Source organism: Kitasatospora sp. NPDC127035, assembly GCF_042726075.1.
In the GTDB taxonomy this organism is placed as follows: Bacteria; Actinomycetota; Actinomycetes; order Streptomycetales; family Streptomycetaceae; genus Kitasatospora.
Genome location: NZ_JBHXDN010000009.1, coordinates 1 through 57,671, shown reverse-complemented (window position 1 = coordinate 57,671; position 57,671 = coordinate 1). Strand labels below are relative to the sequence as shown.

Annotated in this window: 23 protein-coding genes (1 of these 23 running past the window's edge); 6 read left to right on the top strand and 17 right to left on the bottom strand. The window is 75.6% G+C overall.

Annotated features, from left to right (window positions below):
• The 4 genes in view from ACFWIC_RS08110 to ACFWIC_RS08095 are tightly spaced (at most 20 nt apart) and all read left to right on the top strand, a layout consistent with a single transcriptional unit that may run on beyond the window.
• Positions 1 to 65, top strand: the final stretch of a protein-coding gene (locus ACFWIC_RS08110; protein ID WP_380516872.1) for a (2,3-dihydroxybenzoyl)adenylate synthase. It extends 1,528 nt beyond the left edge of the window; 65 of the gene's 1,593 nt are visible here — the last part of the coding sequence; the start codon falls outside the window, past its left edge; its stop codon occupies positions 63 to 65.
• A 20-nt stretch (positions 66 to 85) separates the two neighbouring features.
• Positions 86 to 718, top strand: coding sequence for an isochorismatase family protein (locus ACFWIC_RS08105; RefSeq protein WP_329882480.1), 633 nt, complete (start codon positions 86 to 88; stop codon positions 716 to 718).
• Positions 715 to 1,527, top strand: coding sequence for an ABC transporter ATP-binding protein (locus ACFWIC_RS08100; protein WP_329950788.1), 813 nt, complete (start codon positions 715 to 717; stop codon positions 1,525 to 1,527). The genes ACFWIC_RS08105 and ACFWIC_RS08100 overlap by 4 nt, the downstream gene beginning before the upstream one ends.
• On the top strand, positions 1,524 to 2,024 hold the full coding sequence (locus ACFWIC_RS08095) for a GNAT family N-acetyltransferase (RefSeq protein ID WP_329950789.1): 501 nt from the start codon (positions 1,524 to 1,526) through the stop codon (positions 2,022 to 2,024). The genes ACFWIC_RS08100 and ACFWIC_RS08095 overlap by 4 nt, the downstream gene beginning before the upstream one ends.
• A gap of 299 nt (positions 2,025 to 2,323) precedes the next feature.
• On the opposite strand, the gene cyaB is transcribed toward ACFWIC_RS08095, so the two are convergent.
• From cyaB to argB, 14 genes are all read right to left on the bottom strand, one after another.
• Positions 2,324 to 2,884, bottom strand: coding sequence for a class IV adenylate cyclase (cyaB, locus tag ACFWIC_RS08090; protein WP_329950790.1), 561 nt, complete (start codon positions 2,882 to 2,884; stop codon positions 2,324 to 2,326).
• A 13-nt stretch (positions 2,885 to 2,897) separates the two neighbouring features.
• Positions 2,898 to 3,746 (bottom strand): helix-turn-helix domain-containing protein, encoded by an 849-nt coding sequence (locus ACFWIC_RS08085; protein WP_380360374.1) that lies wholly within the window; start codon positions 3,744 to 3,746, stop codon positions 2,898 to 2,900.
• 661 nt (positions 3,747 to 4,407) lie between these two features.
• On the bottom strand, positions 4,408 to 5,526 hold the full coding sequence (locus ACFWIC_RS08080) for an iron chelate uptake ABC transporter family permease subunit (RefSeq protein WP_329882484.1): 1,119 nt from the start codon (positions 5,524 to 5,526) through the stop codon (positions 4,408 to 4,410).
• Positions 5,523 to 6,587: an iron chelate uptake ABC transporter family permease subunit gene (locus tag ACFWIC_RS08075; RefSeq protein WP_355402571.1), complete on the bottom strand. Its 1,065-nt coding sequence runs from the start codon at positions 6,585 to 6,587 to the stop codon at positions 5,523 to 5,525. The genes ACFWIC_RS08080 and ACFWIC_RS08075 overlap by 4 nt, the downstream gene beginning before the upstream one ends.
• On the bottom strand, positions 6,584 to 7,423 hold the full coding sequence (locus ACFWIC_RS08070) for a siderophore-interacting protein (protein WP_380516865.1): 840 nt from the start codon (positions 7,421 to 7,423) through the stop codon (positions 6,584 to 6,586). Before ACFWIC_RS08070 ends, ACFWIC_RS08075 begins: the two co-directional genes overlap by 4 nt.
• A 106-nt stretch (positions 7,424 to 7,529) precedes the next feature.
• Complete coding sequence (locus ACFWIC_RS08065) at positions 7,530 to 9,272, bottom strand: ABC transporter ATP-binding protein (RefSeq protein WP_329882488.1); 1,743 nt, start codon at positions 9,270 to 9,272, stop codon at positions 7,530 to 7,532.
• Positions 9,265 to 11,094, bottom strand: a complete 1,830-nt coding sequence (locus ACFWIC_RS08060) for an ABC transporter ATP-binding protein (protein ID WP_380516861.1) — start codon at positions 11,092 to 11,094, stop codon at positions 9,265 to 9,267. The genes ACFWIC_RS08065 and ACFWIC_RS08060 overlap by 8 nt, the downstream gene beginning before the upstream one ends.
• A 78-nt stretch (positions 11,095 to 11,172) precedes the next feature.
• The gene (locus ACFWIC_RS08055) at positions 11,173 to 11,397 is read right to left on the bottom strand and encodes an MbtH family protein (protein WP_329882490.1); all 225 of its coding nucleotides are present in this window, start codon (positions 11,395 to 11,397) and stop codon (positions 11,173 to 11,175) included.
• Between the two features lie 39 nt (positions 11,398 to 11,436).
• Positions 11,437 to 21,078: an amino acid adenylation domain-containing protein gene (locus tag ACFWIC_RS08050; RefSeq protein WP_380516858.1), complete on the bottom strand. Its 9,642-nt coding sequence runs from the start codon at positions 21,076 to 21,078 to the stop codon at positions 11,437 to 11,439.
• Positions 21,079 to 21,200: 122 nt separating this feature from the next.
• Positions 21,201 to 33,686: an amino acid adenylation domain-containing protein gene (locus ACFWIC_RS08045; RefSeq protein ID WP_380516855.1), complete on the bottom strand. Its 12,486-nt coding sequence runs from the start codon at positions 33,684 to 33,686 to the stop codon at positions 21,201 to 21,203.
• Positions 33,687 to 33,814: 128 nt separating this feature from the next.
• A complete protein-coding gene (locus tag ACFWIC_RS08040; RefSeq protein ID WP_329948946.1) occupies positions 33,815 to 34,807 on the bottom strand; it encodes an ABC transporter substrate-binding protein in 993 nt (330 codons plus the stop codon).
• A gap of 184 nt (positions 34,808 to 34,991) precedes the next feature.
• Positions 34,992 to 35,252, bottom strand: a complete 261-nt coding sequence (locus tag ACFWIC_RS08035; protein ID WP_380516852.1) for a phosphopantetheine-binding protein — start codon at positions 35,250 to 35,252, stop codon at positions 34,992 to 34,994.
• An 83-nt stretch (positions 35,253 to 35,335) separates the two neighbouring features.
• Complete coding sequence (locus tag ACFWIC_RS08030; RefSeq protein WP_355402559.1) at positions 35,336 to 36,694, bottom strand: lysine N(6)-hydroxylase/L-ornithine N(5)-oxygenase family protein; 1,359 nt, start codon at positions 36,692 to 36,694, stop codon at positions 35,336 to 35,338.
• 252 nt (positions 36,695 to 36,946) lie between these two features.
• Positions 36,947 to 37,891, bottom strand: coding sequence for an acetylglutamate kinase (gene argB / locus ACFWIC_RS08025; protein WP_380517054.1), 945 nt, complete (start codon positions 37,889 to 37,891; stop codon positions 36,947 to 36,949).
• A gap of 493 nt (positions 37,892 to 38,384) precedes the next feature.
• On the opposite strand from argB, the gene ACFWIC_RS08020 reads away from it, so the two are divergent.
• Together ACFWIC_RS08020 and ACFWIC_RS08015 are read left to right on the top strand one after the other, a co-directional pair.
• Positions 38,385 to 39,353, top strand: a complete 969-nt coding sequence (locus ACFWIC_RS08020; RefSeq protein ID WP_380516848.1) for a FecCD family ABC transporter permease — start codon at positions 38,385 to 38,387, stop codon at positions 39,351 to 39,353.
• Complete coding sequence (locus ACFWIC_RS08015) at positions 39,350 to 40,477, top strand: FecCD family ABC transporter permease (RefSeq protein WP_380516845.1); 1,128 nt, start codon at positions 39,350 to 39,352, stop codon at positions 40,475 to 40,477. The genes ACFWIC_RS08020 and ACFWIC_RS08015 overlap by 4 nt, the downstream gene beginning before the upstream one ends.
• 81 nt (positions 40,478 to 40,558) lie before the next feature.
• Here the strand turns inward: ACFWIC_RS08015 and ACFWIC_RS08010 are convergent, their stop codons facing one another.
• The 3 genes from ACFWIC_RS08010 to ACFWIC_RS08000 form a co-directional block, all read right to left on the bottom strand.
• Entirely contained in the window at positions 40,559 to 41,413 is an 855-nt protein-coding gene (locus ACFWIC_RS08010; RefSeq protein WP_355402557.1) for a siderophore-interacting protein, read from the bottom strand.
• 152 nt (positions 41,414 to 41,565) lie between these two features.
• Entirely contained in the window at positions 41,566 to 48,828 is a 7,263-nt protein-coding gene (locus tag ACFWIC_RS08005) for an amino acid adenylation domain-containing protein (protein ID WP_380516842.1), read from the bottom strand.
• On the bottom strand, positions 48,825 to 57,671 hold an 8,847-nt coding region (locus ACFWIC_RS08000; RefSeq protein ID WP_380516839.1), incomplete at its 5' end, for an amino acid adenylation domain-containing protein. The genes ACFWIC_RS08005 and ACFWIC_RS08000, both read right to left, overlap by 4 nt.

Below are 57,671 nucleotides of genomic sequence, written 5' to 3'. Positions count from 1 at the left end.
ACGCCTTCCCCAGCACCGGCGTCGGCAAGGTCAGCAAGAAGGACCTCCGCACCACCTCCCGCTAGCCCAGAAAGGCGCTCCTCGAATGGCACTGCCTGCCATCGCCCCCTACGAACTGCCCGGCCCCGCGGACCTCCCGCCCCGCAAGGTGCCGTGGCAGGTCGACCCGGCGCGGGCCGCCGTCCTCGTCCACGACCTGCAGAACTACTTCCTCGGCGCGTTCCCCGCCGAGGGCCCCCCGCTGGCCCCCGCCCTGGCCAACACGGCCCGGATCCTGGAGTGGGCCCGCACGCTGGGCATGCCGGTGATCTACTCCCACCAGCGCGGCGGCCAGACCCCCGAGGAGCGCGGCCTCCAGCTGGACTTCTGGGGCCCGGGGCTGCCGGCCGACGAGCAGGCGCAGGGCGTGCCGGCCGTCGTCGCGCCCGCCGGGCAGGACGTCATGCTGCTCAAGTGGAAGTACAGCGCGTTCGCCCGCACCGAGCTGGCCGGCCTGCTGGAGAAGTCCGGCCGCGACCAGCTGGTGATCGTCGGCGTCTACGCCCACATCGGCGTCATGATGACCGCCGCCGACGCGTGGAGCCGTGACGTCCAGGCCTTCGTGGTGGGCGACGCCGTCGCCGACTTCTCCGCCGAGAAGCACACCGAAGCCCTGCGCTGGGCCGCCGAGAAGTGCGCCGTCGTGCTGAGCACCGCCGACCTCCTGGAGGAGAAGTGACCACCACCGGCGAGCGGCTGCACACCGAGAAGGTGACACTGCGGTACGGCGACCGGGCGATCGCCACCGACCTGTCGGTGGCGGTGCCCGACAACTCGTTCACCGTGATCGTCGGCCCCAACGCGTGCGGCAAGTCCACCCTGCTGCGGGCGTTCGCCAGGCTGCTCAAGCCCGCCTCCGGGCGGGTGCTCCTGGACGGCGAGCAGATCGGGGCCCTGCCGGCCAAGGAACTGGCCCGCCGGCTCGGCCTGCTGCCGCAGAGCTCCACCGCGCCCGACGGCATCACCGTCGCCGACCTGGTGGCCCGCGGCCGCTACCCCCACCAGGGGCTGTTCCGGCAGTGGTCGAAGGAGGACGAGCGGATCGTCGCCGAGTCCATGGCGGCGACCAACGTGGACGCCCTCGCCGACCGCTTCGTCGACGAGCTCTCCGGCGGCCAGCGCCAGCGCGTCTGGCTCGCCATGGCCATCGCCCAGCAGACCCCGCTGCTGCTGCTCGACGAGCCGACCACGTTCCTGGACATCGCCCACCAGGTCGAGGTGCTCGACCTGTGCGCGCGCCTGCACCAGGAGCAGGGCCGCACCCTGGTCGCGGTCCTGCACGACCTCAACCAGGCCACCCGGTACGCCACGCACCTGATCGCCATGCGCGACGGCGCGGTGGTCGCCGAGGGCGTGCCCGCCGAGATCGTCACCGCCGAGCTGGTCGAGCAGGTCTTCGACCTGCCCTGCCAGATCATCGAGGACCCGCAGACCGGCACCCCGCTGGTCGTCCCGCTGGCCCCCGTACGCCGCGGTACGGCCCGGTGACAGCGACGCTGCGCCCGTCCGCGGTCCTGCGGGCGGTCCGCGCCGCGGGCACGGACGCGCCGGCGCTCTACGCGCTCTCCGTCCCGTTCATGCGCTCCGGAGCGCTGCGCGAGCGCACGCCGGACGCCTACCGGCGGCCCGGCGACACCTTCCTGATGGTCCGCGCCGAGGACGGGGCGGCGCCCGGCCGGCTCGACGCGTGCGTCGCGCTGCGCGCGCTGGCGCCCGAGGCCGGCCGGCCGTCGACCGGGCTGCTGCACAACCTCTGCGTGCGGACCGGCCGTCAGGGCGCGGGCCTCGGCTCGCTCCTGGTGACGGCCGTCCTCGCCGAGGCCCGCCGCCGGGGCCTGCGCGCCCTGGTGACCGCCACCACCGGCGGCGGCGAGCTGTTCCTGCGCCACGGCTTCCGGGAGATCACCGCAGCGGCGGCCCCCGCCGAGTGGGCGGCCGGCCTCGACCCGGCCCGCCACTCCCGGGTCTTCACCCGGGAGGTCTGAGCCCGGCACCCCCACGACGGCGGGCCAGGTGGACCACTCCACCGGGCCCGCCGCGTTTGTCCGGACCACCGCGGGCGAGGTCGCGAACGGCACACGATCAAGCTGCCGTTCTGGCATCGTGAGGATGATCTTCCCCCGGCCGAGCGGTACGTCCCCACGGCCCGCAAGGTGATCGACCACCACGAGGAGCTGCTCTGACCTCCCTCTTCACCGCCGAACCCGGCTTCGTCCCCGAGCCGCTCCTCGGCGGGACGAGGGCCGGATTTCCTGAGCGGTGTTGCATCCGGTCCGCACGGGCCTCAGCGCGCGGCGGCCACGGCGTCGGTGTACTGCTCCGTCGTCAGATCGTCCTCCGCGATCCCGAGACCGGCCAGCACCGTGCGGACCACTCGGAGGGCCGGCAGCAGGTCGTCGTCCGCCTTCGCGATGGTCTCCAGTTCGATGAAGGTGCCGTCGATCTCGGGTACTCGGACGAGGGTCGCGAGAAGCAGCCGCCCGTCGGCGGTGAACGAGTAGTTCCTGCACCGCTTCTCGAACGCGATACGCGGGACGAATCCGAGAGCACGAACGATCTCGTGGACGGCCTCCGCGTCCTCCACCCGCGTCTCGGCCTCGGGCTTCGAAGCGGACGCCTCATCCACGCGGGCACCCTTGTAGGTCAGGACGGTTCGGGTGTCGTCCGGGCTGTGCACGGTACGGATCCGCAGTTCCCGGTCCGCTCCCATGAGAGATCCGTCGGGTGCGTCGAAGTAGGTGTCGCGATAGACCTCCGCGCGCCCCGGCCCGTACCGGTCTTCGAGCAGCCGGAGAATCCCCTCGGGGTCCCGCACTACCGCCTTCAGTTCCGCCTCGATCGCCACCGTCAGCCCTCCGTCAGATCACGCGCTCGGCGTCGGCCACCATAGCGTCGAACAACCGGCGCCACCCTCGGTACAGCGGACCGTACGGAGTGGCCAGCACCTTGTAGGTTGCCGACTCGTGGCCCTCCCAATCCGCGTCGAACGCGCTGACGTAGAGCGTCTTGTCCAGCCGGATCACGCGCCAGACCGGCAAGGTCCGGTAGTGGTAGACCTCGACGTGGCCGACCTCCGAGAGCTCGCGAAGACGGGCCTCGGCGAGCCGGACGCCACCGGCCAGTGACTCGGGGGACTCTCCGATCTCGGCTGCCCTGCGGACGAGCGCCGGCGACTCCGGGTCCAGCAGGAGCACACGGAGACGGGGCGGCGTGTCGCCGTCGCGGTCGAGGTGCGGGCGGAGTAGCGAGTCCCGAAGGCCCAGAAGGCCCAGGCCGCGGACGGCAAGGACGTCGAGTTCACCGGCGGACCGGGCGGACCGCCGGATCTCCGCGGCGGCGGACGACTGGTCGGAGTAGACGCGGACGATCTCGGGGAATGCCGCGAGATCGAATGCCGCTCCGGGTGTCCGGCTCTCTCGGCGTGGGGCCAGGCCGAGCTGACGACGGGCGTCATCCGGCATGTTCAGACCATCCGCGATGCGCTCGAAGACGTCCAGACGGACGACCTCACGGCGGCCGTTGATGATCTCGTTGACCCGGGCCTGCGTCATACCGACCTGGACGGCGATGCGGGCCTGGCCGGCCCCACTGTGATGCTGCACGTACCGGAACAGACTTCCGATGTCGCGGTCGCGGAGTGCGGCGCTGATCCGGCCGGTCTGCCACGAGGCGTCGGGCAACGTGATCGGTACCAGCGCTGAGCCCATGGCGATCCCCTCATCGGGAGCTATCTCACCGTGAGATTACCCTCTGGGTATCGTCCTTGACCGCAAGTCACCGAGACGCTGTGAGAGTGGAAGACCCTCCGACGCCGAAGCCACCCCTGTCCGGAGCCCAACTTCAGGGCAGAGCCTGTATCCGCTGCAACCACGCCGGTGGCGAGCTCCTTCGAGCCGGCCACGTCTACACCCCGACCGGCCCCGATCTGGCTCCCCTGGGCTGGGCAGTCGTCGCGCACGCCTGCCCGTGTCCCGCTCCCGAGGAGACCCGGTGACCGCCGTCGCCGCACGGTCCGACGGACCCGCCGACATCGTCGTCCACCTCGACACCGAACGAGGAGGCCGCTACATCTCGGCGGAGTGCCTGCTCGGCGCCCACCACGGGTGCCCCGGTGGGATTCGGGACGAGGCCCGTGCAGTGGTACTGGTATGCCTCTGCGGTGACGCCGAATGCGTGTGCAGCCGTCATCTACCGGGAGGGAACCGGTGAGCGTCGGCGGTCGGAGTCCGGTCGCACCCGCGCGGGTCACGGGTTCCATCAGCGCCGGTCCGGACCCCCACGGGTGAACCGAGCCGCTACGGAGGCGGGCCCGGTGGATCGTCCACCGGGCCCGCCGTCGTTCACCGCGTGTTCTGCGCTCCCCGGTGGTCAGCCGCGCTTGGCGCGCCACTGGCCGAGGATCAGCCAGACCAGGTAGCAGCCGCCCACGACGCCGGTCAGGACGCCGACCGGGAGCTGGGTGGGCGCCAGCAGGCGCTGGGCCGCGAGGTCGCTGACGGCCAGGAGCAGGGCCCCGAGGAGGGTGGAGCCGAGCAGGTTGGGACCGGTGGCCCGGGTGAGGCGGCGGACGGCCTGCGGGGCGATCAGGGCGACGAACGGGATCGGGCCGGCGGCGGCGGTGGCCGCGGCGGTCAGACCGACGCCGATCAGCACGAGCCAGACCCGGGCGCCCTCGGTCCGGACGCCGAGCGAGGAGGCCGCGTCGTCGCCCATCTCCAGCATCCGCAGCGGGCGCCCGAGCAGGACGGCGGCGGGCAGCAGCAGGGCGAGCGCGACGGCCATCGGCCCGCAGTGCTCCCAGCCGCGCGCGTTGAGGCTGCCGGTGAGCCAGACCGCGGCGCTCTGGGCGTCGCTGAAGGAGGCCCGGGCGATCAGGTAGGCGTTGAGCGAGGAGAGCAGCGAGCTGACGCCGATGCCGACGAGGACCAGGCGGTAGCCCTGGGTGCCGCCGCGCCGGGCCAGCAGGTAGACCGCGACGGAGGTGAGCATGCCGCCCACCACGGCGCCGCCGGCGACGGTCGCGGCGCTGCCGCCGATCACCAGGATCACCGCGAGGGCGCCGGTGGCGGAGCCGACGGTGAAGCCGATGACGTCGGGGCTGCCGAGGGGGTTGCGGGCGAGCGTCTGGAAGAGGGCGCCCGCGAGGCCCAGCGCCGCGCCGACCAGCAGCGCGGTGAGCAGCCGGGGCAGCCGCACCTCCATCACGATGTAGCGGTCGGCACGCCGTCCGCCGCCGGTGAGCACGTCGACCACGTCGGAGACGGGCAGCGGGTAGTCACCGGCGGTCAGCGACCAGACGACCACGCCGCAGAGCGCGGCGAGGATCAGCAGGCCGACGACGGTGGCGCGGGCGTGCCAGCGCAGCGAGAGGCCGCCGGGCAGCCGGACGGCGTGGAGCGGGACGGCGGGCCGCCCGGCCCCCGGCGGCCGGGTGGTCCGGCTCTTCTCGGGCGCGGCGGTCTGCTCGACCGTGGTGGGGCTGTTCACAGTTGGGCGATCCTCCGGCCGCGTACCAGGGCGATGAAGAGCGGGGCCCCGATGAAGGCGGTGACGACGCCGACCTGGAGTTCGGCGGGGTGCAGGGCGAGCCGGCCGATGATGTCCGAGGCGAGCAGCAGCACCGGGGCGAGGACGGCCGACAGCAGCATGATCCAGCGCTGGTCCGGCCCGCAGATGTGGCGGGCGAGGTGCGGGACGGCGAGGCCGATGAAGGCGATCGGGCCGACCGCGGCGGTCGCGGCCCCGCACAGCAGGGTGATCGCGAGCAGGCTGAGCATGCGGGTGCGGGTGGGGTTGGCGCCGAGTGCGTGCCCGGCGTCGTCGCCGAGCGCCAGGGCGTTCAGCGGCCGGCCGAGGAAGAGGGCGAGCACCGCGCCGGCCGCGAGGAAGGGGACGACCTGGCCGAGCACCGTGGAGTCGACGCCCGCGAGGGTGCCGACCTGCCAGAACCGGAAGCGGTTGAGGGTGAGCGGGTCGAGCAGGATCAGGCCGTTGACGAAGGCGGTGAGCACCGCCGTGACGGCGGTGCCGGCGAGGGCGAGCCGGGCCGGGGTGGCCGAGGCGCGTCCTCCGCCGCCGAGGATCTGCACGACGAGGGCGGCGACCGCCGCCCCGGCGAGGGCGAACCAGACGAAGGAGCCGAAGGAGCGCAGGTCGAACAGGGCGGTGCCGGCGGCGACGGCGGCTGCGGCGCCGCCGTTGATGCCGAGCAGGCCGGGGTCGGCGAGCGGGTTGCGGGTGAGCGCCTGCATCATGGCCCCGGCGATGCCGAGGGCGGCGCCGACGGCGATGCCCAGCAGCGTCCGGGGGATGCGGGAGTGGTGGACCACGATCCAGTCCTCGGACGTGGGTTCGTGGTTCAGCAGGACGTGCAGGACCTGGCCGGGGGCCACCGGGCGGGCGCCGACGGCGATGCCGGCGAGGGCGAGGAGCGCGAGCAGCAGGAGCGCCCCGAACAGCCAGGCGGTGCGGCGCGCGGTGCCGGCCCGGCCGCGCGGCGCGGAGGCCGTTCGGCTCGGGGCCGGCTTGTCGAGTGTGTCGGTGCTCATGCGTGCGGCTGGTGGTCGTCCTCGTGGTGGTCGTGGTTGGCCACCCCGCGCTTCCAGTAGCCGTCCACGTCGACCTGGTTCTTGGTCAGGCCGCACTCGTTGCGCAGGTAGCGGCGGATCGGCTTGAGGGTGTTGGCCTCGCCGGCGACCCAGGCGAAGCCCATGCCCTCGGGCAGCCGGGCGGCGCGGATGGCCTGCTCCAGCAGGTCGGTGCTGCCGGACCGGGCGTCGCCGCGGTGCACCCAGGTGACGGTGGCGTCGGTGTCGGTGGCCAGGAGCTGCTCGTGCTCGGGGCCGGGGACCTCGGCGAAGGCGAGGACCTTGACGCCGGCGGGGAGCATCTCCAGCCAGCGGGCGAGCGCGGGGAGCGCGGTCTCGTCGGCGCCGAGGAGGTACCAGTCGTGGACGAAGGGGATCTCCTCCGAACCGCGGGGGCCGAACACGCCGAGCTTCATGCCGGGTTCGGCGGCGGCGGCCCAGCTGGAGCCGACGCCGGTCCCGTGCAGGACCATGTCGATGTCCAGCTCCTTGGCCTCGCGGCGGTAGGAGCGGATGGTGTAGTCGCGGGTCAGCGGCTCGGACATGCCCTCGGGGGCGTCCATCCAGGTGTCGTTCTCGACGATCGGCTCGACCGGGAGGTCGTCGCCCTCGAAGGCGAAGCAGAGCTTCACGTGGTCGGTGGGGGCCTGCTCGCAGAAGCCGTCGAGTGCGTCGCCGGCGAAGGTGACCCGCACGGTGCCCGGCGTGACCCGGACGACCTGCTTGACCTCCAGCAGGCGGTACTTGAGCGGATGGCGGACGATCCGCATGCGCGGCGGTGCCGTGTCGGTGTTCATCGGTCAGCCCATTCCGTCGAGGTGTCTGCAGGCCCGGACAGGCCCGTGCCGCCGTTCCGGGGGGAGCCGGGACGGCGGCACGGGGCGATCATTTGATTAGGTTAGCCTAACCTCGAACTCCGAGACCAGTCGGGGTACCGGATTCGACGCTCCCACCTGCCGTTTCGTCACCCGTCAGGCGACCGCCGTCCAACCGGACCACCCGGGGCAGTCGGGCGATGGTGGCCGGCCGGTGGGCGATCACCACCAGGGTGCAGTCGGAGCGCAGTTCGTCGAGCGCGTGCTCCAGGCGGGCGGCGGTCACCGGGTCGATGTCCGCGGTCGCCTCGTCGAGGACCAGGACCGCCGGGTCCGCCAGGACCGCCCGGACCACGCCCAGGATCTGGCGCTCGCCCGCCGAGAGGTTGCCGCCGCGCTGGCCCACCTCGGCGTCCAGGCCGCCGGGCAGGTCCTCCAGCCACTCCCGCAGGCCCAGTTCGTCCACGGTCCGCTCGATGCGCGCCCGGTCGGGCTCGCCCTGGACCAGGGCGAGGTTGTCGGCGATGGTGCCGGAGACCAGGCGGACCTCCTGCGGCACCAGGACGATCCGGCGGCGCAGCTGCTCCTCCGGGATGTCGGTGAGGTCGGTGCCGGCGAAGGTCACCGAGCCGCCGTCGGGCCGGTAGAGGCCGCAGAGCAGCTTGGAGAGCGTGGTCTTGCCGGAGCCGGTCTCGCCGACGACGCCGGTGCGGCTGCCCTGCGGGAAGTCCAGCGTCAGGCCATGGAGGTCCAGGCCCTCGGCGCGGTAGCCGAACTCGACGGCGGTGCAGCGCAGGTCGCCGCGGGTGGCCAGGCCCTCCGCCCGGGCGGGGCGGCGGTCCGGGGTGGTGGCGGCCAGCAGGTCCAGCAGCCGGGCGAGGCCGGTGCGGGCGGTCTGCACCTCGCCGACGAGCTGGGAGATGTCGGCGAAGGAGTCGAACAGGTTGCGGCTGGCGACGACGAAGACCACCACGGTGACGACGCTCGCGGTGTCCCGGGTGACCATCCAGCCGCCGACCATCAGCAGCACCACGAGGGCGACGCCCTCGATCAGGCTGACCAGGTCGATCCGGTTCTCCACCCGCAGGGCGCGGCGGGCGGCGTGCACCGCGTGCCGGTTCTCGCGGTCGAAGCGCTTCGTCCAGCCCGCCAGGCCGCGGGAGGTCTGGAGGGCCTCCCGGGCGGTCAGCGTCTCGGAGAAGGTGGCGGCGACCGTCGCCTCGGCGGTCGCCTTGCCGCCGAACGCGGAGGCGGCGTCGCGCTGGAACCAGCGGGTCACCAGCAGGGTCAGCGGCAGGAACACGGCGATCTGGACGAGCAGCAGCAGCCACGAGTAGCTCGCCAGCAGCACCAGGGTGAAGGCCAGGGTGGCCACCGAGGAGACCAGGTTGCGCAGGTGCATGCGGACGAACGCGGCGAGCGCGGCGACCTCGCCGGTGGCCCGGCGCAGGAGTTCCCCGCTGCGGTGGGTCTCCAGGAAGCGCAGGGGGGCGGTGGCCAGGTTCTCCACCGCCTGCTCGCGCAGGGTGCGGACGACGTCCTCGCCGCCCTTGATCAGCAGCAGTTCGCCGACCCGGGCCAGCACCAGCTGGGCGAGGCCGAGCCCGGCCAGCAGGGCGACGGCGAGGCCGAGGCCGCCGCGGTCGCGGTCGAGCAGGGCGCGGGCGGCCAGGCCGATGAGCGGGGCGACGGCGACCAGCGCGGCGGAGTCCGCCAGGCCGACGCCGAGGGCGATGCCGAGGCGGCCGCGGTGCGGGCGCAGGTAGGGCCAGGCGCGGCGGAGCACCGCGCGCTCGTCGGCCTCGTCCTTGAGCAGGGGCTGTTCAGCCACGAGCCACCTCCATGGCGTCCGGGGTGGTCACGGCGGCGGGGCCTTCCGGGGTGGCGCCGTCCTCGTCCGGGGCGCTGCCGCGCGGGGACTCCAGGGTCACGACGCGGTCGGCGGTGTCCAGGACGGCGGTGCGGTGGGTGGCGAACAGGACGGTGCGGTCCTGGCCGGCCCAGGTGCGCAGCCGGTCGAGGACGATCTTCTCGGTGGTGGTGTCCAGCGCCGACGTGGAGTCGTCCAGCAGCAGGACGGCGGGGTCGCCGAGCAGGGCGCGGGCGATGGCCAGGCGCTGGACCTGGCCGCCGGACAGGGCGGTGCCGCCCTCGCCGAGTTCGGTCTCGTAGCCGTCGGGCATGGCGGTCAGCTGGTCGTGGATGCCGGCGGTGCGGCACGCCTCGTGCAGGGTCTCCGGGTCGATGTCGCGGCCGAGCCGCAGGTTGTCGGCGACGGTGCCGGAGAGCAGCACCGGCCGCTGGGCGACGTAGGAGATGCGCTCGCGGACCTGGTCGAGGCGGGCCTCGCGCAGGTCGGTGCCGCCGTAGGCGACGGTGCCGCCGTCGGGGTCGTCGAGGCGGACGGCGAGGCGCAGCAGCGTGCTCTTGCCGGATCCGGTGGCCCCGGAGACGGCGACGAACTCGCCGTGCCGGACGGTGAGGTCGACCGGCCCGAGGACGGTGCGGCCGTCCCGGACGGCGGTGGCGCCGGTGAACGCCAGGGTGCCGTGCTCCGGCAGGTCGAGGGCCTTCCCTGCGGGCGGCTCGGCGACGACGGGGCGGATGGAGAGGGCCTCGTCGATGCGGGCGGCGGCGACGTCGGCCTGGCCGCGCTCCAGGAGGCGGTCGACCAGGACGCGGGTGGCGAGGGTGACGATGGCCATCCAACTGGTGAAGGCGGTGAGTCCGCCGATGGTCAGCCGGCCGTCGAGGACGGCGAGTCCGCCGAAGCCGACGCCGGCGGCGACGGCGAGGCGGGGGACGAACGGCCCGACGGCGGCCCAGCTGGCCTCGATGCGGGCGGCGATGACCGTCCGTTCGGTGACCTCGGCGCTGGCGCCGTGGTGCCGGTGGACCAGCGGGCGGTGGCCGCCGGTGCCGCGCAGGCCGGTGCCGATCTGGAGCAGGTCGGCGACGGCGTCGGCGCGGTCGCCGTGGGCCTTGGCGAGCTCGCCGCTGGCCGCGGCGAAGCGGCGCGGGAAGTGCAGGTTGACCCAGACCAGGAAGGGCAGGGTGCCGAGGGTGACCAGCAGCAGGCTGAGGTCGAGCGCCGCGATGAGGGGCAGCACGGTGAGGAAGGTGACACCGAGGACGACCCAGACGGCCAGGCCGTGCACCCACTCGCGGACGAGGTCGGTGTCGCGGGTGGCGCGCATGGCGAGGTCGCCGTGGCCGCGCGAGGCGAGGGCGGCCCGGTCCAGGCCGGAGAGGTGGTGCAGGAGGCGGGCGCGCAGGTCGGCGCCGACCTTGGCGTCGGCGTAGCCGGCCCAGTACTGCCAGCCGTAGAGGCCGGCGAACTGGACGAGGGCGGCGAGCGCGGTGGCGCCGGCCCAGCTCATCAGGGCGCCGCTGTCGTGCTTCTCCAGGCCCTCGTCGAGCGCCTTCTGGACGCACCAGGGCACGGCGAGCAGGGCGAGCTGGCGGATCGCCGCGGCGGTCATGGCGGCGGCCACCGTGACCCGGTGGGGCTTCAGGGAGCCCCGGAGCAGGGCCCGGGCCCGGCGGCGGCGTTCGGCCGAGAGGGCACCGGGCTCCAGTTCCTCGTCGGCGAGTTGCTCGGCGGTCAGGCCGTCGGACGGGCCGGCGGCGGGTTCTGGCTGATGGGTGCTCACGCGATGGCCATCCGTCGGGTGTCTGCGGGGGGAACGGGACGGGAGGGGACGGCACGCGGCCGTCCCCTCCCGGGGCGGTCAGGAGGCCGCGGCCTCGGTCCGGGCTATCAGGCTCGCCGGACGCAGGTCCGTCCAGTTGGCGTCGATGTACTCGGTGCACGCCTGGCGGGTGTCCTCGCCGTGGACGGTGGTCCAGCCGGCCGGGACCTCGGCGAACGCGGGCCACAGGGAGTGCTGGTTCTCCTCGTTGACGAGCACGAGGTAGCGGGCGTCGTCGTCCTCGAAGGGGTTGGTGGCGCTCATCTGGTTCTCCTAGTGAGTCGTGGGAAGGGGAGGGGGCGGTCAGCCGGAGCAGGCGGTACCGTCACCCGGTTCCGCTCCGAGGGCGTCGTGGACCAGCCGGTCCACCAGGAAGTCGGCCAGGGCCGCGACGGTCGGCCTGGCGAGCAGGTCGGCCAGACCGATGTGACCCTCGAACTCGGCACGCAGCCGCTGGAGCAGCGACATCGCGAGCAGAGAGTGGCCGCCGAGGTCGAAGAAGTTCTCGTCGATGCCGAGCGCGGGCATGCCGAGCACCTGTGCGAACGCCGTGTGCACCGCCTTCTCGCTCGGGTACCGGGGTTCGCGCTGCGATCCCGACGACGTGTAGTCCTCGGCACCGGGCTCCGGCAGGGCCTTGCGGTCGAGCTTGCCGTTGACGGTCAGCGGCAGCGCGTCGAGGACGACGAACGCCGACGGCACCATGTACTCGGGCAGCCGGGACGCCAGCATACGCCGGATCTCGGTGGCCTCGATAAGGGTACCCTCACCTGGCACCAGGTAGGCAGCGAGGCGCTTCACACCGGGGGTGTCCTCACGGACCACCACCGCCGCCTGGGCGACGTCCTCGTGGGCCGCGAGGGCGTCCTCGATCTCACCGGGCTCGACCCGGTAGCCGCGGATCTTCACCTGGTCGTCCGCCCGGCCCAGGAAGTCCAGCAGGCCGTCGGCCCGCCAGCGCACCACATCACCGGTGCGGTACATCCGCCCGCCCGGCTCGCCGAACGGGTCCGCGACGAACCGCTCCGCCGTCAGACCGGGGCGCTTCAGGTAACCGCGGGCCAGGCCCACGCCGGAGACGTACAGCTCACCCGGCACACCGACCGGGACGGGCCGCAGGTGGCCGTCCAGGACGTGCGCGACGGTGTTCCAGATCGGCCGGCCCACCGTGGCGCTGGCGGAGTCGAGCGTGCCGCCGCCCAGGGTGTTGATGGTGTACTCGGTCGGACCGTACAGGTTGTAGCCCATCACGCCGGGGGTGTCGCGCAGCTTCGACCAGAGGGTCTCGGCCACCGCCTCGCCGCCCAGCAGGACCAGCACCGGGCGGTGCCGGCCCTCGTCCAGGAGTCCCCGGTCCACGAGCGCCTGGGCGTACGACGGCGTCACGTTGATGACGTCCACCGCGTGCTCGGCGCAGTAGGCCGCGAGGGCCTCGGCGTCGCGGCGCAGGGCCTCGTCCAGGACGTGCACCTCGTGGCCCTCGACCAGCCAGAGCAGTTCCTCCCACGACATGTCGAAGGAGAACGACACCGTGTGGGCGATCCGCAGGCGCCGGCCGCCGGCCGAGGCCACCACCGGGTCGAAGATCTCCTGCCGGTGGTTCAACTGCATGTTGGTCAGACCCCGGTACGGCGTCACGACACCCTTCGGACGCCCGGTGGAACCCGAAGTGAAGATCACGTACGCGGCGGAGTCCATGTCGACGGTGAGGCCGAGCGGGGTCGCCGGAAGGGCGGCGAGCTCGGCCTCGGTCTCCGGGGAGTCCAGCAGCAGGCGCTCGACGCCGGGAGCCTCGGGCATCCGGTCCACGGCGGCGGAGCTGGTCACCAGGCAGACCGGGGCGGTGTCCTCGACCATGAAGGCCAGCCGGTCCACCGGGTAGTCCAGCTCCAGCGGCAGGTACGCCGCACCGCTGCGCAGCACCGCGAACAGCGACGCCACCATCTCCAGCGAACGCGGCAGACCCAGCGCCACCACCTGCTCCGGACCGGCACCCCGCGCCACGAACAACCGCGCCAGCCGGTTCACCCGCGCATCCAGCTCCGCGTACGTCCACGAGGACGCACCGAACACCAGCGCCACCTCGTCCGGCACCGACACCGCACGCTCCGCCAGCAGATCCGCCACCGAAGCCGACGGCAACTCACGACCCGTCGCCGCCCACTCCCCCAGCAACCCCCGCTCACCCGACGTCAGCACGTCCAGCGCGCCGATGCGGCGGTGCGGGTCGGCCGCGACCTGCTCCAGGACGGCGAGCAGGCGCTCGACCAGTCCCTCGGCGGTGGCCCGCTCGTAGAGGTCGGTGGCGTACTCGAAGGCGATGTCGATCTCCTCGGTCGAGGAGGTCTCCTCGAAGTTGAAGTCGAGTTCGAACTTCGCGGCGCCCAGCTCGAACGGCAGGATGCGGCTCTCCAGGCCGAGCAGCCGGCCGCCCTGGCCGTCGTTGTGCTGGTAGCCGAGCATCACCTGGAAGAGCGGGTGACGGCCGGGCACGCGCGGCGGGTTGACCGCCTCGACCAGCCGGTCGAAGGGCAGGTCCTGGTGGGCGAAGGCGGCCAGGTCGGTGTCCCGGGTGCGGCCCAGCAGGTCCGCGAAGGTCGGGTCGCCGGAAAGGTCGTTGCGCAGGACCAGGGTGTTGACGAAGAACCCGACCAGGGCGTCGAGCCCGGCGTCGGAGCGGCCCGCGACCGGGGCGCCGAGCGGGATGTCGGTGCCGGCGCCGAGACGGTGCAGCAGGGTCGCCACGGCGGCCTGGAGCACCATGAAGGTGGTGGTGCCGGTCGCCCGGGCGGCCTCCCGGAGCCCGCGGTAGACGGCGGGCGGCACCTGGGCGTACACGGTGTCGCCGCGGTAGCCGGCCACCGGCACGCGCGGGTGGTCGGTCGGCAGCGGCAGTTCCTCGGGCAGCCCGGCGAGCGCCTCGCGCCAGTAGGCGACCTGGCGGCTGTGCTGGCTCTGCGGGTCGTCGGCGGCGCCGAGCAGCTCCTGCTGCCAGAGGGTGTAGTCGGCGTACTGGACCGGCAGCGGCGACCAGGCCGGGGAGGTCCCGGCGACGTGCGCCGTGTACGCGGCCGTCAGGTCGTCGATGAAGGGGAGCATCGACCACTCGTCGCCCGCGATGTGGTGGAAGAGCAGGACCACGGCGTGGTCACCGGGGGCGATCTCCAGCAGGGTGACGCGCAGCGGCGCCTCCGCCGAGAGGTCGAAGCCGTGGCGGACGGCGGCCTCGACGTCGGCGGCCAGGGTCTGCTCGCCGGAGCGCACGACGTGGACGGCGTCCGCGAGGGCGGGGGCGTCCAGGACGTGCTGGTAGACGGAGCCGTCGCGCTCGGTGAAGACGGTGCGCAGGCTCTCGTGGCGCTCGGTCACCGAGCGGACGGCGGCGCGCAGGGCGTCGGCGTCGAGGGCGCCGGTGACCCGGACGACCAGCGGCACGTTGTAGGTCGCGCCGGAGCCGTCGAGGTTCTGCAGGAACCACATCCGGCGCTGGGCGTGCGAGAGCGGCAGGTCCTGCGGCCGCTCGCGGCGGCCGAGGGCCGGGCGCTGCTCGCCGTCGCCGCCGGCCCGGTGGGCCAGACCCGCCGGGGTGGGCGCCTCGAAGAGGTCGCGGACCGTCAGCCGGCCGCCCAGCAGGGTGCGGATCCGGGTGACCAGGCGGGTGGCGAGCAGCGAGTGGCCGCCGAGGTCGAAGAAGTGGTCCTCGGGACCGACCTCGTTGAGGCCGAGCACCTCGCCGAAGGCGCCGCAGAGGATCTCCTCGCGGGCGTCGCGGGGGGCGCGGCCGGCGGAGGTGGTGTCGGGGACGGGCAGGGCGTTGCGGTCGAGCTTGCCGTTGACGGTCAGCGGCAGCGCGTCGAGGACGACGAACGCCGAGGGGACCATGTACTCGGGCAGGCGCTGGGCGAGGCCGTTGCGCACCTCGGCGACGTCGACGCCGGCGCCGGCCGGCACGAGGTAGGCGGCGAGGCGCTTGACGCCGGGGGTGTCCTCACGGACCACCACGGCCGCCTGGGCGACGTCCTCGTGGGCCGCGAGGGCGTCCTCGATCTCACCGGGCTCGACCCGGTAGCCGCGGATCTTCACCTGGTCGTCCGCCCGGCCCAGGAAGTCCAGCAGGCCGTCGGCCCGCCAGCGCACCACATCACCGGTGCGGTACATCCGCCCGCCCGGCTCGCCGAACGGGTCCGCGACGAACCGCTCCGCCGTCAGACCGGGGCGCTTCAGGTAACCGCGGGCCAGGCCCACGCCGGAGACGTACAGCTCACCCGGCACACCGACCGGGACGGGCCGCAGGTGGCCGTCCAGGACGTGCGCGACGGTGTTCCAGATCGGCCGGCCCACCGTGGCGGTCGCGGAGTCGAGCGTGCCGCCGCCCAGGGTGTTGATGGTGTACTCGGTCGGGCCGTACAGGTTGTAGCCGAGGACGCCGGGGGTGTCGCGCAGCTTCGACCAGAGGGTCTCGGCCACCGCCTCGCCGCCGAGCAGGACCAGCACCGGGCGGTGCCGGCCCTCGTCCAGCAGGCCGCACTCCACCAGGGCCTGGGCGTAGGAGGGGGTGACGTTGATGACGTCGACGGCCTGCTCGGCGCAGTAGTCGGCCAGGCGCTGGGTGTCGCGGCGCAGGGCCTCGTCCAGGACGTGCACCTCGTGGCCCTCGACCAGCCAGAGCAGCTCCTCCCACGACATGTCGAAGGAGAACGACACCGTGTGGGCGATCCGCAGGCGCCGGCCGCCGGCCGAGGCCACCACCGGGTCGAAGATCTCCTGCCGGTGGTTCAACTGCATGTTGGTCAGACCCCGGTACGGCGTCACGACACCCTTCGGACGCCCGGTGGAACCCGAGGTGAAGATCACGTACGCGGCCGCGTCCGGGTCGTAGGGCGCCCGGTACGGCTCGGCGGAGAGGCCGGCCAGCTCGGCGCGGACGTCCTCGGCGTCGAGCAGCACGGTGTTGTCGTGGGCCGGCATCAGGGCGGCGGCGGCGGAGTCGGTGATCAGGCAGGCCGGGGCGGTGTCCTCGACCATGAAGGCCAGGCGCTCGACCGGGTAGTCCAGCTCCAGCGGCAGGTACGCCGCACCGCTGCGCAGCACCGCGAACAGCGACGCCACCATCTCCAGCGAACGCGGCAGACCCAGCGCCACCACCTGCTCCGGACCGGCACCCCGCGCCACGAACAACCGCGCCAGCCGGTTCACCCGCGCATCCAGCTCCGCGTACGTCCACGAGGACGCACCGAACACCAGCGCCACCTCGTCCGGCACCGACACCGCACGCTCCGCCAGCAGATCCGCCACCGAAGCCGACGGCAACTCACGACCCGTCGCCGCCCACTCCCCCAACAGCCCCCGCTCACCCGACGTCAGCACGTCCAGCGCGCGGACCGGGCGGTCCGGGTGGTCGACGATCTGGTGGAGCAGGGCGACCAGGCGCTCGGCGTGCGCCTCGACGGTGGCGCGCTCGAAGACGTCCGGGCGGAACTTCCACTCGAAGGAGAGGGCCTCTCCCGGGTTGGTGATGAAGATCAGCGGGAAGTGCGTGGCGTCGACGTCGACGACGTCCTGCACGCCGAGGCTCTCCCGGATGCGGTCCCGGACGCCCTGGTCGGCGGGCGTGTTGCGGAGCACCTGGAGGGTGTCGAAGAGCCGGCCGAAGCCGGTGCCGCGCTGGATCTCGCCGAGCCCGATCTGGTGGTGCGCCAGCAGGGTGGTCTGCTCCGCCTGGAGGCGGGCGAGGAAGCCGGCGACGCTCTCGGCGCCGTCCAGCCGGGCCCGGACCGGCACCGTGTTGAGGAACATGCCGATGGTGGCGTCGATGCCGGCCAGTTCGGCCGGGCGACCGGAGACGGTCGCCCCGAACACCACGTCCTCGCGGGCGGTCAGGCCGGACAGCAGCAGGCCCCAGGCGCCGGAGAGCACGGTGTTGAGGGTCAGGCCGCGCTCGCGGGCGAAGGCCGCGATCCGGGCGGTCAGCTCGGCGGATATCCCCGCGGTGACCTCCTGCGGGAGCAGCGCGGCCCGCTCGCGGGCCTGCGGCGCCAGCAGCGTGGGCTCGGCGAGGTCCGCCAGGGCCTCGCGCCAGGCCGTCCGGCCCTGCTCGGCGTCCTGGGCGGCCAGCCAGCGCAGGAAGTCCCGGTAGGGCAGGCCAAGCTCGGGGGCGCTCTCGCCCGCGCAGCCGATCAGCAGTTCCTGGAGGAACAGGCCGGCCGACCAGCCGTCCCAGAGCAGGGCGTGGTTGGTGATCAGGATGCGCTGGCCGCCGCCCGGGGCGAGCACCGACACCAGGCGCAGCAGCGGCGGGGCCGCCAGGTCGAACCGGGTGGCGGCCTCGCGCTCGGTCAGCCGGCCGAGCTCGGCCTCGAACTCGGCCGGGGTCAGGGCGGAGAGGTCGGTCTCGGTGAGCGGCACGTCGACGACGCGCGGCACGAACTGCACCGGGCGTCCGGGCGCGTCCTGCAGGAAGCCGGCCCGCAGGTTGGGGTGGCGCTCCAGCACGGCGGCGACCGCGGACCGCAGCACCTCCAGCGGCACCCGGCGGGTCAGCGTGACGAGGTCGCGGGAGGTGTAGACGTCCAGGGCCTGGTCGTCGTAGCCGGCCTCGAAGAGCAGGCCCTCCTGGAGCGGGGAGACCGGCCAGATCTCCTCGATCTCCAGCTTGGGCGCGACGGCGCGGACGGCGGCGAGCTCGGCCTCGGTGGAGGCCGGCAGCTCGGGCAGCGCGGGGGCCTCGGCGGCGGCGCCGCGCGCGTCGGCCAGGGCGGCCAGCGCGGCGGGGGTGCGGCCCTCGAAGACGTCGCGGGGGCTGAGCGAGAGGCCCTCGGCGCGGGCGGCGCCGATCAGGCGGATCGAGGAGATGGAGTCGCCGCCGAGGCGGAAGAAGTCGTCCTCGGCGCCGGTCGCGGGCAGGCCCAGGACCTCGGCGTACAGCTCGCAGAGGAGTTGCTCGGTCTCGGTCTCGGCGGCCCGGCCGGCGGACCCGCCGGTGTAGTCGAGGGCGTCGTCGGGCAGGGCCTTGCGGTCGAGCTTGCCGTTGACGGTCAGCGGCAGCGCGTCCAGGACGGCGAACGCCGAGGGGACCATGTACTCGGGCAGGCGGGCCGAGACGGCCTCGTGCAGGGCGGTGGTGTCCAGGCTCGCGCCCGCGGCGGGCACCACGTAGGCGACCACGCGGTCGACGGCGCCGGAGCGCACCAGCACCGCGCTGTGGGCGACGCCGGGCTGCTCGGCGAGCACGGCCTCGATCTCGCCGAGCTCGATCCGGTAGCCGCGGATCTTGATCTGGTCGTCCACCCGGCCCAGGTAGTCGAGGGTGCCGTCGGGGCGGCGGCGCACCAGGTCGCCGGTGCGGTACATCCGGGTGCCGGGCGCACCGTACGGGTCGGCGAGGAAGCGCTCGGCGGTCGGGCCGGGGCGGTCCAGGTAGCCGCGGGCCAGCTGGACGCCGGCCAGGTACAGCTCGCCGGGGGAACCGGCCGGGACGTGCCGCAGCAGCGCGTCCAGCACGTAGGCGCGACCGCCGGCCAGCGGGCGCCCGACGCTCGGGGTGTCGCTGTCGGCGAGGTCGGCGAGGAGCGCGTCGACGGTGAACTCGGTGGGGCCGTAGTAGTTGAGGGCGCGCAGGCCGGGGGTGGCGCGCAGCCGGCTCCACAGCGGCTGCGGCAGGGCCTCGCCGCCGAGCAGGAGCACGGAGGGGCGGTGGCCGCCGTCGAGCAGGCCGCAGTCCAGCAGCTGCTGGGCGTGGGTGGGCGTCAGGTCGAGGACGTCGATCCGCTGCTCGCGGGCGTAGCCGACCACGGTCTCCGCGTCGCGGCGCTCGGCGTCGCCGAGGACGTGCAGCTCGTGGCCGCCGAGCAGCCAGAGCAGCTGGTCCCAGGAGGAGTCGAAGGAGAAGGAGGCGACGCTCAGGGCGCGCAGCCGCCGGCCGTCGGCGGCCTCGGCGAAGGCGCCGGTCAGGTGGTCGTGGGCGAGGTTGGCGAGCGCGGCGTGCGGGACGACGACGCCCTTGGGGCGGCCGGTGGAGCCGGAGGTGTGGATGACGTACGCGGCCTGGGCGGGGTCGACGGGCCCGCCGCGCTCGGCGTCGCCGAGCGGGCCGCCGGGCAGCGCGGCCAGGGCGTCGGCGACGGCCGGGTCGTCCAGCAGCAGGGTGGCGGTGCCGGGTGCCACGGGCAGCCGGCCGGCCACCTCGCGGGTGGTCAGGACCACGGCCGGACGCACGTCGTCGAGGAGCACGGCGAGGCGCTCGTCCGGGTGGTCCAGGTCGAGCGGCAGGTAGGCGCCGCCGGCCCGGAGCACGGCCAGGATGGCGACGACGGAGTCGGCGGAGCGCGGCAGGGCGAGCGCGGCGACCCGCTCGGCGCCGAGGCCGCGGCCGATCAGCAGCCGGGCCAGCCGGTCGGCCCGCTCGGACAGTTCGGCGAAGGTCAGGGTGGCGGTGCCGCCCGACAGGGCCAGGCCCACCAGGGCCACGGTGTCGGGGGTGCGCCCGGCGAGGGCGGTGAGCAGCTCGGTGACCGGGGCGGCGTCCGCGTCGGCCGGACGGCCGGCCACGGTGGCGTCCAGGGCGGCGTGCTCGGCGTCGTCCAGCAGGTCGAGCCGGGCGAGCGGGAGGTCGGGGTCGTCGGCGAAGGCGGTCAGCAGCGCGAGGAAGCGGTCGGTGAGCCTCTCGGCCCGGGCCTGCTCGAACAGGTCGGGCCGGTACTCCAGCTCGACGCGCAGCTCGGCGCCGGGCAGCACGGTGACGCCGAGCGGGTAGTGCGTGGCGTCGCGGGCCCCGAGGGCGGTGATGGCGAGACCGTCCGTACCGCCCAGGTTCTCGCGCAGCGCGTCACCGCCGCCCTGGTAGTTCTCCACCACGAGCAGGGTGTCGAAGAGGTCGCCCTCGACCGCGCTGCGGCGCTGGATCGCGCCCAGGCCCAGGTGCTGGTGGGCCAGCAGCTCGGCCTGCTCGCGCTGCACCGCGGCGGCGGCGCCGGCCAGGGTCGCGCCGGGGTCGAGCCGGACGCGCACCGGCACGGTGTTGATGAACAGGCCGACCATCGACTCGGCGCCCGGCAGGTCGTCGGGGCGGCCGGAGACGGTGGTGCCGAACACGACGTCGGTGGTCCCGGTGAGGGAGCCGACCAGGACGCCCCACAGGGTGTGGGCGACGTTGCCGAGGGTCAGGCCGCGCCCGCGGGCCGCGGCGGCGATCCGCCCCGACAGCTCGGCGTCGGCGTGGCGGGTGACCAGGCCCGGCTCCACGGCGGTGGCCGCGACGGCGCCGGGCGCCACCGGGTGGGCCTGCTCGAAACCGGCCAGCGCCGTGCTCCAGGCGGCCTCGGCGGCGGCGGTGTCCCGGGTGGCCAGCAGCGCCAGGTGGTCCTTGTAGGGGCGGACGGCCGGCAGCACCGAGAGGTCACCGGCGGAGCCGTACAGGGCGAGCAGCTCGCGGAAGACGATCGGCATGGACCAGCCGTCGAGCAGCAGGTGGTGGCAGGTCAGCACGAGCCGGGAGCGGCCGTCGCCCAGGCGCAGCAGGGCGAGGCGCAGCAGCGGCGGCGTGTCCAGGTCGAAGCGGCGGTGCCAGTCCTCGTCCATGGCCGCGAGGACGGCCGTCTCCTGGGCCCCGCCGTCGAGCGCGGTCAGGTCGACCTCGCGCAGCGGGGTGTCCACGGTGCGCTGGACGAACTGGACCACGGCCTCCGGGTCCTCGTACCAGAAGCCGGCCCGCAGGTTGGCGTGGCGGGTGAGCAGGGCGTCCAGGGCGGCGGCCAGGCGGGGCGTGGCGAGCGGGCCCGCGAGGTCCAGGTGGGACTGGACGACGTAGACGTCACGGGCCTGGTCGTCGTACAGGGAGTGGAAGAGCAGGCCCTCCTGGAGCGAGGACAGCGGGTAGACGTCCTCCAGGTCCGATTCGGCCGCGCCCTCGGCCTGGGGGTCGTCGATCGGTGCGGTGGAGTCGTTCATCACGGTCTTCTCGGTCCTGGTGGTGGGGAGGTGGTGGTCGGTCGGGTCGGGGAGGGGCGTCCGGGGCGGATCCGGCCGGAGCCCGGGCCGCGGGGGCCCGGGCTCCGGGGGCGGGGCGGCGCTCATCGGCGGCGCCGCCCGCGCAGTCGGGACTCCAGTCGGTCGATCTGCGCCTGCTTCAGCGAGACCAGGCTGAGGTCGGACGGGGTGACCCCGCCTGCCTCGCCGCCCGCGGTGTGCCGGGCGAGCGCGTCGAGGGCGGCGAACCAGGCGTCGGCGAGCGCCGCGACCTCGGCCTCCGTCAGCAGGGCCTGCGGCCAGCTCCACTCGACGGCCAGCTCGGGTCGGCCGTCGGCGCCGGCGCGGACGACCGCGTCGATCTCCACCGGGTAGCCGGCGGCCATCAGCGGGTCGGGGCCCGCCCCGGCGGCGACGGCGTCCCGCTCGGGCTGCGGGGCGAGCGGCCAGCCGCCGAGCGGTCCGCCGGCGGCGTCGGCGCGCCCCCGGTAGTTGAACAGCACCTGCGAGCGGGGGACGCCGGCGGTGCCCAGCAGCGCCGCGGTCTGCGGGTTGAGGTGGCGCAGCAGGCCGAAGCCGAGGCCCTTGTCGGGCGCGGCCCGCAGCTGCTCCTTGACCTGCTTGAGCACCTGGCCGGCGGCCGGGCCGCCGGTGAGCGCGGCGGCGGGGTCGATCCCGTCGAGGTCCAGCCGGACGGGGTGGACGGTGGTGAACCAGCCGACGGTGCCCGCGAGGTCGGGGGTCAGCCCGTCGTGGCCGCCGCGGCCGTGCCCCTCCAGGTCGACCTGGAGGGCCGGTGCGGTGCCCGGGCGGGCGGTGGCCGCGCCGAGCACCAGACCGGCGAGCAGGACGTCGTCCACGCCGGCGCCGAACGCCTTGGGCACCTCGGTGAGCAGCGGGGCGGTGCGGTCGGCGGGCAGCGTGCGGTGCAGGGTGCGGACCGTGGCGACGGTGTCGCGCCCGGGGTCGGCGGCGAGGTGGGCCAGCGGTCCGGCGGGCCCGGCCAGCGAGGTGCGCCAGTGGGCGGCCTCGGCGACCCGGACGCGCTCCTGGGCGTGCGTCAGCAGGTGCTCGGCCCAGGCGCGCAGCCCGTACGCCTCGGGTTCGAGGGCGGGGCGACCGCCCCCGGCGAGGGCCTGGTAGGCGGTGGCCAGGTTGGGCAGCAGGGTCCGCCAGGAGACGCCGTCCACCGCGAGGTGGTGGACGGTCAGCAGCAGGCGGCCGTCCCGGTCGTCGCCGGCGTCGAACCAGGCGGCGCGCAGCACCCGGCCGGCGGCGGGGTCGAGCGCGGCGGCGCTCGCGTCGGCCTCCCGGGTCAGCAGCGCGGCGAGGTCGCCGTCGCGGGCGTCGATCCGGCGCAGGGTGTCCGGCTCGGTGGTGGCGGGGGCCTGGCCGGCGGGCAGGATCTCCTGGGTCCACAGGCCGTCGGTCCGGTCGAGGCGCAGCCGCAGCGCCGGGTGGTTGGCGGCCAGCGCGGCCAGGGCGGCGCGCAGCGGCTCCTCCCGCAGGCCCGCCGGGACGCTGACCAGCACCGACTGGTTGAAGCGGTCGACGGGGCCGCCTCGCTCGCGCAGCCAGTGCACGACCGGCAGGGCGGGCAGTTCGCCGTCGACGGGGACGGCGGCCGGGGCGGCCGGGGCCCGGCCGGCGGGGCGGGCGACGGCCAGGCCCTTGGCCTCGGCCAGCGCGGCCGGGGTCGGGTACTGGAAGACGTCCTTGGCCGCGAGGTCGTAGCCGGCCTTGCGGGCACGGCTGATCAGCTGGATCGAGACGATGCTGTCCCCGCCGAGGGCAAAGAAGTTCTCGTCCTCGGCGACCTCGGCCAGGCCGAGCACCTCGGCGAAGACCCGGGCCAGGGCGGCGGCCGCGGACGGCCCGGACGCCGCCGGAGCGGCCTGCTCGGTCCGCCGGCCGGGGGCCGGCAGGGCCTTGCGGTCGAGCTTGCCGTTGACGCTCAGCGGCAGCGCGTCCAGCACGGTGACCACCACCGGCACCATGTGCTCGGGCAGCACGGCGGCGACGGCCGCCCGGACGGCGTCCCCGCCCACGCTCGCCCCGGCCTGCGGGACGACGTAGCCGAGCAGCTGACGGGCGCCGCCCTCGGTGAGGGCGCGGGCGGTGACGGCGGCCTGGCCGACACCGGGCACGGCGGCGAGCGCGGACTCGATCTCGCCGAGCTCGATCCGGAAGCCGCGGACCTTGACCTGGTCGTCGGTGCGGCCGAGGTACTCGACCTCGCCGTCGATGCGGCGGCGCACCAGGTCGCCGGTGCGGTACATCCGGGTGCCGGGCGCACCGTGCGGGTCGGCGACGAAGCGGCCGGCGGTCAGGCCGGGGCGGCCGAGGTAGCCGCGGGCCAGCTGGACGCCGGCCAGGTACAGCTCGCCGGGCACGCCCACCGGGACCGGCCGCAGCCGGGCGTCGAGGACGTGCAGGCGGGTGTTCCAGACCGGGCGGCCGATCGGGACGACGCCCGAGCCGGCCCACGCCCGGTGGTAGGTGACGTCGACGGCGGCCTCGGTGGGCCCGTACAGGTTGTGCAGCTCGATCTGCGGCCACAGGGCGAGGAAGCGGTCCACCGCGGCGGCGGGCAGGGCCTCGCCGGAGCAGAAGACCCGCGTCACCCCCGCGAAGCCCTCGCGGACGGCGGCGTCCTGCTCGGCGGCGCCGGTGAAGGCGGAGAGCATCGACGGCACGAAGTGGCAGGCGGTGACCGACTCGCGGGCGGTCAGGGCGGCCAGGTACTCCGGCTCGCGGTGGCCGCCGGGGCGGGCCAGCACCACGCGGGCGCCGCTGACCAGGGGCAGGAAGAACTCCCAGACCGACACGTCGAAGCTGGCCGGGGTCTTCTGGAGGACGCGGTCGGCCGCGCTGATGCCGTAGACCTCGCGCATCCAGTCGAGCCGGTTGACGATCGCCCGGTGGGTGACGACGACGCCCTTCGGCCGGCCGGTGGAGCCGGAGGTGAAGATGACGTACGCGGCGTGGTCGGCGTCCGGGGCGGTGGGCGTCACGGTCCGCTGCGCCCGGGCGTCGACGGTGAGCACCGGCACGCCCGGCACCGCGGGAAGGCCGCCCTCCAGGCCGGCGACGGTGAGCACGCACACCGGGGCGGCGTCCTCGACCATGGCGGTGAGGCGGTCGACCGGGTACTCGGTGTCCAGCGGCAGGTAGGCGGCGCCGGCCTTGAGGACGGCGAGCAGGGCGACCATGAGCTCGGCGGAGCGGGGCACGGCGACGGCGACGATCCGGTCGGGGCCGGCGCCGGCGGCGGTCAGCGCCCCGGCGAGCAGGCCGGCCCGCTCGTCCAGCTGCCGGTAGGTCAGCACGGCGCCCTCGAAGACGACCGCGACGGCGTCCGGGGTGGCGGCGGTGCGCTCGGCGATCCGGTCCACCAGGGTCCCCTCGCGCACCGGGATGGCGGTGGCGTTCCACTCCCCCGCGAGGCCGCGGAGCTCCTGGGCGGCGGTCGGCTCGATCCGGCCGACCGGCCGCTCGGGGGCGGCGAGGGCCTGCTCCATGACCCGCATCAGCCGGGCCCCGAACAGCCGCGCGGTGGCGCGGTCGAAGAGGTCGTCGGCGTGGATGACGGTCAGGTCGGTGCGGCTGCCGTCGGCGGCCTCCACGAAGGTGAAGGCGAGGTCGAAACGGGCCGCGTGAACGGGGTCGGGCAGCAGGGCGGTGGTGGCGCCGAGCAGGCGGTCCAGGCCGTCGGCCTCCCGGCGGTGCTGGACCATCACCTGGAACAGCGGGTGGCGGGCGAGCGAGCGCTCGGGGTTGACGATCTCCACCAGGCGGTCGAACGGCAGGTCCTGGTGGGCGAGCGCGCCGAGCACGGTCTCCCGGGAGCGGGCGACCAGCTCGTCGAAGCTCGGGTCGCCGGAGAGGTCGTGGCGCAGCACCAGGGTGTTGACGAAGAAGCCGACCACGGACTCCAGCACCTCGTCCGTGCGGCCCGCGACCGGGGTGCCGAGCGCGACGTCGGCGGTGCCGGCGAGCTTGCCGAGCAGCAGGGCCGCGGCGGCCTGGGTGACCATGAACGGGGTCGCCCCGGTGCGCTGCGCGTAGCCGCGCAGGGCGGCGTGCAGCTCGTCGGGCAGGCGCAGCCGCACGGCGCCGCCGCGTCCGCCGGCCTCGGCCGGGCGGGCCCGGTCGGTGGGCAGCGTCAGCTCGGCGGGCAGCGCCGCCAGGCGCTCGCTCCAGTAGCGGGTCTGGTCGGCTCCCGGGCCCTCGGCCCCGGCGAGCAGCTCGGCCTGCCAGAGCGCGTGGTCGGCGTACTGGAGCGGCAGCGGCGCGAACGCCGGGGCGGCGCCGGACCGGCGGGCGGCGTAGGCGAGGTCGAGGTCGCGCAGCAGCACGCCCTCGGACCACTCGTCACCGGCGATGTGGTGCAGCGCGATGCTGAGCACGTGCCGCTCTGGGCCGGCGGTCACCAGGGTCGCCCGGACGGGGATCTCGGTGGCCAGGTCGAAGGCGTACGCGCCGGCCGCGGCGACCTCGGTGTCCAGGCGGTGCCCGGAGGCCTCCGCCACGGTGAACGGGACGCCGGCGGTGCCGGGGTCGAGGATCCGCTGGAAGGGCCGGCCGTCGTGGTCGGGGAAGACCGTGCGGAGCGCCTCGTGGCGGGCCAGCACGTCGCCGAACGCGGCGCGCAGCGCGTCCGCGTCGAGCGGGCCGTCGATCCGCAGCGCGCACGGGATGGTGTACGCGGTGCTCGGGCCCTGGAGGTGGTAGAGGAACCAGAGCCGGGCCTGGGCGGCGGACAGCGGGATCCGCTCGGGACGCGGGCGGGCCGCGGGGGCGGTGCGGCCGGTCGCCGCGCCGTCGAGCCGCGCGGCGAGGCCGACGGGGGTGCGGCTCTCGAACAGGTCGCGGACGGCGACCTCGGTGCCGAGCGCGGCCCGCAGCCGGCCGATCACCCGGGTGGCGAGCAGCGAGTGGCCGCCGAGGGCGAAGAAGTCGTCGTCGATGCCGACCGCGGGCAGGCCGAGCACCTCGGCGTAGACGCCGCAGATCACGGCCTCCCGCTCGGTGCGCGGGGCCCGCCCGGCCGGGGCGGCGAAGGCGTCGGCGCCGGGCTCGGGGAGGGCCTGCCGGTCGAGCTTGCCGTTGACGTTCAGCGGCAGCGCGGGCAGCGGGACGATCGCGGCCGGGACCATGTACTCGGGCAGCGCCTCGGCGAGCGCGGTGCGCAGCGCGGCGGGGTCGGCGGCGGCCCCGGGGGCCGCGACGACGTAGCCGACGAGCCGCTTGACGCCGCCTCCGCCGGCGCGGGCCAGGACGGCGGCCCGGGCGATGCCGGGCTGGGCGGCGAGGGCCGCCTCGACCTCGCCGGGCTCGACGCGGAAGCCGCGGATCTTCACCTGGTCGTCGTCGCGGCCCAGGAAGTCCAGGCTGCCATCGGGGCGGTGGCGCACGACGTCCCCGGTGCGGTACATCCGGCCGCCGGGGGCCCCGTACGGGTCGGCGACGAAGCGGCTCGCGGTGAGCGCGGGCCGGTTGCCGTAGCCGCGGGCCAGGCCGGGGCCGGCGATGTACAGCTCGCCGGCGACGCCGGCCGGGACGGGCCGGAGCCGGGCGTCCAGCACGTACACCCGGGTGTTGCCGATCGGGCGGCCGACGAACGGGGTGGGGCTGTCGTCGAGTGCGGCACCGAGCGTGTCGACGGTGTACTCGGTGGGGCCGTAGAAGTTGTGGCCGAGCACGCCCTCGGTCGCGCGGATGCGGGTCCACAGGGCGTCGCCGACGGCCTCCCCGCCGACCAGGAAGAGCAGCGGGCGGTGCCGCTCGGAGTCCAGCAGGCCCCACTCGACGAGCTGCTGACCGAACGACGGGGTGACGTCGAGGGTGTCGATGCGGTCGGCGAGCAGGCGCTGGACCAGGGCCTGCGGGTCGCGGCGCAGGTCCTCGCCGTAGACGTGCAGCTCGTGCCCCTGCACGAGCCAGAGCAGCTGCTCCCAGGAGGAGTCGAAGGAGAACGACGCGGTGTGCGCGGCGCGCAGGCGGCGCCCGCCGGCCCGGTCGACGGCCCGGGCGAAGACGGTGTTGCCGTGGTGCTCCAGCATGTTGGCGAGGCCGCGGTGCGGGACCTGGACGCCCTTGGGGCGGCCGGTGGAGCCGGAGGTGTGGATGACGTACGCCAGGTCGTCGGCGTGCGGGCGGGTCGGTTCGGCGCTCAGCGTGCCGAGTTCGGCGAGGGTGACGACGCCCTTGCCGTGGGCGGCCAGCACCGGGTGGCGGCCGGCGACCTCGGGCGTGCTCAGGGTGAGCAGCGGGTCGGCGTCCTCCAGCATCAGCGCGATCCGCTCGTCCGGGTGGTCGAGGTCGATCGGCAGGTAGGCGGCGCCGGAGGCGAGGACGCCGAGCAGGGCGGCGACCAGGTCGGCCGAGCGGGGCAGCGCCAGCGCCACGACCCGGCCGGGGCCGGCGCCGAGCGCGGCGAGGTGGCGGGCCGTGCGGTCGACGCGGGCGGCGAGTTCGGCGTAGTCGAGCCGCTGGTCGCCGAAGACGACGGCGGTCTCCTCGGGCACGGCGGCGGCGCGGGCCGCGAAGGCGTCGACGACGGTGCCGGCGGGGACGGCGCGCGCGGTGGCGTTCCACTCCTCCAGCACGGTGCGGCGTTCGGCCGGCGAGAGGATCTCCAGCGCGCCGACGGTGGTGTCGGGCGCGGTGGCGATGGTGGCGAGCACCCGCAGCAGGCGCTCGCCGACGGCGGCGGCCTGCTCGGCGGTGAACACGTCGGGGCGGTACTCGACGGTCAGCTGCGGGGCCTCGCCGGGGAGGGTGAGCACGGTGAGCGGGTAGTGGGTGGCGCCCCGGTTGCCGATACCGGCGACCCGCAGGCCGCGGGCGGTGAGGTGGTCGGGGTCGACCGGGTAGTTCTCGAAGACCAGCAGGGTGTCGAAGAGGGTGCCGTGGCCGGCCAGCGCCTGGATGTCGGCGAGGCCGAGGTACTGGTGGTCGAGCAGGCCGGACTGCTGCGCCTGGAGGCGGAGCAGCATCTCCCCGACCGTCTCGTCCTCGTCCGGCCGGAAGCGCACCGGAACGGTGTTGCTGAACAGGCCGACCATCGACTCGACGCCGGGCAGGTCGCCGGGGCGGCCGGAGACGGTGGCGCCGAACACCACGTCGGTGCGGCCGGTGAGGCGGCCGAGGAGGACCGCCCAGGCGCCCTGGACCAGGGTGTTGAGGGTCAGTCCGTGCTCGCGGGCGGTCGTGGTGAGGGCGGCGGACAGCTCGGCGGGGATCGGCAGGTCGATCTCCCGGCCCGCGGCGGAGCCGTCGGCGGCGGCCGGGCCGGCGGCGGGGGTGCCGAGGCTGTCGGCCAGCAGGGTCGGCGCGGCGAGGCCCGCCAGGGCCTGCCGCCAGGCGGCGGTGTCGGCGCCGGTGTCGCGGGCGGCCAGCCAGCCGAGGTGGTCGGCGAACGGGGCTGCGGCGGGCAGCGCGGCGGTGTCGCCGCCGGCGCCGTACGCGGTGACGAGCTCGCGCAGCAGGACGGGCGTGGACCAGCCGTCCATGACGATGTGGTGGCGGGTCAGGACCAGCCGGTGGTGGTCGGTGCCGAGGGCGACGAGGGCGCAGCGCACCAGCGGCGGCCGGGCCAGGTCGAAGCGGCGGGAGGCCTCGGCGTCCTCGATGCGGGCGGTCTCGGCGTCCTGCCGGTCGGCGGGCAGCGCGGTCAGGTCGTGCTCGGTCCAGGGCACCCGGACCCGGCCGGCGACCAGCTGGAGCGGCTCCGGAAGGCCCTCGCCGAGGAAGCCGGCGCGCAGGGCGGTGTGCCGGTTGACGACCTCGTCGACGGCCCGGACCAGAGCGGTGCGGTCCAGCGGGCCGCGCAGGTCGAGCGAGGTGAGCGAGGTGTAGAGGTCGTCGGCGCCCTGCCCGTCCTGGAGGAGGGTGTGGAAGAGCAGGCCCTCCTGGAGCGGGGAGAGCGGCAGGACGTCCTCGGTGCCGGGGTGCTCCGCGGCCAGGCGGTCCAGGACGGCCTGGGTGACCGGGGCGAGCGGCACGTCGGAGGGGGTGAGGCCGCCGGCGTCGGGGCGGGCGGCGTAGCGGGTGAGCGCGTCGAGGTGGGCGAACCAGCTCTCGGCCGTCTCGCGGACGGCGTCCTCGCCGAACACGCCGTGCGGCCAGGTGAGCTGGACGGTCAGCTCGGGGCCGTCGGGGCCGTCGTGGACGAAGGCGCCGATCTCCAGCGCGTGGGCGCAGGGCAGGCCGGGGTCGGCGGAGGCGGTGACGGCGTCCCCGGTCTGCGGGGCGACCGTCCACTCCTCACCGGTGGCGGCGAAGCGGCCCAGGTAGTTGAAGAGCAGCTGGGGCTCGGCGACGTCGGCGAGGGCGGCGGCGGACGGCGGGTCGAGCCGGCGCAGCAGGCCGTAGCCGGCGCCCGCGTCGGGCAGGGCGCGGAGCTGCTCCTTGACGAGCGCGAGGGCGCGGCCGGCGGCGGGCCCGCCCGCGAGCGCGGCCTCGGGGTCGACGCCGGAGAGGTCGAACCGGACGGGGAACTCGCTGGTGAGCCAGCCGACCGTGCGGGTGGTGTCGGCGCCGGGGACGAGGTGGTCCTCGCGGCCGTGGCCCTCCAGGCGCAGCAGCAGGTCGGGGCGGGCGTCGGCGCCGAGGCGGGCGCGGCGGCGGGCGAGCAGCGCGAGGGTCAGGCCGGTGAGGAGGACGTGGTCGACGCCGGCCCGGTGGGTGGCGGGGACGGCGCCGAGCAGCGGCGCGGTGCGCTCGGCGGGCAGGGTCAGCCGCAGTCGCCCGGTGGTGGCGGCGGTGTCGCGGGCCGGGTCGAGCGGGCGGTCGCCCAGCAGCGGTCCGCTGCCGTCGGCCAGGACGGCCTGCCACAGGGGCAGTGCGGCGCGGACCCGGTCGCCGGCGGCGGCCTCGGCGAGGCCGGTGGTCCAGGCGCGCAGCGGGGTGGTGACGGGCTCCGGGGTCCGGCCCTCGTAGGCGGCGCGCAGGTCGGGCAGCAGGATGCGCCAGGAGACGCCGTCGACGGCGAGGTGGTGGACGGCGAGGACGAGCAGGCCCGGGGTGTCGGCCCCGGCGTCGAGGTGGACGGCCTGGAGGACGACGCCCTGCTCGGGGTCGAGGCGGTCGGCGGCGGCCTCCCGCTCGGCCGCGGCGGCGGCGGTCAGCTCCCCGGCGGTCACCTCGACGTGCCGGAGCCGGTCGGCGGCGGGCGCGCTGCCGACGGGCCGGACCTCCTGGGTCCAGCCGCCGTCCGTGGCGACGTGCAGGCGCAGGCGCAGGGCGTCGTGGTGGTCGGTCAGGGTGTCCAGGGCGGCGGCCAGCCGCTGCCGGTCGAGGCCGGCCGGGACGGTGACGACGGTGTGCTGGCCGAAGCGGGCGATCGGGCCGCCGCGCTCGCGCAGCCACTCGCTGATCGGGGTGGTCGGCAGCGGGCCGGTCGCGGCGACGGCGGCGGCGGACGGGCCGGTGGCGGTGCCGGTGGCCTCGGCGACGGCGGCGATGCGGGCGACGGTGCGCCGCTCGAACACCACGCGCGGGGTGATCCGGAAGCCGGCGCGGCGGGCGCGGCTGCCCAGCTGGATGGCGGAGATGCTGTCGCCGCCGAGGGAGAAGAAGTTGTCGTCGACGCCGACCTGGTCGCCGGTCAGTCCGAGGACCTCGGCGACGAGCGAGGCGAGGACGCGCTCGGCGTCGGTGCGCGGGGCGCTGCCGCTCTCGCCGCCGCCGGTGGCGGGCGCGGGCAGGGCCTTGCGGTCGAGCTTGCCGTTGAGGCTCAGCGGCAGGGTGTCGAGGCCGACCAGGACGGCCGGGACCATGTGCTCGGGCAGGGTGCGGGCGAGTTCGGAGCGCAGCGCCTCGGCGTCGGCGGGCGCGGGCACCAGGTAGCCGACGAGCCGGCGGGCGCCGCCCGGGGTCAGCTCACGGGCGGTCACCGCGGCCTGGACGACGCCGGGGAGCGCCTCCAGGGCGGCCTCGATCTCGCCGAGCTCGATCCGGAAGCCGCGGACCTTGACCTGGTCGTCGGTGCGGCCGAGGTACTCGACGGTGCCGTCGGGCGCCCAGCGCACGAGGTCGCCGGTGCGGTACATGCGCTCGCCCGGGCCGCCGTGCGGGTCGGCGACGAAGCGGCCGGCGGTGAGGCCGGGGCGGCCGAGGTAGCCGCGGGCCAGCTGGACGCCGGCCAGGTACAGCTCGCCGGGCACGCCCACCGGCGCGGGTCGCAGCTCGGCGTCCAGCACGTAGAGGCGGGTGTTCCAGACCGGGCGGCCGATCGGGACGACGCCCGCGGCGGGCGCGGTGTGGTGGTGGGTGACGTCGACGGCGGCCTCGGTGGGGCCGTAGAGGTTGTGCAGCGGCACCGCGGGGAGGGTCGCGTACCAGCGGTCGACGACGTCGCCGGGCAGGGCCTCTCCGGAGCAGAAGGCGCGGCGCAGTCCGGCGCAGCGCTCGGCGACCGAGGTCTCCTCCAGGAAGGCGCGCAGCATGGAGGGGACGAAGTGCAGGGTGGTGACGCGCTCCTCGGCGATCAGCGCGGCGAGGTAGGCGGGGTCCTTGTGGCCCTCGGGGCGGGCGAGGACGACGGTGGCGCCCTCGCACAGCGCCCAGAAGAACTCCCAGACGGACACGTCGAAGCTGGCCGGGGTCTTCTGCAGGACGCGGTCGTCGGCGCCGAGGCGGTAGGCGTGCTGCATCCAGGCGAGCCGGTTGACGATGGCGCGGTGGGTGACCACGACGCCCTTGGGGCGGCCGGTCGAGCCGGAGGTGTAGATCAGGTACGCGGCGTGGTCGGGGCCGGGCTCGGGGAGCGCGGGGTGCCCGGCGGCGTCGGCGTCGGCGAGCTCGTCGACCAGCAGGGCGGCGGCGCGGGCGGCCTCGGGGAGCCGCTCCAGCAGTGCGCGGACGGTGACGACGCGCACCGGCGCGGCGTCCTCGACCATGTGGGCCAGCCGGTCGGCCGGGTAGTCGGCGTCCAGCGGCAGGTAGGCGGCGCCGGCCTTGAGGACGCCGAGCAGGGCGACCATCAGCTCGGCGGAGCGGGGCACGGCGACGCCGACCACCCGGTCCGGGCCGGCCCCGGCGGCGCGCAGCGCGCGGGCGAGGGCGGTGGCGCGGGCGTCGAGCTCGGCGTAGGTCAGGGTGCGGCCCTCGGCGACCACGGCGGTGGCGTCGGGGGTGGCGGCGGCGCGCTCGGCGATCCGGCTGACCAGGGTGCCCTCGCGGACCTCGCGGGCGGTGGCGTTCCAGCCGTGCAGGACGGCCTCACGCTCGGCGTCGGCGAGCAGCGGCAGCTCGGCCAGCGGCTGCTCGGGCGAGGTGGCGAGGCGGGTCAGCAGGGCGGCGAACCGGTCGGCGTGGCGGGCGAGTTCGCCCTCGCCGTAGAGCACCGGGTTGGCGTCGAACTCCAGGACCAGGCGGTCGTCCGGGGTCTTGTGGACGGAGAGCGCGAAGTCCTCGACCGGCCCGGAGGCCAGGTTGACGGTGGTACCGGGGCTGCCCGCGAAGTCGAGGTCGAGGTCGAAGGGCTTGATGTTGAGCATCGGCCCGTGCAGGCGCCCGTCGGTGCCGACCAGGCCGAGGTCGCGGCGGATGTCCTCACCGCGGTGGAGCTGGTGGCGGCGCACGGCCTTGAGCTCCTCGGCGGAGCGGCGCAGCAGCGCGGCGAAGGTGTCCGTGCCCGCGACGGGCAGCCGCACGGGGAGGATGTTGACGGCCATGCCGGGCACCCGCAGCGTGCCGGGGGCGGTGCGGGCCATGAAGTGCATGCCGAGGACGGCGTCGGCCGCGCCGGTCATCCGGTGCAGGTAGGCGGCGAAGGCGGCGTTGGCGGCCTCGGCCCAGGTGGTGCGGGACGCACGGGCCGCGGCGAGCACGGTCGCGGACTGCTCGGCGGGCAGCTCGATGCGGTGGCGCAGGGCGGTGGGGGCGGCCGCGGCGGTGGGTTCGGTGAGGCCGACGACGGCCGGCCGGTCGGCGAAGCGCTCGCGCCAGTAGGCGCGGTCGGCCTCGGGCCGGTCGGAGGCGAGGTAGTCGCGCTCGGCGTCGGCCAGCAGGTCTGCGGGCCGGAACGGGCTCTCGGGGACGTCGGCGCCGGTGGCGAGCGCCGTGTAGACCTCGGCGACGCGGCGGCTGAACAGGGCGACGCTGTAGCCGTCGACGACCAGGTGGTGGAACCACTGGAACCAGAGGTGGTCGGCCGGGCCGACGCGTACCAGCAGCGCACCGGTGAGCGGGCCCGCGTCGGGCCCCTCCAGCACGGTGGGGACGGCCAGTTGGTCGTGGACGAGGGCTGCGGCGGCGGCGACCGGGTCGGTGGCGCCGCTGGTGTCGAGGCGGTGCAGGGCCCACGACCCGGCGTCGAACGCGCCGGGGAGCCGGACGGTGCGGCCGTCCTGCTCGGCGAGGCGGATGTGCAGGCCGTCGGCCTCGGTGAGGGTGCGGCGCAGGGCGGCTTCCAGCAGCTGCTCGTCGAGCTCTCCGGCGATGCGCACGTACTGGCCGACGTTGTACGCCGGGTTGTCCGGGTCGATCCGTTGGGCCGCGAGGATGCCCGCCTGGGCGGCTGTCAGCTCCCGCGGAGATTCCTGGTCGGCGTGCGTGGTCGTCGTGCCAGCCTCTGGCATGGGGGTCGGCCCTTCCCGGTTCGCCGCCCCGCCGATCCTGCCAGCCCGGGGCGCTCGTGCGCTTGGTGCGATGTGGTGGTGTCCGTCCGGGTGGCCGCGCGGGGCGGCGGCCACCCGGACGTGGTGGGCTAGAGGCCCTTGAGGATGGTCTCGATCTGGTCGAGGACGTTGATCGAGGTGCCGTACCGGTCGGTGGTGGCGTAGGTGACCGGGATGACCTTGCCGGCCTGGACGGCCTTGAGGTTCTTCCAGGACGGCTGCTTGTCGAGGTCCTTGGTGTCCTGCGGGACCTCGCCGGTGGCGGCCATCTTGGGGACGAGGATGAGGTCGGCGTCGGCGAGGACGTCGAGCTTCTCGACGGAGTAGGTGGTCTCGTGCTCCTTGGTGTCCGAGGACGCCTGGGAGAACTTGGCACCCGCGTCGTTGAGGACGCGGCCGACCCAGGAGGTGCTGGTGTCGACCAGGAACTCGCCGCCGCCGTAGGAGGAGGCGATGGTCCACTTCACGGAGTTGAGCTTGGTCGCGTAGTCCGTCTTGATCTTCGCGGCCTTGGCGTCGTAGTCGGACTTCAGCTTCTTGAACTCCGCCTCCTTGCCGACGGCGGTGGCGATCTTCTCCTGCGCGTTGAGCAGGTCGACCGGGGTGTCGACGCCGAAGTACAGGGTGGGGGCGATGCCTTCGAGCTTCTTGATGCCCCAGTCGAAGGCGCTGGCGCCCTCGACCACGATCAGGTCGGGCTTGAGGGAGGCGACCTTCTCGATGTTGATCTCGATGCCGGAGCCGATCGGCTCGATCTTCTTCGCGGCCTCGGTCTGCGAGGGCAGCAGCTCCATCGGGTTGTTGTCGTCGATGGTGCTGGTGCCGACCGGCTGGACGCCGAGGTCGAGCAGGGCGCCGGTGGCGTAGGAGACGCTGACGATGCGCTTGACGCCGGCCGGGACGGTGATCTTGCCGTTGGTGGCCTCGACCACCACGGGGCCGGACGCGGCGCTGCCGGCCGAGGGCGTGCCCGCGGCGTCCTTGCTGTCGCCGTTGGAGCCGCAGGCCGCGAGGGTGAGCGCGGCGGTGGCGGCGACGGCGGCGATTCTGACGCTGCGGGACGTCAGGGCTCGGGTGTTCATGGTTCTCCTTGAAGTGTTACGAGGTGCGCGGCGGGTTCGGTGTGTCGGGCGAGCCCGCCGGAGTCCAGGGGGCCCGGTGCCTGGGGGCACGGGCGGTTTCGGCGGTTCCGGTCCTGCTGGGTACGGCTCTGGTGTTGCGCGGGCACGGCCCGGGGTGGTGCCCCGGGCGCGGCTCGGGTGCGGCTCAGGCGCGGCTCAGGTAGGCCGACCAGGAGACGACGGTGGGCTCCGCGCCGAGGTCCGCCAGGTCGGCGAACTCGGCCCGGGCGCCGCGGGCGCGCCAGACCTCGACGAGGTGCATCACGCGCATCGAGTCGAGGCCGAGGTCGCGCAGGTCGTCGTCGTCACCGATGTCCTCCGGGCGCTCGCCGAGGATGTCGGCGATGTCCGCCCGGACGGTGTCCGGGTCGAAGCCCGTCGGGCCCGGTGCGGTGCTGGCGCTCATGCTGAAGGTCCGTTCGGTAGCGAGGGTGTGCGGTTCGGTGGGTCCGGCCGGGTGGATCCGGGCCGGTGGCCCGGGATCCGTGGTCAGCCGGCTACGCCGAGGCGGCTGTTCTGGGCCCGCAGCTGGGCGCCGGTCTGGCGCAGCAGGAGCGAGTCGCAGATCTCCCCGGAGCGGATGGCCAGGGTCGAGAGCAGGGCGGAGGTGATCCCGTGGGTGTGCTCGGTGCCGCCCTGGAGGTAGATCCCCACGTCGACGTGGTCCTCGGTCAGCACCCGGTGGTCGCGGTCGACGCGCAGGCGGCCCTGCTCGTCGGTGAGGAGCGTGGGGGCGAGGTCGCCGAGCAGCTCACGGGGGTCCACGTGGGTGTAGCCGGTGGCGAGGACGACCGCGTCGCAGTCGAGGGTCTGCTCCTCGCCGGTGGTCAGCGAGCGGACCTCGGCGCGCACGCCGTCCGTGTGCTGGGCGACACCGGTCAGGCGGTTGGCGTTGAGGACGCGCAGCCGCTCGCGGCCGGCGACCTTCTCCTGGTAGACGATCCGGTAGAGCTGCTCGATCAGATCGCCGTCGACCACGGAGTAGTTGGTGTTCGCGTGGTAGCGGAGCAGGGTCTGCTTGGCCTCCTCGGAGGCCCCGTAGAACTCGTCGACCGCGGCCGGGTCGAAGATCCGGTTGGCGAAGGGGCTGTCGTCGGCCGGGCTGTAGCCGTAGCGGGAGAGGACCGCGCAGATCTCGGCGTCGGGGAACGTGCGGTGGAGGTACTCGACCGCCTCGGCGGCCGACTGGCCGGCGCCGACCACGGCGATCCGGCGGTGGCGCAGTTCCTGGCCGACCAGGGTGGGTGCCTGCAGCAGCAGGTCCCGGGCGTGCCAGACGCGCTCGCCGAGCGTGACGCCGTCGGGGACACGCGGGGTCAGACCCGTGCCGACCGTGATGTTCCGGGCCCGGCGGACCTCCTGGTCGCCACCGGTGACCGCCTCGGAGACGACCTCCACGCTGTCGATCCGGCCGTCGGACTCCACCGGCCGCACGGCGGTGACCTTGCGGCCGTAGGCGGCCTGGTCGGTGAACTCCGCGGCGCACCACTCGAAGTAGTCGTGGAACTCCAGGCGGGTCGGGTAGAAGGACTTCAGGTTGATGAAGTCGACCAGCCGGCCCCGCTCCTGGAGGTAGGACAGGAAGGTGAAGCGGCTTCGCGGGTCACGCAGGGTCACCAGGTCCTTGAGGAAGGAGACCTGCATGGTGGCGCCGTCCAGCAGCATGCCCCGGTGCCATCCGAAACGTTCCTGCTTCTCCAGGAAGCGGACGCCGAGCGACTGCCCGGGGTTGCGACGGTTGTGGTCGTCGATCGCGATCGCCAGGGCCAGGTTGGCCGGGCCGAAGCCTATGCCGACCAGGTCGTCGACGCTGCCACCTCCGTAGTTTGCGCCGTTCTCGCGCGACATGACTCAATCCTTCCGTCTACTACTCGTTCAGGGGCCCGGAGCGGAGCTCCCGGACCTGTCGAACCCCGGCGTGACCACCGAAGACCTAAGGCAAGGCTTGCCTAAGTTCCCTTATCGGAGCCATGGAGTCAAGTTCACCGACCGGACCCGCATCCGGGCTCCGATCAGCGGTTTCTCCGAGTCGGGTGTGCTCATGACCGGATTTTCCGGACAGAGCGTCTGAATCAGGACATTCGAGCCCCGTTCACGGGCTCACCGCAGCGCGGGAGCCGTCTGCACCGCGGCATGCGGGGTGTCGGCCGGGGCCTCAGGCCGGGCCACGATCTCCGTCCCGGGGGAGGAGTCACCGAAGGACCGCAGCAGGGCGTAGGGCACCCGCCCGTCCAGGACCCGCACGACGCCCACCCCCGCCCGCAGCGCGTCGAGACAGGCTTCCATCTTGGGCACCATCCCCCCGGTCAGGCCCGGCAGCAGCTCGGCCAGCTCGGGCGCGGTGAGCCGCGACACCACCTCGGTGTCGGAGGGCCACGAACGGTAGAGGCCGGGGACGTCGGTCAGCATCAGCAGCACGTCCGCACGCAGCGCGCCCGCCACCGCGGCGGCGGCCGTGTCGGCGTTGACGTTGTAGACGTTCCCGTCCTCGCCCCGGGCGACCGAGGAGACCACCGGGATGCGCCCGTCCGCCAGCAGGGTCGACAGCAGCGACGGACTGACGGAGGAGACCTCGCCGACGAGGCCGATGTCGACCCGTTCGCCGTCCACCAGCGCGTAGCGCTTGCGCGCGGTCATGGTGTGCGCGTCCTCGCCGGTCATCCCGACCGCGAACGGCCCGTGGGAGTTGATCAGGCCGACCAGCTCCCGCTGGACCTGACCCGCCAGCACCATCCGGACGGCCTCCATGGCCTCCGGCGTGGTGACCCGCAGGCCGGCCGTGAACGAGGAGGTCAGTCCGAGCCGTTGGAGCTGTGCGCCGATCTGCGGGCCGCCGCCGTGCACGACCACCGGGCGAAGGCCCGCGTAGCGCAGGAGGACGACGTCCCGGGCGAAGGCGGCCTTCCGGGCCTCGTCCACCATCGCGTTGCCGCCGAACTTCACGACGACGGTGGAACCCCGGAAGCGCCTCAGGTCGGACAGGCACTCCTGGAGACCGGGCGGGCGCCGCCCGGCTCCGACTCCGCCGGACCTGCCAGGACTCACACTGCCTCTGCCCACCAGTCCCACGCGTCCTTTGTCTCAACTCGTTCATTCCGGCCGCACCGTGTCCCACCAGCCCGCCCGGTCACGGTCGAGGAAGGTGAGTCCCCCGCCCGGCCCTGGTTAGGCAAGGTTGACCTTACATTGCCCACTCTGCCCCGTCACGACCGCGAGCCCGGCGGGCGGCGAGGTTCCGCCACCCCTCCGGCGCCGCACGGAGCCGGTCCGGCCGACTCCTGACGGGTCGCCAACCCCCGGTCAGCGGCCGCTCGGAGGGGCCGCGGCGGGGCCGGTCCGGGCGCCCGGACCGGGCGCCGAATCCGGCCAATTTAGGATAGGCTCACCTAACTAAAAATCGTGGCGGAGAGCGTTCCGCCCCACCCTCCGAGGAGTGAGTGCACGAGTGAGCCTCGTTCAGCAAGGGGTCCCCGCGGGCGGCCCCGCCGAACCCCTCCGGTCCCGACGGACCGCGCCCCGACTACGCGCCGCAGGGCTGATGGCCGCCCTCCTGCTGCTCCTCGTGATCGTGGTGCTCAGCATCTCGGTGGGTGCACGATCCATCCCCTTTGCCACCGTCCTGCACGGGCTCTTCGCACCCGACGGAACCGAGAACGCCGTCATCGTCCAGGACTACCGGCTCACCCGGACCCTGCTGGGACTCGCGGTGGGCGCGGGCCTCGGCCTGGCCGGCGCCCTCATGCAGGCGCTCACCCGCAACCCGCTCGCCGACCCGGGCCTGCTCGGCATCGAGTCCGGCGCCTCCGCCGCCGTCGTCGCCGGCATCGGCCTCTTCCACGTCACCACCCTGGCCGGCTACGTCTGGTTCGCCCTGGCCGGCGCCGCGCTCACCGCGACCGCCGTCTACACCCTCGGCACCGCGGGCCGCTCGGCCGCCTCCCCGATCCGGCTGGTCCTGGCCGGCACCGCGGTCAACGCCTCGCTCATCGCGGGCATCTCCACCCTCACCTTCCTGGACCGCGACTCCTTCGCCACCCTGCGCACCTGGTCCGTCGGCACCCTCGCCGGGCGCAGCGACGCCGTCCTCCTCCAGGTGACGCCGTTCCTGCTGACCGGCATCGTGCTCGCCCTCGCCCTGGCCGGTCCGCTGAACGCGCTGGCCCTCGGCGACGACATCGGCAGCGCGCTCGGGGCCCGGCCGGCCCGCACCCGGGTGCTCGGCGCGGTGGCGGTCGCCCTGCTCTGCGGCGCGGCGACCGCCGCCGTCGGGCCGATCGGCTTCGTCGGCCTCATCGTGCCGCACGCCGTACGGCTCGTCACCGGGCCGGACCAGCGCTGGCTGCTGGCCTACTGCCTGGTCCTGTCCCCCGCCCTGCTGCTCGGCGCCGACGTGCTCGGGCGGATCCTGGTCCGCCCCGACGAACTGGCCGTCGGCATCGTCACCGCCGCCCTGGGCGCCCCCGTCCTCGTCGCCCTGGTCCGCCGCCGGAAGGTCCCCCAGCTGTGAGCCCCCTCCCGGACAGCCCGTCCGGCACCCTGCTGCCCCCGTCGGCCCCCCGCGCCCTGCCCGCGCCCGCGGTACCGGACCCGGCCCGGCTCGTCCCCGGCCTGCGGATCCGCCTCGGTGCCCTGCAGCTGCGGGTCGCCCGGCGTCCGCTGGTGGCCGGCTGCGGTCTGGCCCTCGCCCTGCTCACCGTGGCCGTCGTCACCCTCGGCACCGGTGACTTCCAGGTCTCCCCCGTCGACGTGGTCAAGGCGCTGGCCGGCCAGGGGACCGCGGCCACCGACTACGTGGTGAACAGCCTGCGGCTGCCCCGGCTCGCGGTCGGCCTCATCGTCGGCGCGGCCCTCGGCCTGAGCGGCGCCGTGTTCCAGAGCCTGGCCCGCAACCCGCTGGGCAGCCCGGACCTGATCGGGTTCGAGACCGGCGCCGCGACCGGGGCGCTCCTGCAGATCCTCGTGTTCGGCGGCGGACCGTTCGCGGTGGCGCTCGGCGCGGTCGGCGGCGGGTTCGCCACCGCCCTGACGGTCTACCTGCTGGCCTACCGGCGCGGCGTGCAGGGCTACCGGCTGATCGTGGTCGGGATCGCGGCGGGGGCGCTGCTGAGTTCGGTCAACGCCTACCTGATGATCGAGGCGTCGATCGACGAGGCGCAGGCCGCGGCGGTCTGGCTCACCGGCTCGCTGAACGGTCGCGGATGGGACCAGTTCGGCCCCGCGGCGCTCGCGATCGGGCTCCTGCTGCCCGCCGTCCTGCTGCTCGGCCGGCACCTGCGGCTGATGGAGGCCGGCGACGACGCGGCGAAGGCGCTCGGCGTGCCGGTGGAACGCTCACGCGCCCTGCTGGTGGTCTCCGCCGTGCTGCTCTCGGCCGTCGCCACCGCCTCGGCCGGGCCGATCTCCTTCGTCGCCCTGGCCGCACCGCAGCTCGCCCGCCGCCTCGGCCGGGCCGCCGGCGTCAGCCTGCTGCCCTCCGCGCTGATGGGGGCGCTGCTGCTCTGCCTCAGCGACCTCGCGGCCCAGCGGGTGGTGGCCCCGATCCAACTGCCGGTCGGCATCATGACGGCGGCGATCGGCGGGCTCTACCTCGTCTGGCTGCTGCTCCACGAGTGGCGGTCCGGACGCCGCTGAGCCGACCGGACCCACCGCACCGCGAAGGCGCGGGCCCGCCCCACCCGGGGGACGGACCCGCGCCTCCGCGGTGACGGGCGGTCAGGAGGCGGCGTCGGCGCCCGGCTCCTCCTCGTCGTCGTCGGCGAGGTGGTGGTCCAGGTTGACGGTGCCGCGCTTCCAGTAGCCGTCGACGTCCGTGTAGTCCCGGTCGAACCCGGCGGCGCGCAGGTGGCGGCGGATCGGCTTCAGCTCGCCGGCCTCGCCGGTGATCCAGACGTAGGGCCGCCCGGGCGGGAACTCCAGGGCGCTGATCGCCCGGTGGAGCAGGTCGCCCTCGCCGTGGGCCAGGCCGTCGCGGTGCACCCAGGTGATCGCGGCGTCGGCCTTGGTCTCCAGGTGGTGCTCCTCACCGGCGTCGTCCACCAGGATGAACACCTTGGCGATCGCTCCCTCCGGCAGGATCTCCAGGTACCGGCTCAGACCGGGCAGGCCGGTCTCGTCGGAGGCCAGCAGGTACCAGTCGAACTCCAGCGGGACCATCACCGAGCCGCGGGGCCCGGCCAGACCGAGCTTCTGGCCGGGGGCGGCCTGCGCGGCCCAGACCGAGGCGACGCCGCTGCCGTGCAGGACGAAGTCGAGATCCAGCTCGCCGGCCACCGGGTCGAAGCGGCGGGTGGTGTAGTCGCGGGAGATCGGGAACGGCGGGACGTCGGGGAAGATCAGGCCCTCGTCGTCGTCGCCGAGCAGGGGGAGCACGGGCTCCAGCTGGCCGGGCGCCGGGAAGAAGGCCTTGACGTGGTCGGCGGGCGCCCGGTCGATGAACCCGGCCAGCTCGGGGCCGCCGAGGGTGACCCGGACCAGTCGGGGGGTGACCCGGGTGACCCGGATCACCTCCAGGGTCCGCAGGGCCAGGTCGTGGTAGACGGTGTCGATCAGGGGGGCGTTGCTGGTCATGGGGGTTGTCCTCTTCTCGGAGCCCGGGGACCGCCGTGCGGTCCCCGGATCATGCGGTCGTGCGATGGCGGCCCGGGCCCCGCCGGGGTCGGCGGGCGGACGGGCGGAAGGCGCGCCCGCGGGAGGGGCGCGGGCGGACCGGCGGGGCCGGTTCACACCCCCTCCGCCAGCGCCCGCTGCACCAGCGGGCCGATCTCCTCCAGCGCCTGCGCGTCCATCAGTTCGTCGTGGGCGACGTCGACCACGTGCTCGGCCAGCCTGCCCCGCAGGTACGGCGGCCAGACCTTCGCGGGCGCGTCCTCGGGGGCGGTGGTGCGGGCCGCGGTGACGAACAGGGCGTCACCCGTCCAGACCGGGGTGCGGCTGCCGGCCAGCAGGCCGACGCAGTGCACGTTGGTGTCGACGATCGCGTGGAGCAGATCCTCGTCGAAGCCGGCCAGCATGCCCTGGCTGGCCCGGATCGCGGCGATCGCCTCCTCCCGGCCGACCGGCCGGCCGGCCTCTCCCCCGGCGCCGGCCGTGTCCCCGGGCGCGTCCCCGGCCGTGTCCCCGGGCGCCGCCAGGCCGAGCCCGGCCACCCCGGTCAGGAACCCGCTCTCCTCCTCGGCGAGCCGCTCGCGGAAGCGCGGGTCGGTGACGAAGGACCAGTCCTCGGTCTCCGGCGGGTAGGCGTCCAGCAGCCCGAGGAGGGCCACCTCCTCGCCGCCCTCCTGGAGCAGCGCCGCCATGGTGTGGGCGACCGTCCCGCCGAAGGAGTAGCCCAGCAGGTGGTACGGGCCGTGCGGCTGCACCGCCCGCACCTCCGCGAGGTACAGCTCGGCCAGACCCCGGACGTCCTCGACCTTCGGGAGCTCACCGCGCAGGCCCGGCGACTGGAGGCCGTACAGCGGGCGCTCCCGGTCGAGATGGCGCAGCAGGCCCGCGTACTGCCAGCTGAAACCGGAGGCCGGGTGGACGCAGAACAGCGGGGGCAGCGCGCCCTTCTCCCGCAGCGGCAGCAGGGTGCGCAGCGCGTCACGGCGGGCGTCGGTGCCGAGCCGGGCCGCCGCCCCCGCGACGGTCGGGGCGGCCATCAGGGTGGCGACCTGGACCGGGGTGTTGAGCTCGGCCCGGATCCGGCCGGCCAGCCGCATCGCGAGCAGCGAGTGGCCGCCGAGTTCGAAGAAGTTGTCGTCGACACCGACCTCGGGCACGCCCAGGACCTCCGCGAAGAGCCCGCAGAGCAGGGCCTCGCGGGCGTCGGCGGGCGGCCGGGAGGATCCCCGCCCGGCCGGGCCGGGCACGGGGAGCGCGGCGCGGTCGACCTTGCCGTTGACCGTCAGCGGCAGCGCGTCGAGCTCGACGAACGCGGCCGGGACCAGGTACTCGGGCAGGGTCGCGGCCAGCGCGGCGCGCAGCGCGGCGGAGTCCGCCGGGAGGCCGGGGGCGGGGACGGTGTAGGCGACCAGGCGTGCGCCGCCCGGGCCCCGCTGCGCGACGACGGCCGCCGCGGCGACGGTGTCCAGGGCGAGCAGCGCGGACTCGACCTCGCCGGGCTCGACCCGGAAGCCGCGGATCTTGACCTGCTGGTCGGCCCGGCCCAGGTAGTCCAGCCTGCCGTCCGCCCGGAACCTCATCCGGTCGCCGGTGCGGTACATCCGCCCGCCGGGCGGGCCGTACGGGTCGGCGACGAAGCGGCCGGCCGTCAGACCGGGCCGGTCGTGGTAGCCGCGCGCCAGGCCGTCCCCGGCGAGGTACAGCTCGCCGGGCACGCCCACCGGGACGGGGCGCAGGGCCTGGTCCAGTACGTACGCCCGGGTGTTCATGACGGGCCGTCCGACGGTGGCGGTGGCGCTCTCGCCGACGCCCGCACCGAGCGCGTTGATGGTGTACTCGGTGGGCCCGTACAGGTTGTAGCCGGTGGTCCCGTCGGTCCGGTCGAGCAGCTGCCAGAGGGACTCGGGGACGGCCTCGCCGCCGAGCAGGACGAGCACCGGCCGGTGCCGGCCGTCGGCGAGCAGTCCGGCCTCGATCAGCTGCTGGGCGTAGGACGGGGTGACGTTGACGACGTCGACGCGCTCGCGGACGTAGTGGTCGACGAGGGCGTCCGGGTCGAGCCGCAGCCGTTCGCCGATGACGTGCACCTCGTGGCCGTCGACCAGCCAGAAGAACTCCTCCCACGACATGTCGAAGGCGAAGGAGACGGTGTGGGCGATCCGCAGGCGCCGCCCGCCGGCCCCGGTCACGGCGGGGCCGAAGATCCGGGCCCGGTGGTTGACCAGCATCGTGGTCAGCCCGCGGTGCGGGACGACCACGCCCTTGGGCCGCCCGGTGGAGCCGGAGGTGTAGATCACGTAGGCCGGGTGGTCGGCGTGACGCGGGGCGGTGAGGTCGGCGGCGGTCACCGGCCCGGCCGGGACGGCGGCCTGTTCGGCCAGGCCGTCCGGGTCGTCGAGCACCAGGCGGGGCAGGTCGTCCGCGGCGGGCAGGCCGGCGCCGACGGCCGTGACGGTGACGAGGCAGAGCGGGCGCGCGTCGGCGAGCATCTCGGCGAGCCGGGCGGCCGGGTGGTCCAGGTCGAGCGGCAGGTAGCCGGCGCCGGTGCGCAGCACGGCGAACAGGGCGACGACGAAGTCCGCGGAGCGCGGCAGCGCGAGGGCGACCAGGCGCTCCGGCCCGGCGCCGCGGGCGATCAGGGCGTGCGCCAGCCGGTCGGCCCGCCGGTCGAGTTCGGCGTAGGAGAGCCGCTCCTCGCCGAAGACCAGGGCGGTCGCGTCCGGGGTCCGGGCGGCCTGCTCCGCGAGCAGCCGGTCGACGGTGGTGTCGGGAACGGCGTGGCCGGTGTCGTCGCCGAGGCCGAGCAGCCTGCCCAGCTCGGCCGGTTCCGGGGTGCCGAGCCGGCCGACCGGGGCGGCGGGGTCCCCGGGCAGGGCGCGGACCAGGGCGGCGAGCCGTTCGGCCACGGCCCGGGCGGCCTCGGCGTCGAACAGGTCGGGCCGGTAGGCGAGGCTCAGCTCCAGGGCGCGCTCGGGCGTGACCGCGAGGGTCAGCGGGTAGTGGGTGCCGTCCACGCTGTGGGTCCAGCCGATCGCGTGGCGGGCGACGGCCTCCTCCCGGGCCGAGTCGTCCAGCGGGGTGTTGCGGAACACGTACAGGGTGTCGAAGAGGCGGCCGAAGCCGCTGAGCCGCTGGATCCGGCCGAGGCCCACCTGGTGGTGGGGCAGCAGGGCGGCGTGCTCCCGCTGGACCCGGACCAGGAGGTCGCGCAACGGCTCCCCGGGCCGGACGGTCACCCGGAACGGGAGGGTGTTCATGAACATCCCGATCATGGTGTCCACGCCCGCCAGCTCCGGCGGCCGGCCGGAGACGGTGGCACCGAAGACCACGTCGTCCGAGCCGGTGAGGCCGGCCAGGGTGAGCGCCCACGCGGTGGACAGCACCGTGTTGAGGGTGATGCCGCAGGACCGGGCGAAGGCGCGCAGCCCGTCGCTGGTCGCCTCGTCCAGGACGACCGGGCAGACCTCGGCGATCACCGGCTGCCGGGCCGGGTCCTCGGGCGCGACCAGGGTCGCCTCGTCGAGGCCGGCGAGGTGGACCCGCCAGGCCTCGGCGGCGGCCTCGCGGTCGGTCGCCGCGAGGTGGCGCAGGAACTCCCGGTACGGCGTGGCGGGCGCCAGCGCGTCCTCGTCGCCGCCGTGCCGGTAGAGGGCGAACAGCTCCTCGAAGAACAGCGACTCGGACCAGCCGTCGGTGAGGATGTGGTGCTGGGTCACGCAGAGCACGTACCGCTCGTCGGCGAAGCGGAACAGCGCGACGCGCAGCAGCGGCGGCGCCGCGAGGTCGAACCGGGTGGCGGCGTCGGCGTGCGAGAACTCCTCCAGGGCGCGGTCCTGGGCGGCCCGGTCGAGGTGGCTGAGGTCGGTCTCCTGCCAGGGCAGCTCCCACGCGCCGGGGACGATCTGCACCGGCTCGTCGAAGCCCTGGTGCCAGAAGCCCGCCCGCAGGTGGGGGTGGCGCCTGAGCAGCGCCTCGAAGGCACGGCGCAGCGCCGTCCGGTCGACGGCGTGCAGCAGCTCGATGAAGTTCTGCATGAGGTAGACGTCGAGCGCGCGGTCGTCGTAGACGGCGTGGAAGTACAGGCCCTCCTGGAGCGGGGAGAGCGGCAGCACCTCCTCGGCGTCGGGGCGGAGTTCGGCGGCCAGGGCGAGGGCCGCCTCGGGGACGAGGACGACGGCGGCGGGGTCCGGGCCGTCGGCGACGGTCCCGGCGTCCACCGCCGCGGCGGCGAGCCGGGCGGGTGTGCGGTGCTCGAAGACCTGCCGGGGGGTGAGGACCAGCTGCTCCTTGCGGAGCCGGCCGACCAGCTGGATCGAGCTGATCGAGTCCCCGCCGAGGACGAAGAAGTCGTCGTCGGCTCCGGCCGCGGCGAGGCCGAGGACATCGGCGAAGACGCGGCACAGGACGGCCTCGGCCGGGGTCCGCGGAGCGCGGGAGGCCGGGTCGCCGGTGAGGACGGGGGCGGGCAGGGCGGCGCGGTCGAGCTTCCCGTTGACGTTGAGGGGCAGGGCGTCCAGGACCACCAGGGCGGCGGGGACGAGGTGTTCGGGCAGCGCGGCGGCCAGGGCGGCGCGGGCGCCGACCGGGTCGGCGTCACCGGTCAGGTAGCCCACCAGGCGGCGGACGCCGGGGGTGTCCTCGCGGACGACCACGGCGGCGGTGGCGACCCCGGGCAGCGCGGTGAGGGCGGCCTCGATCTCGCCGGGCTCGATCCGGAACCCGCGGATCTTGACCTGCTCGTCGGCCCGGCCCAGGTAGTCGAGGCGGCCGTCGGGCAGCCTGCGGACGAGGTCCCCCGTGCGGTACATCCGGCTGCCGGGCGGGCCGTACGGGTCGGCGACGAAGCGGCCGGCGGTCAGACCGGGCCGGTCGTGGTAGCCGCGGGCCAGCCCGGTCCCGGCCAGGTACAGCTCGCCGGGGGCGCCGTCCGGTGCGGGGCGCAGCGCGTGGTCGAGGACCCTGGCGGCGGTGCCGGCGATCGGTGCGCCGACCAGCGGGCGCACGCTGTCCGCGAGGTCGGCGGCCAGGGCGTCGACGGTGTACTCGGTGGGGCCGTAGAGGTTGACGGCGCGTACGCCGTCGGCGGCGCGGACCGCGCTCCACTGGGCGGGCGGCACCGCCTCGCCGCCGAGCAGCAGCAGCCCCGGGCGGTGGGCGCCGTCGGCGAGCAGCCCCCAGTCGAGGAGCTGCTGGGCGTAGGTGGGGGTGACGTCGAGGGTGTCGACGCGGTGGCGGCGGACGTAGCCGGTGACGAACTCGGGGTCGCGCCGCTCCGTCTCGTCGAGGAGGTGCAGTTCGTGCCCGGCGAGCAGCCAGAACAGCTGCTCCCAGGAGGTGTCGAAGGAGAACGAGGCGGTGTGCAGGGCCCGCAGGGGGCGGCCGGCCGCGCGGGCGGCCGGGTCGAGCAGCGCGGCCCGGTGGTTGGCGTAGAGGTTGGCGAGGCCGCGGTGGGTGAGGACCACGCCCTTGGGGCGGCCGGTGGAACCGGAGGTGTAGATGACGTAGGCGGGGTGCTCCGGGTCGACGGCGGGGAGCGGCGCGTCGGGCCCGGGGCCCGGGGCGGTGGCGGTGGCGGTGTCGTCCGGGCCGTCGAGCAGCAGCGGTCGGGGGCCGACCGCGGGGAGCCGGTGGACGGTGCCCGCGGTGGTGACCAGGCAGGCCGGGGCGGCGTCGGCGATCATGTCGGCGAGGCGCTCGGCCGGGTGGTCGAGGTCCAGCGGCAGGTAGGCGGCGCCGCTGCGCAGCACGCCGAGCAGGGCGGTCACCGCGTCCACCGAACGCGGCACCGCGAGGGCGACCACCGACTCGGGGCCGATCCCGCGTGCGACCAGCCGGTGGGCCAGCTCCGCGGAGCGGCGGTCCAGTTCGGCGAAGGTCACGGACCGGCCGCCGGAGACGACGGCGGTGGCCCCGGGGGTCGCGGCGGCCTGCGCCGCGAAACGGTCGGCGACGCTCCCCCCGAAGGCGGCGGCCTCCGGGCCGTGCCCCGCCGCCGCCAGCCGGGCGTGCTCGTCGTCGGTGGTCAGCCGCAGCCTGCCCACCGTCGTGTCGGGGTCGGCGGCGATCCGCTCCAGCAGCGCGGCCAGCCGCTCGCCGATCCGCTCGACCCGGCGGTCGGTCAGCACGTCGGGCCGGTACTCCAGGTGGACCTCGACGGTGCGGCCGAGGTTGACGGCCAGGGTGAGCGGGTAGTGCGTGGCGTCGCGGGCGGTGACCCCGGTGACGGCGGCCCCGCCGGCGAGCGCGGGGCGGGCGGACGGGTCGACGGGGTAGTTCTCGACCACGAGCAGGGTGTCGAACAGCTCGCCGCCGCCGGCCTGCTTCTGGATCGCGTGCAGGCCGAGGTGGTGGTGGGAGAGCAGTTGGTTCTGTTCGCCGCGGAACCGGCGGACCAGCGCGGCGACGCTCTCCTCCGGGCGCACGGCGACCCGGACCGGGACGGTGGTGATGAACAGTCCGATCATCGAGTCGACGCCGGACAGTTCCTCGGGCCGGCCCGACACGGTCAGGCCGAAGACGGCGTCGCGCCGCCCCGTCAGGGAGCCGAGCAGCAGCCCCCAGGCGCACTGGACGAGGGTGCTGGGGGTGGTGCCGAGCCGGCGGGCCGCCGCGGTGAGCCCCGCGGTCGCCTCCTCGGTGAGCCCCCGGGTGTGCCGGGCCGGCCGGACCGCCTGCCGGCCGGGGTCGGCCGGGGCGAGCAGGGTGGGGCCGTCCGTCCCCGCCAGCGCCGTGCGCCAGGCGCGTTCGGCGGCCGGCCGGTCCTGGTCGGCCAGCCAGCGCAGGTGGTCGCGGTAGGGGCGCACGGCGGGCAGGCCGCCGGGGTCGCCGTCCCGGTCGTACAGCTCCAGCAGCTCACGCACCAGGAGCGGCATCGACCAGCCGTCCACCAGGATGTGGTGCACGGTGACGATCAGCCGGTACTCGGTGTCGGCCACCCGGGCCAGCAGCAGGCGCAGCAGCGGCGGCCGGTGCAGGAGGAACCGCTCGGCCAGCTCGGCGCGTTCGGCCCGGTCCAGGGCCTCACCGTCCGGGACGCCGCCGGAGGGGGCAGTGGCGAACGGGGCCGTGGCGTGCCCGGCCCGGAGGTCGTGCCCGGCCCGGAGGTCGGTCTCGCGGACGGCGATCCGCAGCTCGGCGGGGACGAACTGGACCGGCTCGGGCACGTTCTCGTGCCAGAACCCGGCGCGCAGGTTGGCGTGCCGGCGCAGCAGCGCGTCGGCGGCGGTGCCGAGCCGGGCCGCGTCGACCGGGCCGCTCAGCGAGACGGTCAGCTGGACGGTGTAGACGTCCGTGGCCCGGTCGTCGTAGGAGGAGAGGAACAGCATGCCCTGCTGGAGCGGGGAGAGCGGGAGCATGTCCGCGAGGCCGGTCCTGGTCATCGCTGGTCCTTCCACATCTGTTCGAGCATGGCGATCTGGTCCTGGTCGAGGGAGAGCAGATCGAGGTCGGAGGGGGTGTGGCCGCCGGAGCCGGCGGTGCCGGCCCAGGTGGCGAGGCCGTCGAGCGCGGCGGTCCACGCCTCGGCGAGGGCGCGTGCGGTCGACTCCGGCAGGGCGCCGGCGGCGGGGATCCAGTCCGCGACGAGCCGGGGGCCGTCGGGGCCGGGGTCGATCCGGGCCACGATCTCCAGCGCGTGGGAGAGCGGGGCCCCGGGGTCGGGCTCGACGCCGACGGCGTCGGCCTCGGGGGCAGGTCCCCAGGCGGTGCCGGGGGTGTGGGTGCGCCGGCCGAGGTAGTTCCAGAGCACTTCGGGCCGGGCGGCCGGGTCGAAGCGGCGGGCGGTGGCGGGGTTGGCGTAGCGGAGCAGGCCCGCACCGATCCCGCCGGCGGGGACGGCCCGCAGCTGTTCCTTCACCTCCTTGAGGGCGCGCCCGGCGTCCTCGGCGCCGGTGAGGGCGGCGGCCGGGTCGACCCGGCCGGGGGCGAGGCGCACGGGGTACAGGCTGGTCAGCCAGCCGACGGTGCGGGAGAGGTCGGCGCCGGGCAGCAGGTCCTGTTCCCGGCCGTGGCCCTCCAGTTCGACCGGTAGCCCGCCGTCCGGCCGGTCCGGGTCGAGGTGGGCGGCGGCCAGGGCCAGCGCGGTGAGCAGCACGTCGTTGACGGTGCCGTGCACGGCCCCGGGGACGGTGTCGAGCAGGGGCGCGGTCCGTCCGGCGGAGAGCGTGACGGTGAACGGGCGCGCGGTGTCGGCGGTGTCCCGGGCCGGGTCCAGCGGACGCGATCCGATCAGGCGCCGGTCCTTCCCGCTCTCCCCGGCCGCCAGCCAGTGGCCGAGTTCGGCGGTCCGGCGGGGGCTGTGGGCCTCCGCGAGGAGGTGCTCGGTCCACGCGCGCAGCGAGGTGGCGACCGGTTCCAGGACCGGCGGCCGGCCGGCGGCGGCGTCCTGCCAGGCGGCCCGCAGGTCGTCCAGCAGGATGCTCCAGGAGACCTCGTCGACCGCGAGGTGGTGGGCCGTCAGCAGCAGGCGGCCCGCGGCCTCCCGGCCGGCGTCCAGGTGGACGGCCTGGAGGAGGCGTCCGGTGCCGGGGCGCAGGCGGCCGACCGCCGCGTCCGACTCGGTGGCGACCAGCTCCCGCAGGGCGGCGTCGTCGAGCCCGGCGGCGGGGACGGCGCGCAGGCTGTCGGCGGCGGTCACCGATCCGGGCGGGGCGGTTTCGGCCGACCAGACGCCGGGGTCCGGCCGGTGCAGGACCTGGCGCAGACCGGCGTGCCGGTCGAGCAGCGCCTGGAGGGCGGTGGCCAGGTCCGCCGTACGGACACCGGCGGGCAGGAGCACCAGCCGGGCCTGGGCGATCCGGTCGACCGGGCCGCCGCGTTCGGCGAGCCAGTGGGCGATCGGGGGCAGCGGCAGCGGACCGGTTCCGTCGTCCTGCGGCCGGACGGCCGCCGGGGCGGTCCCTGCGGCCGGCGCGGCCGGGACGGCGAGCTCGGCGAGCCGGGCGGGGCTGGGTGCCTCGAAGACCTGCCGGGCGGTGAGGGTCAGGCCCGCCTTGCGGGCCAGCGACACCAGCCGGATGGAGACGATGCTGTCGCCGCCGAGTTCGAAGAAGTCGGCGTGCCGGTCGACGGCGGTCAGGCCGAGGGCCTCGGCCATCAACCGGGCCAGCACGACGGCGGGTTCGGCGGTCCCGGAAGGTTCGGCGGGCTCGGCGACAGTCGCGGCGGCCTGCGCGGTCCCGTCGGCCGTGCCGGGCTCGGCCGCCGGGGTGACCGGCGGCGCCGGCAGGGCCCGCCGGTCGAGCTTGCCGTTGACGGACAGCGGCAGGGCGTCGAGGAGGACGATCGGCGCCGGCACCATGTACGCCGGGAGCCGCTCCGCCGCGAGCTTGCGCAGGTGGCGGGTGTCCGGAACGCGACCCGGCTCCGGGACGACGTACCCGATCAGCCGGTCGCCCCCGGTGCCCGACGCGCGGACGGCCGCGGCGGCCAGGGCGACGCCCGGCAGGGCGGCCAGCGCGGCCTCCACCTCGCCGAGTTCGATCCGCAGGCCGCGCAGCTTGACCTGGTCGTCGGTCCGGCCGAGGTAGTGCAGCCGGCCGTCGGCCGTCCGCCGGGCGAGGTCGCCGGTGCGGTACATCCGGCTGCCGGGCGGACCGTACGGGTCGGCGGTGAACCGCTCGGCGGTCAGCGCCGCCCGGTTCAGGTAGCCGCGCGCCAGCTGCACCCCGGTCAGGTACAGCTCCCCGGGGGTCCCGAGCGGGACGGGACGCAGCCGCGCGTCCAGGAGCCGGACCCCGGTGTTCCACACCGGGCTGCCGACGGGCACGCTGCCGCCGGACCGGCCGGTGCCGGGCCGGTAGTGCTCGGCGGTGACGTCGACCGCCGCCTCGGTGGGGCCGTAGAGGTTCTCCAGGGCCACCTCCCGGCCGGCGCAGGATTCCCGGAAGCGCTCGGCGAGGTCGACCGGGAGGGCTTCGCCGCTGCACACCACCCGTCGCAGCGAGGGGCACTCGGCGAGCCGCTGGTCGGTGAGGAAGGCGGCGAGCATCGAGGGCACGAAGTGCGCGACGGTGGCGCGGTGGCGGCGGATCAGGTCGGCGAGGTAGCCGGGGTCACGGTGCCCGTCGGGGCGGGCGACCACCGCGGGCACGCCCGCGGCGAACGGCCAGAACAGCTCCCAGACCGAGACGTCGAAGCCGGCCGGGGTCTTGTGCAGCACCCGGTCGTCCCCGCCGAGGGGGTAGGCGTCCTGCATCCACCGCAAACGGTTGACGATCGCGGCGTGGCCGACCTGGACGCCCTTGGGCAGGCCGGTGGAGCCGGAGGTGAAGATGACGTACGCGGGGTGGTCGGGCCTCAGCGGGGCGAGCCGGTCGTGATCGGTGACCGGTCCGGCCGGGGCGGACGCCAGGGCGGCCTCCGTCTCCGGGTCCCCCAGCAGGACGGCGTCGGGGGCGTCGGCGGGCAGCCGGCCGGCCGATCCGGATTCGGTGAGCACGCAGACCGGGCGGGCCGTGCCGAGGAGGTGGCGCAGCCGCTCGGCCGGGTGGTCGAGGTCGAGCGGCAGGTAGGCGCCCCCGGCCCGGACCACCGCGTGGACGGCCACCAGCAGGTCTGCGGAGCGCGGCAGGGCCACCGCGACCACGCTCTCCGGGCCGACCCCGCGGGCGATCAGCAGCCGGGCGAGCCGGTCGGCGCGGTCGTCGAAGGCCGCGCGGGACAGCTCGGCGCCGTCCGTCAGCACCGCGGGGCGGGCGGCCCCGGCGCGGGCTCCGGCGGCGACCAGGTCGGGCAGCGTGGCCGGGTCGCCTGGGACGGCCGGGTGGTCGGTGGACTCCGGCCCGTACAGGGCGAGTTCACGCTCGCCCTCGGCCATCGGGTCGAGGTCGGCGACGGGGCGCGCCGGGTCCGCGACGGCCTGCTCCACGAGGCGGACCAGCCGGTCCGCGAGGGCGCGGGCGGTCGCTTCGTCGAAGCGGTCCCGGCTGTACCGGACGCCGCCCTCCAGTCGCCCGCTGCCGTCGGCGGCCGGGCCGACCGCGAACTCCAGGTCGAACTTGGCGCCGCCGGTGTCCACCAGCAGCTCCGCCGCCGGGACGTCGAAGAGCCGGGCCGGGGCGGGAGCGGCGGAGTGGAAGGTGACCATGGTCTGGAAGAGCGGGTGACGCCCGGCCGTACGGGCCGGCGCGACCGCCCGGACGACCTGGTCGAACGGCAGGTCGGCGTGGTCGAAGGCCTCCAGGTCGGCGTCCCGGACCCGCTCCAGCAGGGCGGCGAAGGCCGGGGTGCCGGAGAGGTCGGTGCGCAGCGCCAGGGTGTTGAGGTGGTAGCCGACCTGGTCCCGGAGGACGGCCTCGCCGCGGGCCGAGACGGGTGCCCCGACCACGATGTCCTCGCCCCCGCCGAGCCGGTGCAGCAGCGTGGCGACCACGGCGTGGACGGCCATGAACAGGGTGGCGCCGTGGGCCCGGGCGAGTGCGGTGAGCGCCCCGGCGGTGTCGGCCGGGAGCTCGAAGAGGGCGACGGCGCCCCGGTGGGTGGGGCGGGCCGGCCGGGGGCGGTCGGCGGGCAGCGCGACCTCCTCGGGCGCCCCGGCCAGCGTGCGCGTCCAGTAGGCCCGCTGCTGGTCGCCGGTCCGGGCCAGCAGCTCGCCCTGCCAGCGGGCGAAGTCCGCGTACTGGACGGGGAGTTCGGCGAACTCGGGGGCCCGTCCGGCCCGTCGGGCCGTGTAGGCGGCGTCGAGGTCGGCGAGCAGCGGGGCGGTCGACTCCTCGTCGCCCGCGATGTGGTGCAGCGTCAGCAGGAGGACGTGCTCGCCCTCGTCGACCCGCACCAGGTGGGCACGGAACGGCGGCTCGGCGGCGAGGTCGAACGGCGGAGCGAGCAGGGTGCGCAGGGTGGCGTCCAGCCCGTCCTCGCCGACCGGCAGCACGGTGAGCGGCACCGGGTGCGCGCCGGGAGCGAGCACCTGCTGGTACGGCTCGCCGTCGTGCTCGCGCACGACGGTCCGCAGGCTCTCGTGCCGGGCCGCGACGTCGGCGAGGGCGGCGGCGAGGGCGCCGGGGTCGAGCGCTCCGGTGAGCCGGAGCGCGATCGGTACGTGGTAGGCGGAGCCGGAGTCCTGCACCTGGTGGAGCAGCCAGAGGCTGAGCTGGGCGGGCGACAGCGGCGGGTGCGCCGGGCGCGGGCCCGCGGTGAGCTCCGGCCGGTCGGTCCCGGCCCGCTCGGCGAGCCGGGCGGCGAGCCCGGCGGGCGTGGGCGCGGCGAAGACGTCCCGGACCGCGGTCTCGGTCCGCAGCACGGTGCGGATCCGCCCGGCCAGCCGGGTGGCCAGCAGGGAGTGGCCGCCGAGGGCGAAGAAGTCGTCCTCGGGCCCTACCTCCGGGAGGTCGAGCACGGTGGCGAAGGCCCCGCAGAGCAGCTCCTCGCGGGCGTCGCGCGGCGGGCGGGCGAGCGCCACCGCCGGGGCGGACGGGGCGGGCAGGGCCGCCCGGTCCAGCTTGCCGTTGGCGGTCGTCGGCAGCTGCGGGAGCACCACCACGGCGGCGGGCACCAGGTAGTCGGGCAGCGTCCCGGCGAGGGCGCGGCGCAGGGCCGCCGGGTCGGCGCCACCGGTGGCGTAGCCGACCAGGCGCCGGTTGCCGGGGGTGTCCTCGCGGACCAGCGCGGCGGCGGCGCCGACGCCGGGCAGGGCCGCCAGCGCGGCCTCCACCTCGCCGAGTTCGATCCGGAAGCCGCGCAGCTTGACCTGGTCGTCGGTCCGGCCGAGGTACTCCACCAGGCCGTCGGCCGTCCGCCGGGCGAGGTCGCCCGTGCGGTACATCCGGCTGCCCGGCGAACCGTACGGGTCGGCGGTGAACCGCTCGGCGGTCAGCGCCGCCCGGTTCAGGTACCCCCGCGCCAGCTGCACCCCCGCGAGGTACAGCTCACCCGGCACGCCCGGCGGCACCGGACGCAGCCGCGCGTCCAGCACGTGGGCCCGGGTGTTGTCGAGCGGACGCCCGATCACCGGCCCGTCGGCGTCCGCCGTCCCGGCCACCAGGGCGTCGACGGTGAACTCGGTCGGCCCGTAGTAGTTGACCACCCGGACGTCCGGGTGGCCGCGCAGCTCGGCCCAGAGGTCGGGCGGCACGCCCTCGCCGCCGAGCAGCAGCACCGGCGGGCGGTGGGCGCCGGTCAGCAGGCCGGCGTCCAGCAGCTGCCGCGCGTAGGAGGGCGTGACGTCGAGGGCGTCGATCCGGTGCTCGGCGCAGTAGCCGACGACCGCCTCGGCGTCCCTGCGGAGGATGTCGTCGAGCAGGTGCAGTTCGTGGCCGGCGATCAGCCAGAACAGCTGCTCCCAGGAGGAGTCGAAGGAGAACGACGCGGTGTGCAGGGCGCTCACGCGCCGGCCCAGTGCGGCGGCGACCGGACGGTAGAGGGTGCGGTCGTGGTCGTGGTACAGGTTGTCGAGTCCGCCGTGGGTGAGGACGACCCCCTTGGGCCGCCCGGTCGAGCCCGAGGTGTGGATGACGTAGGACACCTCGGACGGGTCGGCCGGGACGTGGACGGTCGCGGCCGGTCCGGCGGCGAGGTCCGCGGCGGTGGCCGGGTCGTCGAGGACGAGGGTCCCGGTCCCGGGCGGCAGCAGCCGGGCGCTCGCGCCGGTGGCCAGGACGACGTCCGGGGCCGAGTCCGCCAGCATGTGGGCGAGCCGGTCGGCGGGCAGCCCGAGGTCGAGCGGCAGGAACCCGCCGCCCAGGCGCAGCACGGCCAGCAGGGCGGCGACCGCGTCGGCGGTGCGCGGCAGGGCGAGCGCGGTCAGCGTGCCCGGTCCGGCGCCGTGGGCGATCAGCAGGCGGGCGAGCCGGTTGGCGCGCTCGTCGAGCTCACGGAACGTCAGCCGGTCGGCGCCGGCCACCACGGCGGTGGCACCGGGGGTGGCGGCGGCCCGGGCGGCGAACTCCTCGGCGACGGTGGTGACCGGGCGGACGCGGCCGGTGGCGTTCCAGCGGTCCAGGTCGGCGTGCTCGCCGGGGGACAGCAGGTCGAGCCGGCCGATCGGGGTGCCGGGCTCGGCCGTCACCAGGGTCAGCAGGCGGACCAGCCGGGCGGCCAGGGCCTGCACGGTGGCGCGGTCGAACAGGTCGGTGGCGTAGCGGATGCCGCCGACCAGTCCGTCGGCGGCGGGGTCGCCGGCCGCCGGATCGGCTGCGGACGAGCCGCCGGGCCGGGCCGGCCTGAGCACCACGTCGAGGTCGAACTTGGCGGCGCCGGGGTCGACGGCCACCTCCTCGGTGGCGAGGCCGAACAGCCGGGAGGTGTCGGGGGCCGCCTCCTCCAGCGCGACCATCGCCTGGAACAGCGGGTGGCGGCCGGGGGCCCGGGGCGGGGCGAGCTCCTCCACCACCCGGTCGAACGGCACGTCGGCGTGGTCGAGGGCGGCGAGGTCCGCGGCCCGGACCCGGTCGAGCAGTTCGGCGAAGGTCGGATCGCCCGACAGGTCGGCGCGGAGCACCACCGTGTTGACGAAGAAGCCCACCAGCCCGTCCAGCGCGGCCTCCCCGCCGCGCCCGGCGACCGGCGTGCCCAACGGGACGTCGTCACCACCGCCGAGCCGGTGCAGCAACGCCGCCACCGCCGCGTGGACGACCATGAAGGGCGTGGCTCCGTGGTCGGCGGCGAGCGCGCGCAGGCGCTCGGCGACGTCCGCGGGGACGGCGAACCCGACGGTGTCGCCCCGCCCGCTCGGAACGGCCGGCCGGGGGCGGTCGGCGGGCAGCGGGATCTCCTCCGGCAGCCCCGCCAGCGCCCGCCGCCAGTGGGCCAACGGCGCCGCCTGGTCCAGACTCGCCTGCCAGAGCGCGAAGTCCGCGTACTGGACCGGAAGTTCGGCGAACTCCGGGGCCCGGCCCGCCAGCCGCGCGGCGTAGCCGGCCTGGAGGTCCGCCATCAGCGGGGCGAACGAGGCCTCGTCGGCCGCGATGTGGTGCAGCAGCAGCACCAGGACGCGGGCACCGTCGGGGGCGCACAGCAGGGTGGCCCGCAGGGGCGGTTCGACGGCCAGGTCGAAGGGCCGGGCCGCCTCCGCCCGGGCGGCCTCGACGAGGTCGCCCGGGACGTCGCGGACGGTCAGCGGCGCGGCCTCGGCCGCCTCGGCCGGGGTCAGCACCCGCTGGTACGGCTCGCCGTCCAGGACCTCGAAGACGGTGCGCAGGCTCTCGTGCCGGGCCGTCAGGTCGGCGACGGCCGCCGCGAGCGCGGCGGTGTCCGGGCCGCGGCCGTCCGCACCGTCGATCCGCAGGGCCAGCGGCAGGTGGTACGCCGTCCCGGGCCCTTCCAGCTGGTCCAGGAACCAGAGCCGGCGCTGCCCGGCGGAGAGCGGCAGGCGCCCGGGACGCGGTCCGGCCGTCAGCGCGGGGCGCTCGACGGCGGTCCGGCCCGCCAGGCGGGCGGCGAGCGCGGCCGGGGTGGGCGCCTCGAAGACGTCCCGGACGTCCACCGGGACGCCGAGCGCGGCCCGGATCCTGGCGGCGGCGCGGGCGGCGAGCAGCGAGTGCCCTCCCAGGGCGAAGAAGCCGTCCTCGACACCCGCCCCGGCCAGGCCGAGTACCTCGGCGAAGGCCGCGCAGACGGCGTGCTCGGCGGGGGTGGCCGGGGGCCGCCCGACGACGGCCGGCTGCGCGGGGGCGGGCAGTGCCCGGCGGTCGGTCTTGCCGTTGGCCGTCAGCGGCAGCACCTCCAGCCCCACGACCACCGACGGGACCATGTACTCGGGCAGCACCGCCGCCGCACTCCGGCGCAGCTCCTCGGGATCGGCCGTCCCGGTGACGTAGCCGACCAGCTGCCGGCGGCCCGGCACGTCCTCGCGGACCAGCGCGACGGCCCGGCCGACGCCCGGCAGGGCGGCCAACGCGGCCTCCACCTCGCCGAGTTCGATCCGGAAGCCACGCAGCTTCACCTGGTCGTCCACCCGGCCCAGGAACTGCAACCGCCCGTCGGCCGCCCGCCGGGCGAGGTCGCCCGTGCGGTACATCCGGCTGCCCGGCGGACCGTACGGGTCGGCGGTGAACCGCTCGGCGGTCAGCGCCGCCCGGTTCAGGTACCCCCGCGCCAGCTGCACCCCCGCGAGGTACAGCTCACCCGGCACACCCGGCGGCACCGGACGCAGCCGCGCGTCCAGCACGTGGGCCCGGGTGTTGTCGAGCGGCACGCCGATGGCGGGGACGCCCCGGTGGTCGGCCGCCAGCTCCGCCGCCGTCGCCCACACCGTCACCTCCGTCGGCCCGTACACGTTCGTCAC

Bases quoted from the DNA above. Each gene is read 5' to 3' on its own strand.
- ACFWIC_RS08010 (WP_355402557.1), bottom strand. From the start codon at position 41,413: ATGACCAGCAACGCCCCCCTGATCGACACCGTCTACCACGACCTGGCC.
- ACFWIC_RS08035 (WP_380516852.1), bottom strand. From the start codon at position 35,252: ATGAGCGCCAGCACCGCACCGGGCCCGACGGGCTTCGACCCGGACACC.
- ACFWIC_RS08040 (WP_329948946.1), bottom strand. From the start codon at position 34,807: ATGAACACCCGAGCCCTGACGTCCCGCAGCGTCAGAATCGCCGCCGTC.
- ACFWIC_RS08020 (WP_380516848.1), top strand. From the start codon at position 38,385: ATGGCCGCCCTCCTGCTGCTCCTCGTGATCGTGGTGCTCAGCATCTCG.
- ACFWIC_RS08005 (WP_380516842.1), bottom strand. From the start codon at position 48,828: ATGACCAGGACCGGCCTCGCGGACATGCTCCCGCTCTCCCCGCTCCAG.
- ACFWIC_RS08105 (WP_329882480.1), top strand. From the start codon at position 86: ATGGCACTGCCTGCCATCGCCCCCTACGAACTGCCCGGCCCCGCGGAC.
- ACFWIC_RS08070 (WP_380516865.1), bottom strand. From the start codon at position 7,423: ATGAACACCGACACGGCACCGCCGCGCATGCGGATCGTCCGCCATCCG.
- ACFWIC_RS08045 (WP_380516855.1), bottom strand. From the start codon at position 33,686: ATGCCAGAGGCTGGCACGACGACCACGCACGCCGACCAGGAATCTCCG.
- ACFWIC_RS08055 (WP_329882490.1), bottom strand. From the start codon at position 11,397: ATGAGCGCCACCAACCCCTTCGAGGACGACGACGCCCGCTACCTCGTG.
- ACFWIC_RS08085 (WP_380360374.1), bottom strand. From the start codon at position 3,746: ATGGGCTCAGCGCTGGTACCGATCACGTTGCCCGACGCCTCGTGGCAG.
- ACFWIC_RS08030 (WP_355402559.1), bottom strand. From the start codon at position 36,694: ATGTCGCGCGAGAACGGCGCAAACTACGGAGGTGGCAGCGTCGACGAC.
- ACFWIC_RS08075 (WP_355402571.1), bottom strand. From the start codon at position 6,587: ATGAGCACCGACACACTCGACAAGCCGGCCCCGAGCCGAACGGCCTCC.
- ACFWIC_RS08050 (WP_380516858.1), bottom strand. From the start codon at position 21,078: ATGAACGACTCCACCGCACCGATCGACGACCCCCAGGCCGAGGGCGCG.